This window comes from Vibrio splendidus (assembly GCF_001557875.1).
GTDB lineage: Bacteria > Pseudomonadota > Gammaproteobacteria > Enterobacterales > Vibrionaceae > Vibrio > Vibrio splendidus_F.
Window position 1 is genome coordinate 403,699 of the sequence record NZ_LNRF01000002.1, and the last position, 51,976, is coordinate 455,674.

General features: G+C 43.4%; 48 protein-coding genes and 2 tRNA genes (1 of these 50 cut by a window edge). 22 read left to right on the plus strand and 28 right to left on the minus strand.

Features of this window, described 5'->3' with window-relative positions:
* A protein-coding gene (locus ATB74_RS09425; protein WP_061018174.1) for a hypothetical protein crosses the window boundary here: on the plus strand, nt 1-416 show its 3' portion. The gene continues 166 nt to the left of window position 1, outside the view; the window shows 416 of its 582 coding nt (coding positions 167-582); its start codon lies beyond the left edge, outside the window; it ends in the stop codon at nt 414-416.
* 9 nt (nt 417-425) lie between these two features.
* Nucleotides 426-2,405: a nuclease-related domain-containing DEAD/DEAH box helicase gene (locus ATB74_RS09430; RefSeq protein WP_061018175.1), complete on the plus strand. Its 1,980-nt coding sequence runs from the start codon at nt 426-428 to the stop codon at nt 2,403-2,405.
* A 375-nt stretch (nt 2,406-2,780) separates the two neighbouring features.
* On the opposite strand, the gene ATB74_RS09435 is transcribed toward ATB74_RS09430, so the two are convergent.
* The 3 genes from ATB74_RS09435 to ATB74_RS09445 form a co-directional block, all read right to left on the minus strand.
* A tRNA-Val gene (locus tag ATB74_RS09435) sits at nt 2,781-2,857 on the minus strand.
* A 70-nt stretch (nt 2,858-2,927) separates the two neighbouring features.
* Nucleotides 2,928-3,004: transfer RNA gene (locus ATB74_RS09440), tRNA-Val, on the minus strand.
* A 168-nt stretch (nt 3,005-3,172) separates the two neighbouring features.
* Nucleotides 3,173-3,835: a DUF2726 domain-containing protein gene (locus tag ATB74_RS09445; RefSeq protein WP_048658548.1), complete on the minus strand. Its 663-nt coding sequence runs from the start codon at nt 3,833-3,835 to the stop codon at nt 3,173-3,175.
* 273 nt (nt 3,836-4,108) lie between these two features.
* Here ATB74_RS09445 and ATB74_RS09450 point away from each other — a divergent pair, with 273 nt between their 5' ends.
* Nucleotides 4,109-4,294 carry a hypothetical protein gene (locus ATB74_RS09450; protein ID WP_048658547.1) on the plus strand — a complete coding sequence of 62 codons (186 nt, stop codon included), beginning with the start codon at nt 4,109-4,111 and terminating at the stop codon, nt 4,292-4,294.
* A 130-nt stretch (nt 4,295-4,424) separates the two neighbouring features.
* Here the strand turns inward: ATB74_RS09450 and ATB74_RS09455 are convergent, their stop codons facing one another.
* Nucleotides 4,425-6,383 carry a tetratricopeptide repeat-containing diguanylate cyclase gene (locus tag ATB74_RS09455; protein WP_061018177.1) on the minus strand — a complete coding sequence of 653 codons (1,959 nt, stop codon included), beginning with the start codon at nt 6,381-6,383 and terminating at the stop codon, nt 4,425-4,427.
* Nucleotides 6,384-6,641: 258 nt separating this feature from the next.
* On the opposite strand from ATB74_RS09455, the gene ATB74_RS09460 reads away from it, so the two are divergent.
* Nucleotides 6,642-7,748 carry a M20/M25/M40 family metallo-hydrolase gene (locus ATB74_RS09460; RefSeq protein ID WP_061018179.1) on the plus strand — a complete coding sequence of 369 codons (1,107 nt, stop codon included), beginning with the start codon at nt 6,642-6,644 and terminating at the stop codon, nt 7,746-7,748.
* Nucleotides 7,749-7,876: 128 nt separating this feature from the next.
* Here the strand turns inward: ATB74_RS09460 and ATB74_RS09465 are convergent, their stop codons facing one another.
* Both ATB74_RS09465 and ATB74_RS09470 read right to left on the minus strand, forming a co-directional pair.
* Nucleotides 7,877-8,299 carry a DUF3859 domain-containing protein gene (locus ATB74_RS09465; protein ID WP_061018180.1) on the minus strand — a complete coding sequence of 141 codons (423 nt, stop codon included), beginning with the start codon at nt 8,297-8,299 and terminating at the stop codon, nt 7,877-7,879.
* Between the two features lie 125 nt (nt 8,300-8,424).
* Entirely contained in the window at nt 8,425-8,793 is a 369-nt protein-coding gene (locus tag ATB74_RS09470) for an ATP-binding protein (RefSeq protein WP_061018182.1), read from the minus strand.
* 274 nt (nt 8,794-9,067) lie between these two features.
* Between ATB74_RS09470 and metA the strand changes: the two genes are divergently transcribed.
* Entirely contained in the window at nt 9,068-10,009 is a 942-nt protein-coding gene (metA, locus tag ATB74_RS09475) for a homoserine O-acetyltransferase MetA (RefSeq protein WP_060981869.1), read from the plus strand.
* A gap of 169 nt (nt 10,010-10,178) precedes the next feature.
* Nucleotides 10,179-10,964: a type IV pilus biogenesis/stability protein PilW gene (gene pilW, locus ATB74_RS09480; RefSeq protein ID WP_061018184.1), complete on the plus strand. Its 786-nt coding sequence runs from the start codon at nt 10,179-10,181 to the stop codon at nt 10,962-10,964.
* An 89-nt stretch (nt 10,965-11,053) separates the two neighbouring features.
* Here the strand turns inward: pilW and rlmF are convergent, their stop codons facing one another.
* Both rlmF and ATB74_RS09490 read right to left on the minus strand, forming a co-directional pair.
* Nucleotides 11,054-12,337 (minus strand): 23S rRNA (adenine(1618)-N(6))-methyltransferase RlmF, encoded by a 1,284-nt coding sequence (gene rlmF, locus ATB74_RS09485; RefSeq protein ID WP_061018186.1) that lies wholly within the window; start codon nt 12,335-12,337, stop codon nt 11,054-11,056.
* 4 nt (nt 12,338-12,341) lie between these two features.
* Entirely contained in the window at nt 12,342-12,839 is a 498-nt protein-coding gene (locus ATB74_RS09490) for a YgjP-like metallopeptidase domain-containing protein (protein ID WP_004734935.1), read from the minus strand.
* A gap of 153 nt (nt 12,840-12,992) precedes the next feature.
* Here ATB74_RS09490 and ATB74_RS09495 point away from each other — a divergent pair, with 153 nt between their 5' ends.
* On the plus strand, nt 12,993-13,229 hold the full coding sequence (locus tag ATB74_RS09495; protein WP_016786183.1) for a glutaredoxin family protein: 237 nt from the start codon (nt 12,993-12,995) through the stop codon (nt 13,227-13,229).
* Nucleotides 13,230-13,623: 394 nt separating this feature from the next.
* On the opposite strand, the gene ATB74_RS09500 is transcribed toward ATB74_RS09495, so the two are convergent.
* Nucleotides 13,624-14,496: a LysR family transcriptional regulator gene (locus ATB74_RS09500; RefSeq protein ID WP_061018188.1), complete on the minus strand. Its 873-nt coding sequence runs from the start codon at nt 14,494-14,496 to the stop codon at nt 13,624-13,626.
* Nucleotides 14,497-14,607: 111 nt separating this feature from the next.
* Between ATB74_RS09500 and ATB74_RS09505 the strand changes: the two genes are divergently transcribed.
* From ATB74_RS09505 to ATB74_RS09515, 3 genes are all read left to right on the plus strand, one after another.
* Entirely contained in the window at nt 14,608-15,807 is a 1,200-nt protein-coding gene (locus ATB74_RS09505; protein ID WP_061018190.1) for an MFS transporter, read from the plus strand.
* 85 nt (nt 15,808-15,892) lie between these two features.
* Nucleotides 15,893-16,459, plus strand: coding sequence for a DUF1415 domain-containing protein (locus ATB74_RS09510; RefSeq protein WP_060981864.1), 567 nt, complete (start codon nt 15,893-15,895; stop codon nt 16,457-16,459).
* A gap of 227 nt (nt 16,460-16,686) precedes the next feature.
* Nucleotides 16,687-17,262: a nucleoside triphosphate pyrophosphohydrolase family protein gene (locus tag ATB74_RS09515; RefSeq protein ID WP_061018192.1), complete on the plus strand. Its 576-nt coding sequence runs from the start codon at nt 16,687-16,689 to the stop codon at nt 17,260-17,262.
* 124 nt (nt 17,263-17,386) lie between these two features.
* On the opposite strand, the gene ATB74_RS09520 is transcribed toward ATB74_RS09515, so the two are convergent.
* From ATB74_RS09520 to ATB74_RS09580, 13 genes are all read right to left on the minus strand, one after another.
* A complete protein-coding gene (locus ATB74_RS09520; protein ID WP_048658534.1) occupies nt 17,387-17,875 on the minus strand; it encodes a GNAT family N-acetyltransferase in 489 nt (162 codons plus the stop codon).
* A gap of 278 nt (nt 17,876-18,153) precedes the next feature.
* A complete protein-coding gene (locus ATB74_RS09525; RefSeq protein WP_061018194.1) occupies nt 18,154-18,333 on the minus strand; it encodes a hypothetical protein in 180 nt (59 codons plus the stop codon).
* A gap of 348 nt (nt 18,334-18,681) precedes the next feature.
* Complete coding sequence (gene gbpA, locus ATB74_RS09530) at nt 18,682-20,127, minus strand: N-acetylglucosamine-binding protein GbpA (protein WP_061018195.1); 1,446 nt, start codon at nt 20,125-20,127, stop codon at nt 18,682-18,684.
* A 461-nt stretch (nt 20,128-20,588) separates the two neighbouring features.
* A complete protein-coding gene (locus tag ATB74_RS09535) occupies nt 20,589-20,948 on the minus strand; it encodes a DUF6559 family protein (RefSeq protein WP_061018197.1) in 360 nt (119 codons plus the stop codon).
* 91 nt (nt 20,949-21,039) lie between these two features.
* On the minus strand, nt 21,040-21,798 hold the full coding sequence (btuD, locus tag ATB74_RS09540) for a vitamin B12 ABC transporter ATP-binding protein BtuD (protein ID WP_061018199.1): 759 nt from the start codon (nt 21,796-21,798) through the stop codon (nt 21,040-21,042).
* Nucleotides 21,785-22,780, minus strand: a complete 996-nt coding sequence (gene btuC / locus ATB74_RS09545; RefSeq protein ID WP_061018201.1) for a vitamin B12 ABC transporter permease BtuC — start codon at nt 22,778-22,780, stop codon at nt 21,785-21,787. Before btuC ends, btuD begins: the two co-directional genes overlap by 14 nt.
* Before the next feature lie 133 nt (nt 22,781-22,913).
* Complete coding sequence (locus ATB74_RS09550) at nt 22,914-23,942, minus strand: succinylglutamate desuccinylase (RefSeq protein WP_061018203.1); 1,029 nt, start codon at nt 23,940-23,942, stop codon at nt 22,914-22,916.
* A gap of 268 nt (nt 23,943-24,210) precedes the next feature.
* Nucleotides 24,211-26,007 carry a M3 family oligoendopeptidase gene (locus tag ATB74_RS09555; RefSeq protein ID WP_061018205.1) on the minus strand — a complete coding sequence of 599 codons (1,797 nt, stop codon included), beginning with the start codon at nt 26,005-26,007 and terminating at the stop codon, nt 24,211-24,213.
* A gap of 133 nt (nt 26,008-26,140) precedes the next feature.
* On the minus strand, nt 26,141-26,758 hold the full coding sequence (cobC, locus tag ATB74_RS09560; RefSeq protein ID WP_061018207.1) for an alpha-ribazole phosphatase family protein: 618 nt from the start codon (nt 26,756-26,758) through the stop codon (nt 26,141-26,143).
* A gap of 9 nt (nt 26,759-26,767) precedes the next feature.
* Entirely contained in the window at nt 26,768-27,379 is a 612-nt protein-coding gene (gene cobU, locus ATB74_RS09565; protein ID WP_061018210.1) for a bifunctional adenosylcobinamide kinase/adenosylcobinamide-phosphate guanylyltransferase, read from the minus strand.
* A gap of 9 nt (nt 27,380-27,388) precedes the next feature.
* Nucleotides 27,389-28,195, minus strand: a complete 807-nt coding sequence (locus ATB74_RS09570; protein WP_061018212.1) for an adenosylcobinamide-GDP ribazoletransferase — start codon at nt 28,193-28,195, stop codon at nt 27,389-27,391.
* Nucleotides 28,195-29,223, minus strand: a complete 1,029-nt coding sequence (gene cobT / locus ATB74_RS09575) for a nicotinate-nucleotide--dimethylbenzimidazole phosphoribosyltransferase (RefSeq protein ID WP_061018214.1) — start codon at nt 29,221-29,223, stop codon at nt 28,195-28,197. Before cobT ends, ATB74_RS09570 begins: the two co-directional genes overlap by 1 nt.
* Nucleotides 29,224-29,296: 73 nt before the next feature.
* Nucleotides 29,297-29,908, minus strand: coding sequence for a flavin reductase family protein (locus tag ATB74_RS09580; protein ID WP_061018216.1), 612 nt, complete (start codon nt 29,906-29,908; stop codon nt 29,297-29,299).
* 647 nt (nt 29,909-30,555) lie between these two features.
* Between ATB74_RS09580 and ATB74_RS09585 the strand changes: the two genes are divergently transcribed.
* From ATB74_RS09585 to ATB74_RS09615, 7 genes are all read left to right on the plus strand, one after another.
* Nucleotides 30,556-31,251: an NAD-dependent epimerase/dehydratase family protein gene (locus tag ATB74_RS09585; RefSeq protein WP_061018219.1), complete on the plus strand. Its 696-nt coding sequence runs from the start codon at nt 30,556-30,558 to the stop codon at nt 31,249-31,251.
* A 185-nt stretch (nt 31,252-31,436) separates the two neighbouring features.
* Nucleotides 31,437-32,810, plus strand: coding sequence for an L-cystine transporter (locus ATB74_RS09590; protein ID WP_061018221.1), 1,374 nt, complete (start codon nt 31,437-31,439; stop codon nt 32,808-32,810).
* A gap of 312 nt (nt 32,811-33,122) precedes the next feature.
* Nucleotides 33,123-33,884 (plus strand): YdcF family protein, encoded by a 762-nt coding sequence (locus ATB74_RS09595; RefSeq protein ID WP_061018223.1) that lies wholly within the window; start codon nt 33,123-33,125, stop codon nt 33,882-33,884.
* Nucleotides 33,885-34,347: 463 nt separating this feature from the next.
* Nucleotides 34,348-35,820, plus strand: coding sequence for an aerolysin family beta-barrel pore-forming toxin (locus ATB74_RS09600; protein WP_061018225.1), 1,473 nt, complete (start codon nt 34,348-34,350; stop codon nt 35,818-35,820).
* 173 nt (nt 35,821-35,993) lie between these two features.
* Nucleotides 35,994-38,288: a hypothetical protein gene (locus tag ATB74_RS09605; RefSeq protein WP_061018227.1), complete on the plus strand. Its 2,295-nt coding sequence runs from the start codon at nt 35,994-35,996 to the stop codon at nt 38,286-38,288.
* Complete coding sequence (locus ATB74_RS09610) at nt 38,278-39,897, plus strand: M91 family zinc metallopeptidase (RefSeq protein ID WP_060981850.1); 1,620 nt, start codon at nt 38,278-38,280, stop codon at nt 39,895-39,897. The genes ATB74_RS09605 and ATB74_RS09610 overlap by 11 nt, the downstream gene beginning before the upstream one ends.
* A 196-nt stretch (nt 39,898-40,093) precedes the next feature.
* Nucleotides 40,094-40,276: a hypothetical protein gene (locus ATB74_RS09615; RefSeq protein ID WP_060981849.1), complete on the plus strand. Its 183-nt coding sequence runs from the start codon at nt 40,094-40,096 to the stop codon at nt 40,274-40,276.
* 162 nt (nt 40,277-40,438) lie between these two features.
* Here ATB74_RS09615 and ATB74_RS09620 read toward each other — a convergent pair whose 3' ends face one another.
* The gene (locus ATB74_RS09620) at nt 40,439-40,960 is read right to left on the minus strand and encodes a DUF2058 domain-containing protein (protein WP_048611459.1); all 522 of its coding nucleotides are present in this window, start codon (nt 40,958-40,960) and stop codon (nt 40,439-40,441) included.
* Between the two features lie 402 nt (nt 40,961-41,362).
* Here ATB74_RS09620 and ATB74_RS09625 point away from each other — a divergent pair, with 402 nt between their 5' ends.
* Together ATB74_RS09625 and ATB74_RS09630 are read left to right on the plus strand one after the other, a co-directional pair.
* Nucleotides 41,363-42,697 carry a sphingomyelin phosphodiesterase gene (locus ATB74_RS09625; RefSeq protein ID WP_061018228.1) on the plus strand — a complete coding sequence of 445 codons (1,335 nt, stop codon included), beginning with the start codon at nt 41,363-41,365 and terminating at the stop codon, nt 42,695-42,697.
* 39 nt (nt 42,698-42,736) lie between these two features.
* Nucleotides 42,737-43,687: a hypothetical protein gene (locus tag ATB74_RS09630; protein ID WP_061018230.1), complete on the plus strand. Its 951-nt coding sequence runs from the start codon at nt 42,737-42,739 to the stop codon at nt 43,685-43,687.
* Between the two features lie 4 nt (nt 43,688-43,691).
* Here ATB74_RS09630 and ATB74_RS09635 read toward each other — a convergent pair whose 3' ends face one another.
* Complete coding sequence (locus ATB74_RS09635) at nt 43,692-44,726, minus strand: AraC family transcriptional regulator (protein WP_061018232.1); 1,035 nt, start codon at nt 44,724-44,726, stop codon at nt 43,692-43,694.
* Nucleotides 44,727-44,896: 170 nt separating this feature from the next.
* Between ATB74_RS09635 and ATB74_RS09640 the strand changes: the two genes are divergently transcribed.
* Nucleotides 44,897-45,910: a DUF2804 domain-containing protein gene (locus ATB74_RS09640; RefSeq protein ID WP_061018234.1), complete on the plus strand. Its 1,014-nt coding sequence runs from the start codon at nt 44,897-44,899 to the stop codon at nt 45,908-45,910.
* An 87-nt stretch (nt 45,911-45,997) separates the two neighbouring features.
* Nucleotides 45,998-46,846 carry a sterol desaturase family protein gene (locus ATB74_RS09645; RefSeq protein WP_061018236.1) on the plus strand — a complete coding sequence of 283 codons (849 nt, stop codon included), beginning with the start codon at nt 45,998-46,000 and terminating at the stop codon, nt 46,844-46,846.
* 15 nt (nt 46,847-46,861) lie between these two features.
* Here ATB74_RS09645 and ATB74_RS09650 read toward each other — a convergent pair whose 3' ends face one another.
* The 4 genes from ATB74_RS09650 to ATB74_RS09665 are packed head-to-tail and all read right to left on the minus strand — an operon-like array spanning nt 46,862 to nt 50,978.
* The gene (locus ATB74_RS09650; RefSeq protein WP_061018237.1) at nt 46,862-49,300 is read right to left on the minus strand and encodes a carboxypeptidase-like regulatory domain-containing protein; all 2,439 of its coding nucleotides are present in this window, start codon (nt 49,298-49,300) and stop codon (nt 46,862-46,864) included.
* 46 nt (nt 49,301-49,346) lie between these two features.
* Nucleotides 49,347-50,057, minus strand: coding sequence for a fimbrial biogenesis chaperone (locus ATB74_RS09655; RefSeq protein ID WP_048611828.1), 711 nt, complete (start codon nt 50,055-50,057; stop codon nt 49,347-49,349).
* Nucleotides 50,054-50,491, minus strand: a complete 438-nt coding sequence (locus tag ATB74_RS09660; protein ID WP_060981840.1) for a DUF4402 domain-containing protein — start codon at nt 50,489-50,491, stop codon at nt 50,054-50,056. The genes ATB74_RS09655 and ATB74_RS09660 overlap by 4 nt, the downstream gene beginning before the upstream one ends.
* A 52-nt stretch (nt 50,492-50,543) precedes the next feature.
* On the minus strand, nt 50,544-50,978 hold the full coding sequence (locus ATB74_RS09665; protein WP_061018240.1) for a DUF4402 domain-containing protein: 435 nt from the start codon (nt 50,976-50,978) through the stop codon (nt 50,544-50,546).
* 655 nt (nt 50,979-51,633) lie between these two features.
* On the opposite strand from ATB74_RS09665, the gene ATB74_RS23770 reads away from it, so the two are divergent.
* A partial coding sequence (locus ATB74_RS23770) for a transposase (RefSeq protein ID WP_179946907.1) occupies nt 51,634-51,976 on the plus strand: 343 nt, incomplete at its 3' end.

Sequence of the window (51,976 nt, forward strand, 5' to 3'; positions counted from 1 at the left end):
CTGCACTCAATGAGCAAGGAATCGATGCCATGCTTTTTGAAGCCACTAATCACCCTGTTTCTGATATTGCATTAATGAGTGATGGTGACATTGCGGCTGAAGTGCAATTAAAAGCGACCGACAGCGTTGCTTATATCAACGAGACATTGGCTGAAAACCCAGACATCCCAATTGTTGTCACAAGCGAAGTAGCTTACGGTTTTGACAGCACTATGGTCATTGATTCTGGAATAGATAATGTAGCTTTGGGTGATGCGGTGTCAGAAGCATTATCAGATGAAATATCCAGCCATGTCGGTGAATCTTTAGCAAATGACGTTGCAAGCGAGGGACTCGCTGAACTTGTAGCCGATGTAGCCTTACCAATTAGCCCTATTGGTATTATCGGTGCCTTATTTGGATTACCTTTTTTATAAGGATGAGTGATGGCGACTATCTATCCGTCATTAGAAAATATATCGCGTTTAAAAGTAAAACCAACCGAAGGAGAACTTTGGTTAGTTAAGTATTTAGACGAAAATTTAGATGAAAGCTATGAAGTTTTTTTCAACCCTTTTTTGGACGGTGACAGACCTGACATTATCATTTTAAAAAAAGATGTTGCCATTTTTGTGATTGAAGTAAAAGACTATGAACTTAAGAACTACAATGTTGATAGTTTTAACAAGTGGTCGGTAGTAAGCCGTCAAGGTAGCAACCCGATATCATCGCCACAGTCACAAGCATTTACCTATAAAAATAACTTATATCAACTACATTTGCCCGTCTTAGGGTTGGGTTATCTGTCTAATCGAAATTTTTTCAATCTAGTTCAGCCATTGGTGTATTTCCATAAAGCGAATAAATCTGAAATCGATGGATTTTATAAAAAATCTGAAAATGAAAATAGAGAAAGTGCCAGACTTTTATTTGAACAAAAAAAAGCCAATAAAATTGCGATTGAACAATACAATAGAAAAGCCGATGGTATTGATTCAAGTAGGAAGAAACTGACCAGAGACAAGGCGATGTCTTATGGCTCTGACATGTTGCAAAATCTAGTGCGTAAGATTAAGAGTTTCGGCACCCACATTCTTTTTGATGAGCGAGTGTATGATGACTTTAAACGACGATTAGAGCCTTGCGATCACGTACTAAAACAAGGTAAGAAAATTCCTTTAGATACAAAACAAGAAAAGCTGATTGTTAGTGCGGAATGTAAAGAGAAAATTAAAGGCGTTGCTGGTTGTGGCAAGACAACAATCATAGCTAATCGAGCTGTAAATGCTCATTCTAGGCACGATTTAAAAGTGTTGATAATTACGTATAACATCACTCTAAAGAATCTTATCAAGGATAGAGTTAGTGATGTTTTAGGTTATCGAGATAATGAAAATTATGCGGTAACAAATTACCATCAGTTTTTCAATTCTCAACTTAATACCACTGGACAAGATATCGAAAGATTGATTGGACAGTATGGGTTGGAGAAGCTTTACTCTACTGATTTGTTCAAAGAGCACTCTGTGGAGAAATATCAAACGATATTACTAGATGAAGTTCAAGACTTTGAAAGTGAATGGGTAAAAATCATTCGGGATAACTTCTTGGCGAATGATGGCGAAATGGTTCTATTTGGCGATGAGTCTCAAAATATCTATGCTCGTGATAATGAAAGAGCAGCGGTTATTGCTCAGGGTTTTGGGCGTTGGAATAAATTGAAGCGTTCATATAGAACTAGTTTGGATTCATCTCTGAATCAGGTGTTCAAGGCTTTCCAGCAAAATTATCTTGTTGAGAAATATTCTGACACAGAACTGCTTGAAACAGCACAGACTCAACTAGGAATGACTTTTGAGCTTCTTAAATATCATCAGATAAACCAGAATTGGGAGAATGAATCATTTGAATTGATTCAAGCCTACGTCAGAGAGCATAACCTACATCCTAATGATATTGTTATACTGGCTTCGAATGTATATTTGGCTCGTCAATTGGCTGATAAGTTTAATGGTGTTGAAAAAACACATTGTATGTTTGAAACGTATGATGAATTATCACAACTGTCGCGAATGTATGACTCTAAGTGTGATGCTGAGAAACTTAAATCAATGTCTGAAATTGAGTTAAATACATTTATTAAGAAGCACCCAAAGCTAAAGCGAGATTTAGAACGCGCTCGTCGTATGAAGAAAAATCATTTCTATGCGAATAGTGGTTTGATTAAAGCGTCCACCATTCACAGTTTTAAAGGACTGGAGTCCAAGACGGTATTTTATTTAATGGATGAGAAAGACACGCCAGAGTTAGTTTATACATCCATCACAAGAGCAGCAGAGAATCTTGTTATTTTAGATAAGAGCAATACAAGCCCATACTCTGCTTTCTTTTCGGGTGTGATGAACAATGTAGGTGGCCTATTTTGAAAATTACAGAAGACCAACTAGACCAACTCTGCCTTTACATATCTATTCGAACAACCAAGCGAGTTAATTAACATTACGCATAAAAAACTTTAAAGCAACGATTGTGTTTCTGAATCAAACCTAACTAGTCAATGTCCAACAGTATGCTGAGATTGAAGTTCTTAGTGGTGAGAGCTTAGCGACAGCCTAAACTAGCCGTGTTAGTTAAACTTGGGCACTGCATGGGCACGAAAGGAACTAATTGTGCCTAACCAGACAAGAGTCAGCTGAAACAAAACCATTGAGGCTGATACGAAATGAATAACTATGTAAATATTACAGACACAAAAAAGCCCACACTAGGTGGGCTTTTTGCTGGTTCATAAAGAACGAATTTGGTGCCCGCTACTGGACTCGAACCAGTGACACCTTGCATGTCATGCAAGTACTCTAACCAACTGAGCTAAGCGGGCAATGTTCTAATTTCTTATTACTACCATTGTGACAAACTCAATAGTTATGCAATAAAAACTAAAGAAGGAATGGTGCGTCCGAGTGAACTCGAATCACCGACCCCCGCCATGTCAAGGCGGTACTCTAACCAACTGAGCTACGGACGCATTCCTTTAGAACGAGGAAGATATTAACGACTGATTTATTGCGGCGCAAGTAGAAATTACACTTGAATCAACCGTTTGCTCTTATTCGCACCAATACGTTGAATTTTTAGACGTGAAACGCAAATAAAGTTGAGTTACATCACACTAAGTATTGAGTGTTACTTTACGTTATTCCTCATCGACATCGAACACGACGTTGTAATTCTCGGTATACGTACAGTTAGGCTGGCGGCTACAAGTGAAGAATCGTCGGCCTTTGTAATCGCCTTGGCTTGCCAGTTTGATGATCATCGGGCTGCCACATTTCTTACAGAATCGAACTTCTTTGGATGGCTCGATCAAATCGATGTGGGCTGCCAGTAGCCTCTTCAAACGGCTCACTTGATAGCTGTGTTTAATAGATGCACCAATCAGTGGCAAGCCTGCTGATTTACAAACGTGAATCAGTAGCTTTTCGCGGTCGACTTTCCCTTTATTGAGCTCTTTACCGTTATCGAGTTCGATGATCACGCGGGGCTCTAACGTTCGTGGGTCGCAGACGACAAAATCAAAGTAACTACGTGAGATCTTATTGTTGGCGATAAACCAATTCTTCTTGTTGTTCGTCTTAGCTGGAACAAGAACGTTCGACATGCTGACTTTAGCAAACACTTCCCCATGGTTACCCACAGCGGATTTAAGTGCGTTATAGAATGTCGCCTGTTGCGCCGACATCAACGCCCCTTTCTTCTGATAAGCATGGTCTTTGGTGTCATCGTGTTTCACTACATACTTTTGAATAAAGTAAAAGAACACAACCAGAACAATTACAACGATAAAGATATTAGTCATTTTCCAACACAATCAAGTCTGTATAGGGATTAAGAGAGTAGCTAGCGTATGTAGAAATGCATCACCTGGCAAGCAAAAGAGCGAGAGTTACCAACCAAAATCACGACCTTTGAGCGCTGTAATTACCGAGAGCTCGCTCCCGCGCTAGACACATCTCTCCTATTTTGATAATCAAATCATCAATTACACTCTAGATTGATTTAGATCAATTTACTTGAATTTGTGATCAATTAGTCTGAAAAACGTTAGGCAAATGTTAATAAGGAAGTTGATATGGAACTTAAACAAGACCCAAGATGTTATACCGACGTATGTGTAGATGGTAAATGGTTCCACTATGACCACTGCGGTACTCGAGCTTACATGTTAAAAGGTGGGGCTTCCGCTGTTATTGAACTAGCAAGAGAACCTTCTACAGAGGGCGAGCTGGTTGAAATGCTTCAAGGTGTCGCTAAATAATTCACCAAATCAAAGTCTGAATTAAGCGAATAAGAGTAGATAGCTGTATTATTTCAGATAAGCACTCTTATTCGCTTAGTTATTGAAGTTCAGGTTTCTTAATGACCGGGGATTAACCAAGTTTGGGCTCTCAAACGATAACGACTTTATTACGCCCTGACTGCTTAGCTTGATACAAGGCGTCGTCTGCCGATTTCAAGTGTTTCTTATAGGTACGACTATTTAACTGTTGTTCCGTTAGATGAGTCGTCGCACCAATCGACGTAGTTAATTCTAGTGAGCCAGAATGCGTTTCAATCGGTTGGTCTGCGATCGCTTGCCTTATCAGCTCAAGTTCTTTATCAGGATCTTGATTCCCAGCAAGCAACAAAACAAACTCTTCCCCACCCCATCTTGCCACGACATCATTTGTTGATAAAATTTTCTCTAAACGCTTAGCGACTTCCACCAGCACTTGGTCGCCGATATCATGCCCATAAGTGTCATTAACTTGTTTGAAGCGGTCCAAATCAAGAATAGCGAGCGTATACCCGAACGGCGACAAATGGTGTGGTATTGGCTGAGTTAACAGTTGTTCCAAGTAACGCCTATTGTATAAGCCTGTCAGTTCGCATCTTGTTGATTGCTTGAGTAACTCTTTGTTGGTCTTCTGAATCGAGCGCAACCTTATCAAAAGTAACGCGGCGCTGAACATCACCATGATACCCAACGCGACAACAATTCGATTTCGTAGCTGCTGCTTATCTAAGGTCAACTCACCCAACTCTTTCTCTGCATTTAGCAATTCATTCTCTTTAGCTAATGATGCCGTAGCAAAATCTTGTTCGAGCAAGAAAATATCGCTCTGACGCTTGTCAAACAACAGTGCCTTGTTACCCTTGTAGTAGAGTTTGAAGTAGCGGAGTGCGTTCTCGCTGTCGCCTCTCGAGTCATAGTATTCCGCAAGTGTTTTTAAACCGAGAACCTTCCAACTTCGAGAGCCAACAATGTCGAACATTGCATGCGACCGCTTAAGATCAGCAAAGACAAAATTGTCTCGATTCAGACCAATATTAGCTAAGGCTCTGTTTAAGTAACACTGACCCAGTTGAAGTGTGTATCTGTCCACTCTCGGATATCTAAGGCACAGGTTTGCGACTTGCCGTGCTGACTCAAAGTTCTTTTCCGCCAACAACACATCACTCTCTGCTTTTAACAAGATGATTTTGTATCGTTCACTCACGTTATCGCCATTGAGTTTGGCAGCACTTTGATACGCCTCTCGGCCTTTCACTAACTCACCACTGCGCAGATAGGCAAAAGACTCATTCACATGCAACACACCTATGGTAGAAGCTTCTAGTAGCCCGCTCTTGTAATAGAGTTTTTTGGCTTTTTGAATCAGCTCGAGCGCTTTAGGCCAATCTTCCAAATAGATATAAAGCAGTGCCATGTTAGACACTAACTTACTGTTGTAGATGTGATGAGGGTACTTCTTGCCCAGATCTAAGCCTTTATGGAAAAAGTATTGAGCTTCAGGAAAGTCATTGCGGATATTGTTGATGACACCAGCCGTGTTATAGGCCTTAATCAACAACTCTTCATAGTGGAGCGATTCCGCGATATCTATCGCAGCTCTGATTTGGATTTCAGACTCCGCTAGCTCACCCTTACTGATGTATTCGATCGCCAACTCAACTAGAGATTGGGCCTTTAGCCAACCCATATGTTCGTGTTGTGCGAGTGCTTGAATCTGTCTGACGTATTCGGAAACCGCTTCGGTATCCAGTTTGTGTTGGGCGAGGTTCGACAAAATCATCAATTCGTAAGCACGATAGATGGCTTTATCTTGGTTTGGGAACTTGGCTTGCAGAGCTTCAAGTTGTTTGGAAGCTAGATTAGGATCACCTCGGGATACATCGAGAATATCAATCAATGCAGACCCATATTGAGAGAGTAATAACTCTTTCTCTGGACTATAAACACTCGGGTTTTCAGGGCGGATATGCTTTAAATCGTCGTCATAAGTTGGATAGAGCAAATACAGCCCAAGCACAACACTCATCAGAATGACGAGAAGGAATGAACCTAACACATTGTTTCTATTCATTTATCTGTGCCATTATTGATTGCATTCCAATTTCATCGACGTTTTTCAAAGCGGCTAAACATTATACCCGACAGATATACAGATTAAAATCCTGTGCACTGGTAGATCTAAGTAGTGTTTTTCTCATTAATTAGAATAATCAGGTAACTTTCTTGATTTAACTCAGACAATCATCTACCTCATTGGCGTTATAGTGATTTTCCTGTTCCTACCTCCGCGGCTTCTTTAGAACAAGCGGAAGCATAATGAGAATTAACAATGACCCAAATTAATGAACAACGTCTTGTAGAACATTTCTGCGATCTAGTGAAAATTGATAGTGAATCTCGTAACGAAAAAGCGATTGCTGAAGCTTTGGCTGAGCAACTCGGTGAACTGGGTTTTGAAGTTCGCAAATTGACGGTTCCTGAAGAAGTGTCTAACGGTTTCAACATCTACGCTCGTCTAGATGGCACTCTTCCAGGTAGCACAGTGTTCAGCTGCCACATGGACACTGTAACGCCAGGTATCGGCATTGAGCCAATCATCGAAGACGGCATCATCCGTTCAAAAGGCAACACAATTCTAGGTGGTGATGATAAGTCTGGCATAGCGGCTATCATGGAAGCTGTGCGCTGTATTCAAGCTGAAGGTCAAGCACACAAGACAATTGAAATTGCATTCACAGTGTTCGAAGAAGGCGGTCTATTCGGTTCTTTGAACTTCGATATGTCTTACATTCAATCTGAGCACGCAATCGTACTTGATACAGGTGGCCCAATTGGCACTATCGTAAACGCTGCACCTGGCCAACAAAAGATCGTTGCAACGATCAAAGGTCGCCCAGCTCACGCAGGTTTAGCACCAGAAGAAGGCATCAGCGCAATTCAAGTGGCCGCAGACGCTATCACTAAGATGAACCTGCTTCGTATCGATGAAGAAACAACAGCAAACGTTGGTATTGTTGAAGGCGGTCAAGCGACTAACATCGTAATGCCAGAACTTAAAGTCGTGGCTGAAGCACGTTCTCTAAACGGCGAAAAGCTAACGGCTCAAGTTGAGCACATGATCTCTACATTCGAAGAAAGCGCGAAACAGTTCGGCGCTGAAGTAGAAATCGAATCGACTCGTGCTTACGATGCATTCGTTATTGCAGATGATCACCCGCATATTCTTTCTATCAAATCAGCGTTCGAGAAGCTTGGCGTAACAGCGAATACTAAACGCACTGGCGGCGGTAGTGATGCAAACAACTTCAACGCGAAAGGCCTAACAACAGTTAACCTTTCTACTGGTATGGCGAAAGTTCACACCACTGAAGAGTACATTGCAGTGAAAGACATGGTCGCAATCACTGAATTTGTTGTGGCTTACGTGACTCAATAGTCTTGCTTCTAAGCTAGGTGGGAATACCATTTAGATCATATCAAAAAGCCGAGTCCCCACATAACGTGTGACTCGGCTTTTTTGTTGTCTGCGTTTAGCCTAACGCTAACGTCTACCAGAAGTTTCGTCTAAAAACCCCTGCGCTTCCAAAACTGGCCTTCGTCTTTTGCTACTAGGTCGAATGTCTTGTCGGCGATGATGTTGCCTTTTAGCTCGACCGTCATACGCCATTTACCAATCTTGTTTGAGACTGGCGCCCAGATGGTGTCACCTAAATAGAAATCCCAGTCGTTGTTACCGACATACTCTTCGCCATCAAACGGTTCAAGTACTTCACCTTTATCAGTGGTGATGTTGGGGTGGTAAATGCAGTAACGGATCTTTTCGCCTTTGGCTTTTTTGATATTCAGGATATAGCCAAACTCCACGTCGATTTCAGCATCAACCGTGGTGGTGAACTCTTGGATTTTTGGAAGATCTTTAGATTTGGAATCCCACGCTGTATAGATGCCGTAAGATGTCATGTCGACGATTGCCGATCGCTTTGCCATGTGTATTACCTAATAATTATGTATTATTTAATATTCATCGTTCGTTGACGTCGACTCGTTAGCCAAGTTCTAATGAAACAAATGCTAGTTAGCTAAATGCTTGTTAGCAGAAAGTACAGACAGGGCTACTCCTGCCAATCTCTCGCCATACGCTTAATCACCGACGGCTCAATGTCGTGAATAGTGCCATATTGCTCTCGGCACACTTCGATAATTAATTCTGCTTTATATTTACGTGCAAGTTGGCGGTAAGCCTTCATTTCCCAATGCTTTATGAAGGTATTCGATACAACAACATCAAGCCCTTGCTTTAAGCCGTTTTCAGCCGTGTTCTGACACCACTCATGAGCTTGTTGCAGGAGCCTAGGATCAAAATGGTACTCACCTTGCTCATTCACATAATACATATCGGCTTCAACGTGCAATGCATCGTAGGTTTTTGCTTTTGTTGATTTGCCAGAACCGGGCAACCCTCGAATGAGTATTAACTTCATCGTCACTTTACAGGCTAATTCGAAAACATGAGTTTATCGTAAATAGTAAAGAGTTTCTCTGATAACTGCCTTTACTCAGCATATGAAAACCAAGTACTTACACGAGACTCCGATAATCACTGAATACAATGAAACTCCCCTCAAAGCGCTTGGATGGCTTCTGATAGAAAACACAAATAATTTACATCTATCCATTTTGCATATCGACAAGCGTATCAAACTACTATAGATTTAGATGTATAGACGTCTACATATCTAGCTTAGGGAGAAAGCTGTGCCTATTCGCATTCCAGACCAATTGCCAGCATCCGATGTTCTTCGTGAAGAAAACATCTTCGTTATGCCTTTATCAAGAGCATCGACACAGGAAATTCGTCCACTTCGAGTCTTGATCCTCAACCTAATGCCGAAGAAGATTGAAACTGAAACTCAATTTTTACGCCTACTATCGAACAGCCCGTTGCAAGTGGATGTAGAGCTGCTGCGCATTGATGACCGACCAAGTAAAAACACACCGACTGAACACCTTGATAACTTCTACCGCCAATTTGAAATGGTCAAAGGAAGAAACTTTGATGGATTGATCATCACTGGTGCGCCGCTTGGCTTGGTTCAATTTGAAGATGTTATCTACTGGGATCATCTGAAAACCATCATGGAGTGGGCAAACAAACACGTTACTTCAACTCTATACGTATGTTGGGCGGCTCAGGCTGGTTTGAAGTTATTGTATGATTTGCCTAAACGTACTCGTAAAGAGAAGCTGTCTGGTGTTTATAACCACGAGATACATAACCCATACCACCCTATTTTACGTGGCTTCGACGATACATTCTTGGCACCGCACTCTCGCTATGCTGACTTCTCTCAGGAGTACTTAGCAGAGCATACCGACCTTGATGTTCTTGCGACTTCTGATGTTGCGGGTGTATATCTAGCGGCGACCAAAGATAAGCGAAACGTGTTTGTAACGGGTCACCCTGAGTACGACTCTCATACACTTCACAATGAATACATTCGTGATTTGGGTGAAGGCATGGAGCCTGTTATACCAATCAACTACTACCCGAACAACAATCCAGACAACAAACCTGTTGCAAGCTGGCGTAGCCACGGGCACTTATTGTTCTCTAACTGGCTAAACTACTGCGTTTACCAACAAACGCCTTACGACCTGGATCATTTCAGCGAAGAGAATTTCACTAAAGACGATTAAGTTCTTTGTTCCGATTCAAAAACACATAAAGCCGTGTTCAGTCGGTTGTTGATAAAACGACGAATTGGACGCGGTTTTTTTATGGTGGTTGAGTCGCATTCCATAATAGATTTATCACTTCAATGGGTTTGATTTCATATGATGGGTTGGTGTTCATAAGGAGCTTCACATGCCTGCCAAGCCGTCATTTTCAAATCCGATTTCGTTGTCCCGTCCCCTTTCGTTATCCCGCCCCCTTTCGTTATCAAGTGTGGTACTACTCGCCTCGCTTTCGTTGGTCGGATGCGTCTCTGTCACGGAAGGACCACCAAAGATTAAAAGTGATCCTATCGCGATGTCTGAATCTCGAATCGAATTAGGTTTGGGCTATATGGGACAAGGCAATATGGTAAGAGCGCGTGAAAATCTTGAGCTCGCAATTAAACACGCGCCTAGCTACTACCGCGCTCGGCTTTCAATGGCGCATTACTACGAACAAGTGGGCGAAGTAGACGAAGCAAGATCGACGTACCGAAAAGCGCTGAGCCTCGATTCGAGAAACGGAAATGTATTGAATAACTACGGTACGTTTTTGTGTAAACAAGGCGAGTATGAGCAGGCAGATAAGTACTTTAACCGTGCCATCGACCAACCTTACTATTACTTAGTGTCTGCAAGTTATGAAAACGCCGCGTTTTGTGCTTTTAAGGCTGGTAATACAGACCAAGCGAAGTACTACTTCAGCAGAGCGATTGACCACGATCCCAACCGCGTGAAATCGATACTACAGCTTTCAAAAATTGAAGTGAGTGACGCCGATTACAATGACGCTCGACTCCGTTTATTCAAATTCCACCAGCGTTATGGCTATCAAATTCCATCACTTAAAATCTTAGTCGACCTCGAAAATAAAGCAGGTAACAGAGCTCTAGAGCAGAAATATCAGAGTAAGTTAGATGAGTTGCTTTCTGCTTAGCGTATAGGCAAAACACAAAAAACGGGCTTGTTGCGTTAACAACAAGCCCGTACGTAATTTCAGTTAAATGCCTTAACTAAGTGCAGCCGTTATTTTAGCGCAATCCACTCTTGTCTTTGTTCATCGTCCATAAAGGTCCATGCGATAAAGCGGCTTACCTTCTGCCCTTGCGACATCTCGACGACTTTTACTTGTTTAGCTCGTAGCTTACCCAACTCTGAACGAACCATATCGACGTTATCTTTCTTAGAAATCAATGTCGTAAACCACAAAACTTGAGTAGCAAAAAGTTGACTCTCTCTCGCCATCTTCATAATGAAAGCGGCTTCGCCACCCGGGCACCAAAGTTCAGCTTTTTGACCACCAAAGTTTAAGGTTGGTTTCTCTTGCTTCACTGATTTCCTGTTCATTTCCGGCTTGAATGATTGACCAGCCTTCTTAGCACGGTTTGCCGCTAGATTATCCAGTTTACGTTGTGAACCCTTTTCCGCTTCTTCAAGAGAGCTATGAAATGGAGGGTTACAAATAGTGACGTCGTAACGTTCATTATCCTTAATCACGCCCTTAAAGATAGATTCAGAGTCCGCTTGTAGGCGAGCGCGGATCTTACCTTTTAAATTAGGGTTACTTTCAGCAATAAAGTTCGCTGTTTTGATGGAGACTGAATCGACATCTGTCCCGGTGCAGCGCCACTTATACTCTGTCGCACCAATGATTGGGTAGATACAGTTTGCACCAACACCAATATCTAATGCTTTCACAGACGCGTGGTTATATGCCTCGCCTTGGCCATCGCTATTAAGGATGTCAGCTACTCTGTGAATGTAGTCTGCACGGCCAGGAATTGGCGGGCACAAGTAACCAGCAGGAATATCCCAATGTTTAACGCCGTAGTGATGCGCTAACAAAGCTTTGTTGAGTAGCTTAACGGCTAATGGATCAGAGAAATTAATGGTGTCTTCGCCCACTGGGTTCTTGATCAGATGCTCTTTTAGCTCGGGCAAGGCTGCAACCAACAACTCGAAGTCATAACGACCAGTGTGCTGGTTTCTTGGGTGTAACCCACCTTGAGGTTTTTCAGCCGAGCGTCTTTTCTGAGCTGCGTTCTTGTTAAATGCAGTTTTATTGAAAGAACCCTTATTCGATGATCCTTTATTCGCACCCTGCTTCCCTTTGCTGTCTTTTGCAAAAGGTCGCTTTGATTTGTTATTGCCCGCACCTTTCGGTGCACTATTCTTGCGGCTTTTATCAGATGTGTTCTTTGTAGAAATACGCTTGTCGCTGCCTTCTTTAGCTTGGTTGTCTTTTGTTTTTGCTGATGAAGTACTGTTTTTCGACAGGCTTAGCGTCGTTCTATTTTGTGATTGGCTCATTGGGCTACTTCTTTAAATCTAAATACATCATGAATAAACGGGCATCCAACTCAAGTTGATGATATTCCGGTTCCATGTGACAGCATAGTTGGTAAAAGGCTTTGTCGTGCTCTTTCTCTTTGATATGCGCCAGTTCGTGTACCACCAGCATTCGCAACAAAGGTTCTGGCGCATTTTTAAAAACACTGGCGATACGAATTTCATTCTTCGATTTGATCTTTCCACCGTGATTCTTCGCAACGTAAGAATGAAGACCTAACGCATTGTTGATTAGGTGTATCTTGCCGTCGTAAATCACTTTGCTGATCGGTGGTGTTTTTTTCATGTAGCGATTTTTTATCTCAATCGCATAGTCAAACAGGGCTTTCTCGCTTTTTATTTCATGATTCTTTGGGTAGCGAGCTTCAAACCACGGCACCAATTTACCCGACTCTACAAGTTGAGTCACAGGATCAAGAATGTGCTTAGGATAGCCTTGAATATAGCGTAAAGAAGGATGCATGCTGAAAGACCGTACAAGTTACGCCACGACAATACGTTGTGGTCTTGAAAATTGAGCCGCATAGTGTAACTGATCACACTTTTCTAATCACCTAGGATTCGTTACACTTTAGCGAGATTCACCAAGAGCTACACTCAAAAAGAGATTGTAAAAATGAAACGTGTTGTATTGTACGTCGCAGACAAATGCCCGCACTGTAAAGATGCCCAAAGGTATTTAGACTCTAAGAAAATTGTTTACCGCCTGACCAATGCAAAGATGCAGCGTGGTCGTAAAGAATTGCAAGCGATGGGTGCTCGTTCTATCCCCGTACTTAAGATCGGCGATCAAGTGATGGTCGGCTGGAATCAGAAGAACTTCGATAAGATGTATAACTCAAAGAACACTTAACGTGTTTTGAGTTATACATCTATGCAACAAAGCCCGAGTATCCAATCTAGGATACTCGGGCTTTGTTTTTTATCTTTACTAAAGCGCAAGAATTACATCGCATTAACCTTTGATTTTGAAAACCATACCGCAATTCACACATTGGTACCTACCTTTAATACCAAAGAAACGATCCATAAACGTTCTGTGTATTCTAACCAACTTTTGCTCTTTACACTCACACTTCATAACTCACCAAATATACCCCAAAAGTATTAGTATTATTTAACAAGCATGCATACCAAGCAAATTAGAAACCGTTAATACTGGCGCCCCCGACCGTGACACCCATCACAAACCACCATGAAAAACGTGATGCTAATTCCATTTATTTAGGCGATTGATACATTACTAGTCACACATATTGTTTAACGAAGTCAATAAAGGTTCTGTCTGCCTTCGAAAGATACCCTTCCTTTCTCCACGCCAAAGATAGATTCAGCTTCACAGGGTCTTTAAATGGCACACCGACCACGTCTTCCTCGTATTCTGTAACTAAGCTAAGCAACGCGGTGATGGCAAACTCTCGCTTCACGATAGAAAGAATCATCGGTAATAAATTGGTTTCGAAGGCGATGGTCATATCGAGGTTGTACTTCTTACAAGTCGCATCGATAAAATCACGGTGGAAATAGCCCGATTTGAACATAATCAGCTCTTGAGAAAAAAATTCTTCAAAGGTGATGGATGGTTGCGTTGCCAGTGAGTGATCTTTGCCAACGACCGCTAACATTTCTGAGCTTAATAGGTGGTCAGTTTCAAGATCATCAGGGACATTCTCGTGGTTGATTACACCGATATCGAGCTCGCCGTTTAATAGCATTTCACGAATCGATGCAGTACCAGCATCTATGAGTGTCAGCTTCAGATTAGGGTACTGGCTTTTGAACGCCATAACGACTTGAGGAAAGAAGTAGCTCCCCATCATGCTTGGGGCTCCTAAGCGCACCTCACCTTTTTCTAACCCCTTTAACTCATTCATCGCCAGCTCTGCATCATCAAACTGCTGTGCAATTCGCTTAGCATGCTCAAACAGTACCTTTCCTTCCTCCGTTAAAGTGACGGATTTATCTCCACGTCGGAACAGAATCAAATCAAGTGTTTGCTCGAGTTTTTTAATGGATATGCTCAAAGCAGGTTGGGCGATATGTAAGGCTTTTGCCGCTTGGGTAAAATTCCCAAACTGTGCAACTGCGAGAAAATGGCGAAGCGGTTTTGATTCAAGCATATCGATATATTAAATATATAGAGGTGATATTTTTAATATATTTCTTTAATCCACCTTGTACTGATAACTTGTTCACAAACAGCTTAATTATTCCGTATAGGCACAACGTAAATGTTTGATAAAGGCAGTCCTCAATACAAACGCATCACCCAATCATTGGCGATTGGCTCGTTTATCATTTTCTGTAACCTTTACCTCTTTCAGCCAATCTTGCCGCACATGGCGGAGCACTTCCAAGTTTCGGAAACTCAAATCAACTGGCTGTTTGCCTCGACAACACTTGGGCTTTCCATCAGCTTGGTGCCTTGGGCGATCGCCTCTGAAACCTTTGGACGAAAATCCATCATTCTGTTCAGCTTATTTGCTATCCCTCTAATCGGGCTAAGCATGGTGTTCACAACCACCCTACTACAGCTTGTTATTGCCAGAGCATTCATGGGAATTACAGTCGCTGCATTCGCAGGTGTGGCGGTTGCCTATATGGTTGAAGAATTATCACCGAAAGCATTCGCAGTCGCGATTGGTGGTTATATTGCGGCTAACTCATTAGGTGGCATTTTTGGGCGTGTATTGGGTGGCTTGATCACAGACTATTTCGACTGGCACACAACAGTTTTGTTTTTTGTTGTCGGCTCTTTGCTTGGCGCACTTTATATAGCCTATCGATTACCAGACCAACAAAACTTCAAACCACAAAAAGGCTTGTTTTTTCACCATAACCGTTCAGTAGTGATGCATTTAAGAAACCGTACCTTATGGCTCGCTATGTTGATTGGTGGTGCTAACTTCGCGCTGTTCGTTAACCTGTATTCGGTAATGGGCTTTAGATTAGTATCAGCGCCTCACTCGGTGCCTGTTGGTTTAGCTTCGCTGATATTCCTATGTTACTTGGCAGGTACGGTAAGCTCAAAGCTCTCAAACAAATGGACACTTCGTTTTGATCCCTTGAACGGAATAATGATGGGCGTGTGCATTAGCTTAATCGGAATGCTAGTTTCTGCGGTCGATAAAGTCCCGTTCATGTTAGCTGGGTTGTTATTGATTAGCGGGGGCGCGTTCTTCGCCCATACCCTTGCCTACTCTTGGGTAAGTCAAAAAGCACCGAGCGCGAAGGCGACAGCAACGGCACTTTACTTAGTCCATTACTATATAGGCGGAAGCTTAGGTGGTTTCTTACTCTTATATTGTTGGCAGCTGTTTGGTTGGAATGGCGTGATTGCAGGTGGGTCTATCTTCTATGTCGCGATATTTGCTTGGGTCTATCAGTTGAAACAGCTACAAGTATCGACATCCAAACTCGCACAAGCATAAGTACGACTAAGGTTGTTACTCAATTATTGCTTTTGATTAACGTCCGTTCTGATATCCTACCCAAAATTTAATTTCGGAACCTGTTATGTCGAACACTCAAAGCACAGATCTTCAAACCATCCACGACCAAGTAAAGCAGTGGTTAGACGATGTCGTTATTGGCCTAAACCTGTGTCCATTTGCAGCCAAGCCACAACGTAATAAACAGATTAAGATCTTTGTGAGTGAAGCAAATACGGAAGAAGCGTTGTTGGAAGACATCATGACGCATTTCGTAGAGTTAGATAACACACCAGTCGCAGAGTTAGAGACGACTTTGGTGGTTGTGCCTAACATGCTGCAAGATTTCTTCGACTACAACATGTTCATTGACTGGATTGAAGCACTGATCAAGCAAGAAGACTGGGAAGGCATTTACCAAGTCGCAACCTTCCACCCAGACTATTGTTTTGGTGGTGCGGATCCAGAAGACGATGAAAACCTAACGAACCGCTCTCCGTATCCGGTTTACCATTTGATTCGTGAAGCAAGCATGGAAAAGGTGTTAAAGCACTACCCTAATCCTGAAGCGATTCCTGATACCAACATCGCGAGAGTTGAGTCTTTAACGCCGGAAGAACGCCGTAAACTGTTCCCTTACTTGTTTAGCTAATAGTTCAGTTAATCGCTAACAAGGTGGCTCATATTCCTGAGCGCCCTTGATGATATGGACGAGAAGTGAACTGATCTCGTCCATTTTGTTTCACAATGTATAATTAAGCCATATCGAAGTTTGAACACAGACTAAATTGAATAAAACCAAACTTATCCACTTTGCGTTAGCGCCCTATTCCTAGCTTTGGTAAAATAATCCATTAACGAAACAGAATGGATAGGAAAATGAACCTTTCTCAACTAAGCCAAGAAATCTACGACCACCTTTACCGCGATATTGAAGAGTTCCGCAGTACTTTTGATCTGCCTGTTGCTGCGCCTGAAACAATGGACGAAAAAGGCGATACGCTACATACCTCTCTAGCGATCGAAGAACTAACAGAACTTGCGGAAGCTGACTCTAAAATCGAACAAGCGGACGCTATTGTAGATAGCGTTTATGTATTGATGGGACGTTTGGTTCACCTTGGTCAAGCTAAGGTTGAAGACAATCTAGCAATCAGCTATCTGATCGACCTACTGTTGAATGTTTCTAAAAACCGCTCAATTGACTTCTTGCCTTGCTGGGACGAAGTACACTCAAGCAACATGAGCAAAGTATGTCGCAACGAAACTGAATACGCTGAAACAGAAGCTTTCTATGCCGAGCAAAACATCAAGCTGATGGCGGTTCAAAAAGGCGAATACATCATCGCTAAGTGTGCGGAAGATTTCGTATCTGAAGGCAAGACAGTTCGCCAAGGCAAAGTACTAAAATCAGTACACTACCACCCTGCGAACCTTGAGCCACTAACAGCTTAAGGCAGGTTATGGCTGTAGCTGTTTAAAGCATCAGCGTACGCAAATAGCAAACGCCACGTTTAAATAACGTGGCGTTTTATTATCTGTCAGTCAATTGTAGCTGTGTGTCAGTTACAACTAGGTGCTATACCAGTCGCGCCATATGATAAGCCGCCACATATTCGCCATTTCTGAAAGCGAACCCTGCGGACTCTCCTTCAATCACGAAACCAAACTTCTTATACAGGCTAATCGCTCTTTCGTTATCGGTATACACCGTCAACTCCATTCGTTTGATGTTAATCCAGTTATCACACAGATCGATTGCTGTTGCGAGCAGTTGGCTACCTACGCCTTTGCCTAACACATCGTCTTTAACACCCATACCAAATGAAGCGACATGTCGTCTTCTTGGGTTCACACACACTTCCATTCCCAAGTTACCAACAATCTCATCGTCGATCATCGCGACATACGAGTACACGTTGTCAGGGATGTTAGAGATTCGCTTTTGCCAGCTTTCCAGAGATGGATTTGGGAGTTGCAGCGTACCGGTATAAGCATTAGTGCATTCGTAAACTTCTTTGATTCCCTTTGCATCTGACGGTTCAGACCTTCTCACTATAATACTCATCGCAACTCCTAATATTTCTTCGCTAAATATGAAACACATCCTCAATGTGCACCTAAACACACTAACAAATAGTAAATATTTAACAATAGGTTAGATGAGATTGTTTTATTGGGCTGATGTGAGGAATTTATGTGGATGATCTGAAGAAGTAAATTTGAGGAATCAGGATTAGTTAAACTGGAGGTAATTCGATATGGGCACCTCGGTTGTGCCCATGCCGCCAAATCTATGGAGTTAGTTAGCTTTGGTTCATCATGATCTAACTAATTCCATTCTGGTTAATCACGCTCACATTGAACTTGAATGACTTTAAGGTCTGTTGCATTTAGCTTCTCAGCTAGCGCGGCACCTTCTTCATTACATTGCTCAAGAGTCGTAAATTGGGTGTTAACTTCCATTTCTGCGGTGCTGTCAGCACCACCGATCATTAGGCTTAGAAGTAGTGTTAGTTCGTACATAAGTCAATCCTCTTTCGGGGTTTTAAAGCATCCATTCGAATAAGATACAGTGACTAGAACCACTCCTAGTTCACTTGTTTCGTTTGAGATAATTCTACTCACACATTTGATTTAAGGCTTACCATTTTGTGCCAAGTGACGACAAACTAACCCGTAAAAATGACACTACATATTGTAGTACCATTTGCATTATATAAATATTAACTGAACCCTAATGAGACCGTCTATGCCAGTTTATGGGAATTAACTGGCATAGATAACAACTTCACCACCGAGATAAATCGCTGATAGGTCACTTTTATATATTGAGGTCTATTAAGAAACCAGACCAAATAGACTAATTCGCTATTAGTCCAACTTTTTCCATTGTTGCTCAACCCAATTTGGGTCTGCAGCCACGCCTGGAAGATAAGCTTCATTGTTACATTCTGCTGCCCATGGGCCGTAACATTGATAAACACCTTCGCCTTCAAATAAAACGACGTCTCCATCAACATAGCTACCAAAACCTTCTGGGTAGACATAATCCTGTTCTGGTGGTGGCGCATCTGCTTCAACTAAGTGGAAGTCCATCATTTGTTGACCTACCAATTTACCTTCGCTGTTTTTGACACTCACCACCAACATATGATGACCAGCCTCTGATTTAGACAAAGGTAATACAACTGATTCTGACGAGCTATCTTCAACCTCCCCACTCCAGTAAGCCAAAGATTCTCTAGCGTGGTTATACACGGTGAGTTCAGCTTGGGCATCGCCCTCGGCTACCAATGATAGACCTAGAAGGGTTGGCTCTTCGCCAATCACGTATTCTGGATCCAGACCTTCAACCGTAAGTGACGTATCGGGTTCTGGCACTTCAACATCGTAGCCTATTTCCACACGCTGAATACCACTGTCAGAATTCACATATATTGGGTTAACACCGTAAATAGGAGCAAAACCATTTTCACTCAACACGCCAGACTTAATGTTATTGTGATCTGCATTAACTTTGGTTGCTAATGCCTTAGACCAGTTCTTCGGTTGACCATCCTCAGTACTCGCAATCTCGATACGAGTACTGAGCGCTGAGTTTTCACCAGCCCCATCAAATACGCGTGTATATACTGCGTCACCTTCTTTCAAATTGATCGTAGGAATTATTTGACCTACTTTTCCCCAACCCGGAAGTTGAGAGTCATCGCCATCAAACACCACATCAATCGCATTATAGAAAGCCTTGTCGGTGTCACCCACATCCCATACAGCCAGAATCACGTGATAGCCTTCTCTATCTGGCACGTTACAGGTGTGAGTAGCCGTGTTTTGTGTCATCTCTCCATGAGCATCAACTTCACAAAATGGATTTAAGTCAAACGCTGAGCGAGCTAATGGTGAGTTTTGGTCCCAACCTTCTTTCGTAATGTAATACTTAAAACCAGCCGCAATGTGGTTAGCTCTAAATGTCCATTCAAACTCTTGAGAGCCCGCTTCGATTGGGCGCTTCTGCCAGCGCTCTGAAGTTTGCTCGTCTAGATTTCTTGCCATTAATATTTCAGCACTGGCAATGTAACCATCAGCTGGACCACCTTCAGGGAAGCCGTCAAAGCCTTCCACACTTTGTGGCTCATACTGTATGTCGCCACAGTCCATGTTCTTCGCCTGACCTTCAGAATCTTCTAAGTGACACAAGGCGACACGACTTATGATGTTGCCATCATCGTTCAGCGATACAAATCCATGTGCCATAGCGCCACCACAAGCCGCAGACAAAGCGATGGCTAAAGCCGTTTTCTCTATTCCGATTCTCATAACATTTCCACTTAAAGACGTTATATTTCCAATTAACAAGCCAAAATGGTCTTGGCCTGTTTACCTATCCACTTGTTTGATTGAGTAAACACCGCAATTTGCTATTAACCATTACTTGGCTCGAACATTAATAAAGCAAATGCATATCAATCAATTCGAGCATGGTTGAAAAAGGCTGGATTATTTAGTCAATAAGGCTGATTGATATTCATCAAAGGTAATACGACGAGGAAATGATCTTATACAACTGAAAAGCATGAAGTTTATTCGATGAATAGAACAAGGGAACTGGCTAAGAACCTGAGAGACTAGAGATAAGAAACGTATGAACTGGCTGTTCAAGATATCGCATTGACGCGAAAATAGAGGGTTTGTTGTCAAAATAACGGTTTTGACGAGTCACATTAGATAAAGGTGCTTTGATGCGAAGTTGATTTAAATAGAGGGAGCTTGGTAAAGCCTTAATAACGGCTATGCATGCCCATGCGATGTGACATGTCGTCGTCCATACGACCGCCCTTCCAACCGCCGCCACCCAATAGATTAAGTACATCTCGCGCTGTGTAGCCTTCTCCGCCGAAGAAGTCATTAGACACATCATTACGCAGCAACTGAATAGTTGGAACCAATTCAACAGCAAGATCTTGTGGGTCCGCGAACAAGGCTAAAGCAATCTGTTGTTGGCGCTTACTCAGGCCTTTAGAGCTAGTTTCTACTTGTCCAATCGAGAAGAAATCACGGCTTCCGTAGCTCTTTACCATCTTTGCAGATAGCAGCTTAATCACCTTTTTGATTCTTCGTCTTTGGATGTATCTAAACATATTTGATCCCTTTACTAGCTCGTCTTTAACCCAATAATCAGCTCAACCAGATGACTTTTTAGCAAATACTCTTTCTAGCCAAACGTCCTCTCTAACCAAACAGCAGATAGGTTTGATTATCGACTGAGATACTTTTGACTTCGGTATTGAACACCGATTCTAGCTGCTCAGGAGTAAGCACTTGTTCGGCAGTGCCAGAAGCTTGTAGTACGCCTTTATCAAGCAGCAACACCTGGTCGGCGTGTCTTAAGGTGCGATTCAGGTCGTGGTTAGCCATGATCACGGCAATACCCTTCTCCGCCACTCGTTCAATAAGCTTGTACAATAAGGCTTCTTGAGCAATATCCAGCGGAGCTGCGGGCTCATCGAGAATCAATAGCTTGGCGTAAGGGTTAAGCGTCGGCCAAATTTGTAGGCACATTCCAGCCAAACGTACGCGTTGCCATTCACCACCAGATAGGGTTTGAATGGAACGATGAAGTTTGTCTGCAATGTCTAGCATTTGGCTGATTTCTTCCAAAGCCGAGTTGATTTCGGCATCAAGACCATGCGACGAACTTGGCAGTGACAAAGCAAGGTATTGGAACACTTCTAAGTTGAAAGCCGGTCTTGCGCTTTGACACAAGTAAGCGCGATGCAATGATAAATCTTGTAGAGACAGTTCCGACAAATCCTGCCCGTCGATCTTTATATCGCCTTTGTAACCATCACTAATGCCAGATATCGATTCGAGTAAGGTACTTTTACCGCTGCCATTCGGGCCGATAACGTGAGTCACCTGCCCTTGCTTGAGTTCAAATGATAGTGGTAATAAACGAGCGCCGACGCTCAGGCTCTTAATTTGAATCATGATTTTTAATTAACATCCAAATGAAGATAGGCGCACCGATACTGGTTGTCATCACACCCAAAGGCAGCTCTGCGGAATCTAATAAGGTTCTGGCACAGATATCAGCAAATACCAGCAGTGCTGCACCAGCAACGGCAGACAAAGGAAGAAGGTATCGGTTATCGGTGCCAATCGCTAAACGCAATAAGTGTGGCACAACCAAACCAACAAAGCTGATTACGCCGCCTAATGCCACGGCGCAGCCGACTAAAATAGACACAGCGAAGATTAAGCGCCATCGTAATCTCGGAACGTTCACACCCAATTGCGCGGCATGCGTTTCGCCAATCATCAGTTTGTCTAGTTTACTGCCTTGCAAACACAACCAAATAATCACGGGGATCATCACTAACGTGAACGAATGTTGGTACCAAGTGACGCCACCCAAGCTACCCATCAGCCAATACATCAATAAGCGTAGGCTGAGGTCATCACTAAAATAGAACGCCCATGTCACCATCGCGCCAGAAAGAATGCCTAACGCTACCCCCACCAGCAGTAATTTAGCCGTGGTGAGTCGCATCGTTTTTACCAGGCTCACCAGTATCACGGTGAAACAGAGCGAGCCTAAAACGGCGGCAATCATGAACAGTTCTGGTGTAGGAGCAAACGGCAAGAAGAACAGCACGATAACCATCGCCAAGCTTGCGCCACCAGAAATGCCGAGCACACCTGGCTCTGCTAATACGTTACCTAATAAGACCTGTAAGCTTGCGCCAGATACGGCTAACCCAGCCCCGATGCCAATAGCCGCCAATAATCGAGGTAAGCGTAAATCAATCAGTAGTTTTTGTTCTAACGTGGACAAGGTGCCCAGGGGGGAAATGAAAAGATCGCCAACCATTAGGTAAATCGCACTCAGCGCGACAAGCATTGCTGCCATTAGATAAATGGCTCGGGTCCATTTGCGCTGTTTTTGGTGAAGAAGTTGTTGGAAATCCATATCAAGCTACTTTGAAATTGTTCGCGTAACCTTACCTGTATCCCTAAATAAACTCAAGGCTCACACCGTAATGTGAACCTTGATATTTCAACCAGTTGAGCGGTTGTTTTCGTCGATTTAACCCGACTCGGTATTAATCGTACACAAGCTGACCGTGGTCGAATCGTGTTTCAACTTCGCACACCATTAAGGCCGCTCGTTGACCGATAGCAACGTTACGATTTGGGAACACTACTGCTTCGTTTTCATTCTTCGCCATCAATGGCTTATCACCATCATGACCAAATACTTCACCGTGCTTGAACGCCGTAAAGTTCTCTACAGAATCTGAGAACATGAAATCGAAATCATCATGTAAACGAACAATGGTTCGGCTTACTCGATAAGTAATGGTTTTCTTTGGTAGGTGCTCTGGTTCTATTTCAGCAATCAGATTGCGCATCGCCAAATCGAAAGCAGTTAGCTTATCAAGTTGGTTCTCACCAATTCTTGCTACCTGCCCCAACTCCATTGTCAGTGCTTGCGCTTCAAAGTTTTCAGCGCTGTACCAGCTGAAAGTGCTCGTTGGCGCATTCGACAACAACACAGCTTCAACGTGAGCACTGTTAATGAAGTCGAACAAAGCTTTACTGCGAACTTCGTGGCGAACCTTAGGGCTTACGGCGAAAGAGTAATGCTTAGACAAGCGAATAGCACAGTGCAGATCTAAGTGCCAACGAGTGGCAGGTACCGTTTCCTTGTAAAACTCCGTAACCAAGTACTTAAGGTTCTTCGCAATATCCACTTCTCGATTACTCTCGTGCTGTTTCTCATCAAACAGACGATTCATATTCACATCAAGAAAACGAGTATGCGCGTTGGTCGCTTCTGGGTGCGCGATGATGAACAAACATCTTGCTGTCACCACTTGGAAGCCAGTTTCAATATCCTCAATGAGCTTATCAATCAGCTCCATTGGTGAGGTTTCGTCGCCATGAACACCTGTTGAAAAGATGATGTTCTTGGTTTCGGAATTATACTCCGCGGGAATCACTTCCAATACACCGCGTTGATGAAGCTTAATTTGAACACCGTTACTCAGTACGGTCTGTCCTGCAACCACTTCTTGCTCAAGATCTAGGCTGTCAAAAAGAAATGATTGGCGAAAGAGGGTCTTCGTCATGCGCTACTCCTTAATTGCACGGCCGTATGTTAATAAATTGTACATAGAAATTGTGTTGCTAGGATCGCACTTATCAATAGAAACTCCGTTATCACTCACAAATACTACCCATATATTTTTGTATTACCTGCTGACTTTGCTAACCGACATCTGTTCCAAATAACTTTCTCTATTTAAAGCAGCTTTTGATTGTCTCAGGTCATCTCAGCAAGATAAGAGCCACGTAAGCTAACACAGCTCTTACCTGCCATGAACAGATTGAGATCAATTAATCTTCCTGATCGAGCAATCTTTCAAATTCATCGATTTGAACTTTGACCATGTCGATGCTTTGTTGCCAGAAATCAACTTGAGTCAGGTCCATACCAAGGTGCTTTTGAACGACTTCTTCCGCCATCATGCTGCCCGTATCACGAAGCAACGAAACGTAATCACCGTAGAATTGCTCGCCTTTTGCATCGCGCTGAGCGTAAACACCTTTACTGAACAGGTAACCGAACAAATATGGGTAGTTGTAGAAGCTAACTTGAGAGATGCTGAAGTGCAGCTTGCTCGCCCAGAAATAAGGGTCGGCTTCTGTCATTGCTTCGCCGTACCACTCTTTCCAAGTCGTTTCCATCAGGTCACACAGCTGCTGAGCAGTTAGCTCGCCTTTTTCACGCTGCTCGTAGAAGGCTTTTTCAAACTCAAAACGCACAGGAATGTTCACCATTAATGCCAAAGAAGAGGAAAGCTCTTCCCACAGCATTTCGAGCTTCTCATTGCGCGTTTGAGCTTGCTTTAACAAGTGATCACGAACGATATTTTCAGCAAAAATCGAAGCGGTTTCTGCTAGCGTCATTGGGTAGCGTGTTTGACACAACGGCATGTCTTTCATCACCCAGTTGTGGAACGCGTGGCCTAGCTCGTGTGCCAATGTCATTAAATCAGAGCGGCTACCACTCCATGTCATAAACACCAGTGGTGTGCGTGTCGCAGCAAACTTAGTGCAGTACGCGCCTAAGCGTTTGTTGGCTGCTGGTGCGGCATCAATCCAACCATTCTCAACCATCAAAGCGACGAAATCAGCCATCTCTGGATTGACTTCAGCAAAAGCGGTTTTGATCACTTCGATAGCTTCATCAAATGGGTAAACCTTAGATTCGCTGTCACCTAGTGGCGGCATCGCAGCTAAGTGGTTCCACGGTTTCATTTCATCTAAGCCGTGAACTCTTGCCATCAATAGACCTGCTTTCTGGCCTACTTCTCGATTTGCCTTTGCTACCGACATCATGGTGTCTAACGTTTCAGGTACGATGCGGCTGCCGTGTAGGCTTGGATCAAGGAAATGTACATCGCTGATTTTCGAACGCTTTTTATTTTCAGTCAGACGCCAACCTGCCAGCGCATTTAGGATTGAAGCAAATGACTCTTGGTGCGTCTTCATTGCCCCCTGAACGGCGCGCCATGCTGGTTCTTGTTTATCGAATTCGCTGCCGTACAGTAAGCTCGCTGCTTGTGAAAAACCTAGAGCTTCCTCTTCACCGTCCAGCTTTAGCGACAGTTTTAAAGAACCGGTCAGGTTATCGTATAAACGCCCCCACCCATCACGGCCATCAACCTTCATCGCGGCTAATAACTGCTCTTCAGCAACACTGAGGCGGCTGCTTGATAACTTACGAGAGCTTTCAATCGCAAAACGTTGCCCTGCTACGTCCGCACTCTCATGCTCTAATACTGCATCAATAAACTCTGGTTCTGCATGAATTAGTGTGTCTTCGTAAGGACTAAATGCTTGAGACATTTCAGAGTTCAGTTTGGCAACGCGACCAAGCAGTGCTTTGGCTTCTGTGTGTGTCGCGTCTACCGATGCGTGGCAGTTAGCGAAGGTGTTGATCGTGCTTAGTAGCGTGCCAGCCGCTTCAGAAGTCTGAATCGCGTTTTGCATCGCTAGAATAATGTGACGCTTTTCAACGTGTAGGTTCAACAGCTCAATACACTGCTGAATGAGTTCAATGTCCTGTTCGATTTTTGCATCATTAAGATCGCTATAAGCAATGCTTAGATCCCAACTCGGTGTTGTCATGACTAAATTCCTTTCACGTAGGTAGTAATACCAATCAGGTATAGCGGCTGTGAACGCCGCTTTATATTTCGATTCTTATTTCTATTTACAGCTCTGCAAGATTGTTAATTCTTAAACTGTGTTTTTTGAACACTCAGAGAACAGGTAGCCCTATCGATTTAACGCTGATAAAGCTCTGCGCAAACTGAGTGATTTGAATATGCGTTATCGACGCGTTTTCTATCGATAACTTCGAGTACAAACTCGGATTTTTCCAATCAATATCAAGGCCGTGCGCTAACAATATGCGAATCACACCACCATGAGTAACCAACAATATGTTGTCACTTGGATCATTCAAAAGTTGCGACCAAGCTTGAGTTACTCTGTCGTGGAAGCCCTGTAAACTTTCTGCACCAGTTAATTGATGATTAGCAGGGTCTTTCCAAAAGGTTTCTAGCATTGCCCACTTGTCTTCAAGTTCATCAAATGGGACACCATCTACTTCACCGAAGTTCATTTCCTGAAAGCCAGGTGCAACAGACAAAGGCACAGACATACGCTCTGCATAGAGGTTTGCTAGATCACTGCATCGCCTTAATGGCGAGGTAACCACGCAATCAAAGGTAATGTCTTGTTTAGCAAGCGCCTCACATATCTGCTCTTGAAGCTCAGGGTTAACCAGCACATCAGATAAACCGTTGAGTGCAGCTTTTCCTTCGACTTTGCCATGTCTTAGCAGATAGATGTTTTTGGTTGTTCCATTGACCATGAGTGCGACCTAGCCTTGAGTATCAAGCAAGTGATTAGATGGTTTTAAGTGCAGCGGCAATCCGGCAGCGACCAGTGTGACGCGTTCAACAACGCGAGCTAGCGCTTGGTTCATTCGCCCTGCATTGTCGACAAACAAGCGCGACACTTTACCCAGTGGCACCACACCTAAACCGACTTCGTTAGAGACCATGATTATTTGCGCAGGGCTTTGCTCGACGCTTTGCACCAATACTTCAACCACGGCTTCAACCTGTTCATTGGTTGAGTCATCACCCAGTTCAAAGATGATGTTGTTCAGCCACAAGGTTAGGCAATCAATCAACACCACATCTTCTTTCTCAAAAGACTGCAGTTTTTCGGCTAACTCAACAGGAACTTCATGCTCAATCCAATGCTCGCCACGGCGTTGTTGATGGTGCGCGATTCGTTCTCGCATTTCGTCGTCCAAGTAAGTGGCTGTCGCAATATAGTTAAGGCGTCCATTTGAACATGCTTCAAGCGCACATAATGCTTGTTGCTCTGCAAAACTGGACTTGCCAGAACGAGCCCCGCCCAATACCAGGTGGCTGTTTCGCTGACTTGCTTGATTAATTTGATTAGTTTGATTCGTGTTCGCCATAGGAAGCCGTTATAGATAGCCATTGTAAAAAGCAGTAATGAATACAAGGTAAGTCAGCAATTCCATCAACTGTTGAGCAGCCCCCAAGCAGTCGCCAGTAAAGCCGCCAATTCGAGCCGTTAACCACTTTTTGAAACCCGTCCTGAAAAGATAGGCGACGACAGATAAAACCAAAGCGAGCTCAAGACCAAACCATAGGCTAGGCAGTACGCCTACAAGCAATAGAAAAACGAGCTCGCCTTTGGTTTGCTTGTTGGCCAATGGCTTGCTTTTACTGGTATCTAAATCGCTAACGTAAGGCATGTCGTAAATCAGCGATGCAGCAATCGCGCGACTAAAGGTATAACTGGTCACGATAACCATAAACAGAGCAGTCATGGTGACCAGCTCATTCAACAGCACCCATTTGCCAAGCAGAGTCATAACCAGTGCAGACGCGCCATAAGTACCAATTCGACTGTCTTTCATGATGGTCAAGCGGCGTTCTAAGGTCATGCCGCCACCAATGCCATCCGCCATGTCGGTCAAGCCATCTTCATGGAATGCACCAGTAAGCATCAAGCTAAAACTTATCATCAAGAAGATAGCCACTGCACTCGGCAGTATGGCGTCGAACAACAAAAACGTGCCGCCACACAGAGCACCAAGTAACAAACCAACCGTTGAAAAGTAGCGACCCGAACGGTTCATTCGCTCTGATGAATAGGGCGTGTTTTTAGGCATTGGCAAACGAGAAAAGAAGCCCATCGCCAGCGCAAACAACTCCCATTGATAGATAACTCGATCTTTCAATGATCTTTCTGATTCAGGAGTCATTAAACAGTGACTCCAGCGCTCTCGAAGCTCGCCATGTTGTTGTAAAACTCTGCAGCCGCTCGGATGATTGGCATGGCTAGAGCAGCACCCGTGCCCTCGCCTAACCTCAGTCCAAGATCAAGCAACGGTTCAGCGTCGAGCAGCTCTAGCAAAATCTTGTGACCAGACTCTTCAGAGCGATGTGCAAAGATCATATAGTCACGGCAGTTCGGTTCAATTAAGGTCGCGACATACGCAGCGACTGACACGATAAAACCATCGACCAATACTGGAGTCCTGTTTTGATAAGCACCAAGGAAAGCACCGACCATTTGAACGATTTCATAACCGCCGACTTGAGCCAAAACCGATTTAGGATCGAGTCCTTTGCAACGTGCAACACCTTGTTCAACCACTGCCACTTTATGAGCTAGTTGTTCGTTATTGATGCCTGTACCTAAACCAACACACTCTGCCGCAGTTCGGTTTGCTAGCGCACTCAAAATCGCTGACGCGCTACTGGTATTACCGATACCCATTTCACCAAACATGATGATATTGGTGCCATTCGAAATGGTTCTAGATACATGCTCTGCGCCCAGTTCAATGCCACGTTCTACCGTTTCTAAACTCATTGCCGCTTCATTGGCAAAGTTATTGGTTCGCGTACCCAAACGCTGGGAGATCAGCATTGGGTTATCAGATTCGACAGGCAACAATATCCCCGTGTCGACCACCGTGATATCGATCTTATTCACCGCACAGAAACAATTGATCGCCGCGCCACCGCTTAAGAAGTTCAACACCATCTGTTGTGTGACGGCACTTGGGGCAATACTCACGCCTTCGTCAGCAATGCCATGGTCGCCAGCAAAAATGATGATACTTGGCTTATTCAATTCGATGTGTTCGACCGCAGCTTGTTTGCCTTGGCTCTGAATCAATGCCAGTTGATGCGCGACTTTTTCTAGTAAGCCAAGCGCACCGAGTGGCTTGGTTTTTTGGTCAATTCGATGTTGGATGTACTGCGAGTATTGGGTATCTAACATAAGTTTAGGGGCACTTAAATTTATGGAAACGAGTTTTGTGAACACTGATTCTGCTTGAGCTGAATTGATAACACTATTTAGGGCGAGCGACAGCGAACACGTTGGAAAGTGTCGCGAATTCCCCCCCACCCAGTCGAGATAGAGGGTCCAACGCCAACGCATCAACCTTAAGACGTTCACTTTCTTTATCGATCACATCTTCGGAAATGTACACGGTTTCGACTTGAGCAAAGATGAGGCTTTGTGGCACCTCTCCGACTTCTTTTACTTCGTATAATGTGCAACCAAAAGCGACCGAGCACGCTTTCACTCTCGGTAAAGAAAAGCCCTCAAATTCAACCAGCTCAATATTATTCGCGGTTACTTCAGAGTCACCGTGATCGAGTGTGGCTGCTGTCGCCGTCATTGTTTCTGCAGAGCTCGAAGAAGCAATGTGAATCACCAGCTTACCCGTTTCAAGGGCATTACGAGTAGTATCTTTAATTTCGCCTGATGGCTTCTTTCCGACCGATAACATCAATAGCGGCGGATTGCTGGAAACAGGTGTGAAATAAGAGAAAGGCGCTAGGTTGTACTCTTGGTCAGAAGATTCCGTCAATGCCCACGCAATAGGGCGAGGAACAACGGTTTGTGTCATCAGGTGATAAATCTGAGTGGGAGCAAGAGTATCAAGCTTGAGGTTCATAGCACATCCTTGGTCTATGTGAATTACGACTCAGTTTACGTGTTAAGCAATGCTGTATCTATGCCTAATCAACAGAAACCGTAGAGAGTGCTCTTAATTTAAACAGATCACACTGGTTTTTATCAAATTGACAATCAAATTGACGAACCTTAAAACCCCTACAATAGCGATAATAGATTTATCAATAACTTACATTTTGGCATCGTTTATGCTTAATATAAACTACTTATTAACCTCTCCATTGATAAGTGCCCATAAAATGTATTCCCACAACACTGATGCAAAACAAAGAAACACGATTGATTGAAAGAAAGCTCAAAAATGATTTAGGAGGTACAATGATTCCCAATTCAAGTAAAAGAAAACCAAATAAATCAAACAAAAAAACGAGTAAAAAGGTAAGGAAAATCCCACTTTCCTTCACCTAGCAAGCAGCAACGTAAGTAACAAAGCCCGTCGCCCAGCGGGCTTTGTTATCTCTAACACCTTGCGGATATTTTGCGTCAAGCTAAGTACATACCTTCAATACAACTAATCTATCATCGCACCCCACTTTCCTAACCACGCATTTAACAAACTTTTATTCGCTTAAAATTCAAACACTGTTTATATTAAACAAGCACTTGTGAAGTGAATAAGGGATTAAGATGAGCATTTCTGGAGACAAAACATCGGTCGTGGTGGCTGGTGCAACAGGGCTAATTGGCAATCACGTGATGAGGTTGCTCATCGATGAACCTGCCGTCGACCATATCTATGCCCTATCTCGCAGAGCGTTAAATTCTCAATTTGACTCCAATAAACTCCATACTCTTATTCACAATGACCTACAAGTCACGAGTTGGGATGACACGAATGCGACGCCCAATCTTGGCGTTATCTGCTTAGGTACAACTAAGAAAAAGGCAGGATCAAAAGAAGCGCTACGCAAAGTCGATGTAGAATTAGTTAGCCAAGTCGCGCAGTCAATGAAATTTCTTGGGGTTCAACGCGTCGCGGTCGTTTCTAGCTATGGCGCTTCACCAGATTCCTATTCGCACTACCTTCGTTGCAAGGGGCAAATGGAGCAAAACTTAAAACGTATTGGCTTCAAGCAGCTTTTCATCGCTCGTCCGGGACCGCTGGTTGGTGAACGTGATAAACCAAGAGCCGACGAAAAATTACTGCAAAGTGTCTTCCCTTTAATATCTCCGTTTATGTTTGGTAAATTCAGAAATCTTCGCCCTATTCAGTCGGAAGACGTAGCGAAAGCAATGTTATTTCGATTGTTCGAAAATAATTTCCAAAATGTCGAAATTTACTCGTCAAGTGACATGCTCAATTTATTGGCAAAATATCGCTAAAAAGCTCACCTATTCATCATAGTGTTGAATATCCACCCATCCTATTGAGTGGATATTACTAATCGTTCTATTAAATTACTTTTCCTTATTTTACGTTTTGTTACAGGTCGCTACTGTAGCTAACAGTATTTGCGCCCATATATCTAAGCGCTTTATCGATCTAAAGAAATTCATAAGGAAAACAAATGTCACTTTCAGCTATCGCTGCCTTAGCGGTATTCACTGGTATCCTCTTTTTTCTCTACGGACAGCAGAAAAAAGAGAACACACTTTCTCGCCTCGTTTTACTCGGTTTAGTATTTGGTAGCGCATTTGGTCTTGGTCTACAGCTGTTATTTGGTGAAGGCAATCCAATCATCAATGAGACACTAGACTGGGTAAACATTGTTGGCCGTGGTTACGTTGGCCTACTAAAAATGGTAATCATGCCATTAGTCTTGGTTTCAATGATCGCAGCAGTAGTGAAGCTTGAAAAAGGCGGTTCACTAGGCAAGATTTCTGGCATCACCATTTCTGTATTGCTAGCAACAACCGCGATTTCTGCAATCGTTGGTATTCTTGTAACTCAAGCATTTGGTCTGTCTGCTGAAGGCTTAACGGAAGGCGCTCGCGAAACAGCACGTATCGCAACACTTGAAAACCGCATCGGTAGCGTTTCAGATCTAACAATTCCGCAGATGCTGATTAGCTTTATTCCGACCAACCCATTTGCAGACCTAACAGGCGCTCGCTCTACGTCTATCATCGCGGTTGTTATCTTTGGCGTGCTAACGGGTATTGCTGCTCGTAAAGTGATGGCAGAGAAAGAAGAACTAGAGTCTCCAATTCGTACGTTCGTTGAAGCGGCTCAGTCTATCGTTATGCGCTTAGTTAAGATGATCATGGCACTAACGCCATACGGCATTGCTGCGTTAATGGCTAAGGTCGTAGCAACATCAAGTGCTTCTGACATCCTAAGCCTACTGGGTTTCATCGTTGCATCTTACGTTGCGATTCTACTGATGTTCGTTGTACACGGTGTGTTGGTTTCTTTTGTTGGTGTAAACCCGAAAGAGTACTTCCAGAAGATCTGGCCTGTACTGACGTTCGCTTTCACGTCTCGTAGTTCTGCAGCAACGATTCCACTGAACGTTGAAGCTCAAATCACTAAGCTTAACGTACCACCAGCGATTGCTAACCTGTCTGCATCTTTCGGTGCGACGATTGGTCAAAACGGTTGTGCGGGTATCTACCCTGCAATGCTAGCAGTAATGGTTGCGCCTACAGTTGGCATCGACCCAATGGACATTAACTTCATTCTGTCCCTGATTGCTATTATCACCGTGAGCTCATTTGGTATTGCTGGTGTGGGTGGCGGTGCAACGTTCGCGGCTCTTATCGTACTACCAGCAATGGGCCTGCCTGTAACTATCGCAGCATTGCTTATCTCTATCGAGCCACTTATCGATATGGCACGTACAGCGCTTAACGTATCCGGTGCAATGACAGCCGGTACTATCACAAGCCGCCTTCTCGGTAAGAAAGACAAGCAACAAGATCTGGAACAAGCGAACGCTTAATTCTAATTTAAACAGCTAGAAAAAAAACCGATGCTCATGCATCGGTTTTTTATTATTACCGTTTATTATATAGAATTAAATAAGGTTTAAATAACCCTATTAACTTATATGCCCATATTTAGAAAGAGGTTATCGAACAATAATAAAGCGATTTTGAGAATGCTCTCATCGATAATTGTGTTTAATAGAAAGAAATTGTGCATTTGTTCAATAATACAATGAGTTAGCTATGAACGATTAACAGAACTGATATATGATGCACCGCTTCAGTATGTCACATCATTTTGGCACCAGTTCGATAACAGGATCCTCATGAGCTTTATTATATTATTACTTCTTTTGCTATTCGTTGGCTTTACACGTTTACTTCAGTGGCGAAAAACCTCTCTGTTTTTATCTCTTGTTCTTATATCGTCATTTGTGCTGATTGGTTCAGGTTTAATTCCTCGCTACTTGCTGAACGACCTACAAGCCGATTACGAAAGTAAGCCTGATATCCAATGGTCTGACAATAGCGCCATTGTCCTGCTTGGTGCGGGAACGCAGTTAATTAAAAGCACGCAAGAGTTCGAGCCAGCCTTTTTCTCTTTTGGCCGAATCAGTGAAACAGCCAGCCAATATAAAGATTGTTCGAAAACGCAAGCCACTTGCAAAGTGATCATCAGTGGCGGCGATGCACAAAATAACGGTGTCACCGAAGCAGAAGTTTATCAACAACAATTGCTGAGACTTGGCGTTCCGATGGGTAACATCATTCAAGAGCCAAATAGCGTCAACACTTGGAAGAACGCTCAGCTTACTAGTGACCTCATGAAGCATCATAAATTCGACAACATTGTATTGGTTTCATCTGGCCTACATATTCGTCGCAGCGAGCTCTACTTCAATCACTTCGGCTTGAATGTTGTTCCAGTGAGAGCCGACTATATGGCTGCTCAAATTTCATGGTTGCCACTGTGGTACAACTTTGCGGTCACAGATTTTGCTTTGCATGAACAGATTGGCTTTGCTCGTTACAACATCTACAACTTTATGGGTTGGAATAGCAAACGCGAAAAGCCAGGTGATGCTTAATCTCGTTCCATTAAGTTAACTCGAACCATACAAAATGCAGCAGCAATCGAACGATTGTTGGCTGCATTTTTTTGATCCTGCCTATCACAACATCATGTCTTATTTGGCTTACTCAAGTACTTCCCCATCCTTTGGGCAATAAATCTTGCTGGTTAATTTTCCAAGCCAACATACCAAATAGCGAGGCTTCAAAAATATAAACGTTCAACAATTAACCATCCATAGATTGGACTGTTGAAACTAATTGAAGCAATCAAGGTAAGCCTTTATCAAACAACAAGTTGAACAGTACAACCTCCTGATATCTATCAGTATTTATTTTCAATTCATTTCAGTATTTTTGGCATTGTTTTATATGACAAAGTACCCCCGCTAGAGTCCCTCGGCTCTAAATAAACACCCATAAAACTAATAAATCGAATTAAATAAAAATTGCCAAATAAAGGCACTTAGGAACTTATTCATGATTAACGTCAGTAAAACTATTCTATTTAGCACTGCCCTCTCTTTCATCTCTTCTGCCACTCACGCCAAGATATATTCAGACCAAATCGTATTGGATAACCTCGGTGAAGATATCTGCCGTTCTGATTATCGTCCGCTCAGTAATACGGAAGCACAAGAGCACAAAACCGCCGTACTATCTCGCATGAATGTGTGGGATATTGTTGGCCTTCAAAACGACTGGGTGATCATGGGGTCTGGCTACCACGGGCTCATCAAACAAGGACAACCAAGCGACAATACCTGGTGTTACCCCAACCACCCAGACGCAGGCCTCCCTTACTACGAAGCGCAAGCCATCGAAACGAACAATAACCTTGATGTTCAACGCGCCTTAGTCAGCGACAACACGAACTTTATCAGACCACTGAGTTACTTGGCCCATAACCTGGGTTACGCTTGGGTTGGAGGCGACAACGGGCGTTATGTCGGTCAAGATATGGCAATAAAACCGCTTAACAATGGTTGGGAGATTAAAGGGAATAGCGATGGAAGCTGCACCGGTGATCGCTGTAATGAGAAGACAATCATCACTGTTGATAACTTTGCTTACACGCTCGATAACACATCGTTTTTGCACGGTTCTATAACAGAGACCGACCAAGAGCTGATTGAAACCGTCTCGGCTTATGCAATCAATGATAGCGATCTGCCTAAACAAGTCGTCGTTGACCTTCATTTTGAGCAATCAACACAATGGAGTAAATCACAGCGCTTTGACCTCGCCGATTCAGTCGTCATGGATGAGACCTTTCACTGGCCGCAAGTAGGAAAAACAGAGGTAAGAGTCGCGCTAGAAGAAGGCCAACACTTCTCCGATACCAACAGTGGCGCTCGTTTTGAGCCAACAGAACTGCAAGCCATCATTACCGTGCCTGCTCATTCCGTGCTGCCTTTTCAAGTTGAGTTCTTACGCTCGACCATCTCTTACCCATACCGTATCAAAACCAACATGAGTTACGACGTGAACTTCACAGGCTTCCTGCGTTATAGCGGCAATGCGCTAAGCTCACATCCAACAAACCGCCCGACTGTCTCTCACACCTTTACCATGGGAGCCACCAGCGAAGATCAAGCCAATATCCGCTACCAATGGGATCACCGCTATATTCCTGGAGAGATGAAATGGTGGGATTGGAGCTGGGCAATCAACACTAATGGCTTGAGTAGCATGCAGTACGCCGCAGGTGCCAGTGTCCGCCCTTTCTACACCAATGTTTCAGGCCAGTTTAGTGCGGAGTCACAATATTCTGGAATGATAGATATCGGCGCTGAGCACGCTGCTAATTCATTTGATGTCATAGATGTATTAACTAACCACACAACCTATTACGCGGGTGATATTAAAGTGGTTACTGATTTCGACCCTGCTACTCTTGCTCGACTTGGGTATGAAGATGCTCAGCTTGTGATAAACCCTTTGCAGCAGTAAACAAACTCATATCTCTCCCTTACCTAAGCTCATCACTCTGATGGTGAGCTTTTTTGCAATACCTCTATCAACACAACCAAACCTATCTTGAATCTCAGAAACCAAACTAGGCTCGTACCAGTTGGTGAGAGGCTATCTCGATAGATACAGCTAACTATCCAAAAAGAAATACTATGAAAAACAAAAACACGTTATGGCGATTCGTAGCCATACTATATAGCCCCATGTCAGCCGCATTCTGCTTAAGTGACGGTATTCCAGACACACAATCACTCCAAACGATAAACAATAACCGAGCGGCTTTGTGGTCCCGAAATGAGCTCTATTCTGAACAACAATTTGATCTTACGTTAGGCGAACTTGAGCACGGTTCACATTTCGACTCTTTTGCTTCAGCATGGCCGCAAACACATACTGCACTGGCTAACGTCCCCCAGACTTTCGAAAGTTCTCTAAGCCAGGAAAGCTTAATCAATCGACTAGGCCGGGTCGGCTCTTCTACTCTAGAAGTATTAGGACCAATCGGAGATGCTGTCGCGGTTGGCTTGTGGGTCGACAACATGGTCCAAACATTCTCTCAGGAATCCTCAACTCGGCTCGATAAAGCGGCCTCTATCTTTTCCTTAGTTCCTCTGGTCGGCGATGAGTTAAACCTATTATCGAATGACATTAAATACTTCGCTGCAAAAGAAAAAATTGAAGAGTTTGAAAGCCAAACACATTACGTGTTTAGCGACCACTCATCAGAATTTTATCGCTTCCACCACAAAAAAAAGGATGCAATTGCTCTACTTAACAAGTACGACAATCACGTATTACACAGTGCCTCAATGTACGTCGACCACCTGCTTCTTGAAGCTGACACCGAATACCGACGACTCACGTCTGCATACGATAGGCAACTTTCTAAGCAAATGGCTCGAATTGATTTAGAACTGTTGAAGTCAATCGGACACCTTTCCCCTAATTCAAATCTACACCAACCTCTATGCCAAAACGCTCAGTCCTCTTTAACAGAGATCGAACGCTGCATTCACACTGAAGGACCAGCACGCATTGATGACCTGATTAATAACCTAAACGCAGATAACTATCACGCGCTCGCTTTAAATATACATAGCAAAAAAAGAGAACTTGTTGAAATCGCTTTGCACCGACTATCTACACACAGAGAGAACATCGTTAAGCGGCTCATAGAGAGAGCAAAACCTCACGTGGCATCAATCATTACACACAGCAGAATCAACCGAAGTACATTGGAATTTCAAGTAAGGCAAAGTGGATTGAGAGAGTATGCGAATGAAGTATGGGGGCTTGATTATCTCAGTGAAGAGCAACTTAAAACTGCTACCTTTGAGATACGTCCAGCCAGAGAGTGCTGGGGCGTTCCTGCCATTGTACCTGGAGGTGTTCAAGCCTCTATCGATGCATGTAAAGACTCAGGTCCATTGTACGATACTTACCACCCTAAAAAGGACCCAGAGTTATCCGAGTTGTTGCTAAAAAAGGTAGAATTTAATGTCGAAAAGCATATTGCATCAAGGGTGATCAATGGTTGGTCCGCTGACTTATTTAGAGCTCAGTTAATCAACACCACCACCGCTTACATATCTGGCCAGTCCTCGAATAAACTATTTGAAGAGCTAGTGTCCGAGTTAGCGAACATCCAGATTCTTAGCTATCAAACGTCTTTCAAGGATTACCTAGAAAGCAAAGGAATAGACAGCTCTGACCCAAATGTTCGTAACAGTTGGTATCAGATTAGCCGTTGGTATGAATTGCTGCTAACAGAGCGACCGAGCGGCGGAGTGTTAGATCAAATCAAACAATATGAAATTTTTAAACATTTTATTCAGCCTCAATTCAAGCTCGCTATTTCAATGTCTTACATCCGCTCTCTCAATTACTCGTTACCGTATCCAAGTGTATACTCTGCAGCAAACCTTAGGTTTTATGCCCCTAAAATGGCAGACATACTCGATGACGTGATGTCGCAGCCAAGCGCTCACTTTGAACGAAACTTTCAAAGCGCTATAGAAAGTATCATTGAAGAGGCAATGAAGACGACCAATACCAACCAACTTCAATATTTATTAGGCGATCTTTCTCTCTACCTTCAAATCGCACAACATCAGCAGTCAGAATTCAATGTATCACTAAACAGCAAACATCAGCTGTTTAACAGTACGCTTTCAACTCCTCACCTAAACTACCTTTCCAATGAGTATCAAGATGAAACGGAACAACAGCTAGCTTATGTAGTTTCGCATGCGCTATGGAGCCAGCTAGCGGACATAAAAATAGCGTTGAACGAAGGAAACCTTGAGTCTGCAATTGACCAACTTGGGCGAGTCATTAAACAAGAAGAGCTGACTATGCTTCCACATATCACCCATTTTCTTCTTGTAGAACTCGAAGATTGGATTGAATTACAAATAGCGTTAGAGGAGTCAGTTTATGAAAAATAGTATTATCCTAGCCCTATCAGTATTTTTGATGCTTGCTAACTCAATAAATACATACGCAGGAAAAGGCTCAGAATTTGGTCTCTTTTATGATGCTCCGGATGGCGTAAAGGTGGTTTCAGGGTACAATTCAGACACACACGGTAAACTTTATCGCATGTCGAGAAACCTATACGTGCAAACCAAGAGTGACGCCTACCTTGCAGACATGAGCGTGTTAATTCGCAACCTGCAACTATCGCCAACAGGGCGTGAGATTTTGCGACAAATCGCTACGTACGTTCCAGTTAATGCGCCGAATGATGGTGTTGCCCCATTAATTGAACACACGATAGGGGTCGATCACTCTAAGGCTGCGGTTGTTACTGTGATAAGAGAACCTGAAGGGCCAGGAAGACTCTTTGAGACAGTACCCTCTATGTTCGAAGATCAACATAAGGCTTCGCTTGCTTGGCAGCGACAGTTTAATGGCAAAGGCGTCTCGAATACGGTTTACTTCTCCACCACAGAGATGGTCAATATTCCGGGAACAGAGACGCCATTTAATCAAACCGTTGCATTAGGGCACGAACTGATACACGCGAGAGACTTCTCTTCTGGTGCCGTACCTCAAGGCAATACGCTTCTGTCTCACCGACACCCAGACACCCACAAAGCGACAGAGTATGTGATTCCAAATTATGAATATCAAACCACAGGTATTACTCATTACAACAATGCTGAGCATGGTAGAGATCCCGTTGTCGAAATCAGCAGCGCCAGACAATCAATAATCAACCTTCGCGAAGAGATGTATTTTCAATGGAAAGCACTAGGACAAGAAAAACCTAAGGCGTATTTAAAAAATGAAAAAGTCGTGAGTGAATTTCACTTGGCTGATGATCTGGGCAAGGCAAAAAGAAACACCTATTGGCCAAAAGAACACTACGACTACAAACCATATGCCCTTGAAACGAGACCGTCGGCAACATCTCAGCACGCTCCCAGTTGGGATACAGTGGAAGGAAAGCTGGCACATATCGAAGTCAGACAAGCACTAAGACATTCGTTAAGTCAAGGTAACAACCCAGCAATAGTCATTGTTGATGCGACTGAGCAGCGTTTATCTCAAAGCCTGCATAACTCGCCGGCATTAACACGAAGAGGCCTTGGTAACCAAAGCTCCATTTTGAAATACGCAGCTCAGAACGACATCAAAGTAGTCAACCTATACAGTGCCGCGAATGAAACGCCACTGAGCTCGCTAAAAAAAAGGAAAAAGAATCTGCTATATCGAGCGATTTCCGGTCAAAAAACAGGGGAGACACAAGGTTACCAAGACGTTCAATACAACGAAGGCAATCAAACAGCCTTAACCTCGGCACTGGAAGACAATGACGAAGTGTTAGTGATGGCCTACTCTGACGGCAAAGTGACAACCAATATTATCGACAATCTTTCAGAAAACATGCAAAAACAAGTAGTGGTATCGCGATACGCTAACTTGGATTACCAACCATCAAACCTCAGCACAGAAGAAAGCACAGCCTGGAAATCGCTAAGAAGAAAAGACAATGTAAGAATGCTTGGAGGTGGCAGCCGCTCTCGCTTCAATATATGTAGCATCCAATAAATAAGGCTCAAAAAAACGGTTTGCCATCAGTAAAACGTCGTATACAACCGGCCCTTTGTTAGTGATTAACCGCAATAGCAAAGGGCTGGTTTATGACAAATAAACTCGTTGCGTGACTTAAAAATGCAATCACAACGACACAAAAGTTTGAGTTAATGAAGCCGGCTAAAGACAGAGATCCCTAACAGGAGGAGCTATGAAATACTGTCCATGTTGCTCAACAGAGCTCATCTCACGAGATGATGTACACATTTGTCCACGTAACGAAATCGGTGACTGCTATTTTGACGGGTATGAGCAATCTCATATTGAATATCATCAGCTCAAAGACTACCCACAAGATTCAGCGATCGATATCACAGAGGTCATCGCTGACTAGCTCTAATAGAGTTGAAAAACGGAGTTTGTCTCGCTAGCAAATCGTTTGGGTTTACGTTTATATTCACCAAAATTAAAAAGCCCTGATGTTAATATCATCAGGGCTTTTTTTGTCTTTCAGCGCCATAAACATACAGCGAATCTAGAAGTAATTAGCTAACCATTACCACATAAGATCATCTGGGATCACGAAGTCTTTGTACGGGTCATCTTCGTCGACTTCATCTGTGCTACCTGCTTGCGTATCAACGATAGATTCTTCGTCGCGCATAGCAATCTTGTTCGCTACTGCTGTTGGGATAACAACATAGCTCTCGCCTTGACGAGCAATACTTAGAATGCCTTTACTTAGTTGCTTTTGAGTCAGCTCTTCTACGTAAAGGTATTTAACTAGCGTACCGTCGGTGAAGTTGTATTTAATCTCACCGTTCTTCTGTTCGAGCTTGTTCATCTCAATCAGTTGCTTCACTTGAGCTTTAATTTCTTTGCTCAACTGCTGTTCTTTCAACTGTTGGTTTAACTCTTTGTCTTTCGCTTGCTGCGCCAGTTTAGTTTCTTCAGCTGCCGCTTTTGCTTCACGAGACTGAACGCGAGACTTTTTAGAGCCTTTCTTCGCCTTCTTTAATTTTTTCTCATTTACCAAGCCAGCTTTAAGCATCTGCTCTTGGAGTGTTAACTTTGCCATGACTTTCCCAGTTCAGGATTAAAAACGACCCTATCATACCTGTTTTTGAGGAATCTGTTTACTGAACAATGGCAAAATTTATACTGATAGAGCAAGGCTGTTAGCGTTATCCCTTATCGTGATTCACAGCATCCACATCTGGTTGTTTCCCGACCTCTGATTTCCACGAAAACACACCACTGGTGACTTACCCTCAAATCCAAATCGTTCCTCTGTTTGTTTACGTGCGCGCGTATCATTTATCATTCAGACAAAGCAATATGTTAATTTTCAATGAGTAATCGAATTTATAAAACCATGGCATATATCTAATATTTGGATAATTCTGATAGAGTTATAACTCCAATGTCATAACTCTTTACTACGTTATTCTTTAAACCAATCAGTAAGGATAACGTGAAAATGAAAACTCAATGGACTTGCCTTAGTGCATTACTTGCATCAGCTTCATTAATTTCAACCACTGCTATTGCAGACACCGACGTGTATCTCACCAATAACACCAATCAAGTGATGACCATTCAAGCCAACCACACCGGTACCGACCTGCTTCAACTCGGTGATGAGTGGCAACAGCATGTTGAACAGATTGGCCCTTGGGAGACCAAGAAGCTGATCAGTTTCAACCGCTGGACTGGAGTGAAATCTGGGAAGACCTATGAGTTTGACACTGTGGTATCGAACGCTGTGGGTGAGAGTGTCACGCTCAACCAAACCATGAAGGGACATTGGTATAACTCGACACTGCAACATGGCCTAAGTGCCGCAGACGTCAACCTAACGTTGCATGACGATCGTAATATTCATCGTAGCACTACCGACGCATTCGGGGTCAATGCAGAGCTAGCACTTAAAGCCGACTCTACGGCGCGCTATGATGATATTTATTACACCATCACCCCGCCAAAAGTGGATGAGCAGCCAGAGCCGGATGCCAACACACTCAAAGTCATGACTTACAACATCTGGGCGCTGCCTGCCATCGCGTCACATATTGGTGACCGCTACAATCTTCTCCCTCAATACTTAAAGGGCTATGATGTGTTGGCGCTTCAAGAGGTGTTTGCTAACGGACGAGATGAGTTCCTACGTGAGCTTGCAAAAGAGCATCCTTATCAAACCAAAATGCTCGATAAAGATGGGATTAACATCTATGACGGCGGTGTGACCATTGTCAGCCGCTATCCTATCGTTAACGAAGCTCAGTATGTTTTCCCGGATTGCACAGGCACAGATTGCTTCGCAGACAAAGGCGTTAACTACGCCGAAGTGATCAAGAATGGTCAGGCTTACCATGTATTCGGCACCCACACTGCATCGTTTGATACAGACACGGCACGTGACTACCGACAACGTCAATTCAAGCAGATGCGTGCACTAGCGCAGTCTCTGAATATCCCGGCATCAGAAACTGTGGTGTACAGCGGTGACTTCAACGTGAACAAACTCAAGTTCCCAGGCGACTACCAACAGATGTTCGCTAACCTGCAAGCTGAAGAGCCACAATATTCAGGTTACACCGCTTCTACCTTTGACCCACGAATCAACAACTTTGCGGGCGAACCTATGTCGGGTGGCGAGAATGTTGAGTATCTAGATTATGTGGTGGTGAGCTCGGAATATGCCGCTAAAGCTCATAACGACAATCGCGTGGATGTCCCAAGATCAACAAGCAGTGAGTTATGGAAGCACTACAACCTTTCAGACCACTTCCCTGTTAGCGCCGTGATCAAGTAACTTGGTGAACCAACAATGCATCGAGTTATATTAATCCTAATGCTCGTCTTAACGGCGAGCATTATTGGCTATTCGTGGTCATCCAAAACGAACAAAACACCACTATCTTCTGCTCCACACACAGTAGCTAAGCCGCGTGTTTCTACGACAACTGATGACGATAATTCCACGCCAACTGCAACCGCCAGTTGGGAAAATGCAGCATCGCTGAACAAGCAAGCCGAAGCAGAATCATCGGGCGGAGAAACGCATATTGAAAGCTTAAGCGAACTTGAAGGTAAAGCTCTATTCGATGAACTCGATGGGTTCTGGGCGCTTTGCCAACAACGTGATGACTGCACTGAGCAACTCGCACTATTAAAATCAGAATTGCCGAATATGTGGTTTGAATTACTGAGCGACTATCCTCTGCTAGCAGTAGATTGGCAATTAACCCAAAGTACCATCCCTCTTGAATCCATAGAGACACTTGAAGAGCGTGTTGCCCTATTCAAGCAGTCTACACGGCAGGTGTGGGGAGAGTTGGCCCACCAGCTATTCGCAGACCAATTTGCTCATCTGGATTTTACGCTTGACGCCAACACCCTTAAAGAGAACGAAGCGAGCCAGTTTTTGGCCAACTATCAAGATTTGCTTAGTGAATGGCAAAACAATACAGCGACATTAAACACCGAAACACAACTTCATAAATATGAACTGGCAGTCTCTTTGATACCCAGCAGCTATAGCCCTGCTGAAATCTCATCAGTCAAAGCCGACCTTCAAGAAACCTACTTAGATGAAACGCAGACCAGCAACATTACCGCGCGAGAACAACAAGTCGCACAACAGCAACAAACCGTGATGAGTTATCACGAGCAACTGGATCAGCTCAAAGCGACCTTAGGCTCTCAGCGCTCATCAAGTTATGCCACTTGGTCTCAGCAAGATTGGGACAGTTACTATCAACAACAAGTCACCGATTTCCGGGAACAGTTTTTTAGCAAGTAACGCTTTAACTTAAACCATCACGAAACTGCGCGGGCGTTTTATTGAGCCACCCTTTAAACGCCCTTCTGAAGTTTGCAGGGTCGCTATAACCAAGCCTTTCACCAATATCATCAATGCTCATGGATGTGCCGAGTAATAACTCTTTGGCTAGTTCCACTCGAACTTCGGTAAGCAAAACTTGATAACTGGAATCATGAGTAACCAGCTCTCTCCTGAGCGTACGAGAGCTACAACCAAATTCGTCTGCGAGCTGTTCTATATTCGGGAAACAGCCTGCGGTTTGATAAAAGATCGTTTTGATCTGGTTAGTCAGCAAATGTTCCGAGTCCAACGTCTCAACTATCGACTGGCAAGACGCAAGATAACGCTTCAGTGTCGCGGCATCATGAGTCAATAAGGTTTGCGCCAAAACCGAAGCATCAAAACGCAGTTCACAATGGTTTTGTTCAAAAATCACAGGACACTGGAAACGGTCGTCATAAAGCTTGGCGTAATTGGGGCGAGCATAAGGCAAAGCCAAAGTGTGAATATCCAACTCATGACCAGTCAGTTCTTTGAACAAAGAGACGATTGAACTCAAGAAATACTCACTACAGAAAGGAAGGAGCTCGCCAACTTCCAAGGTGTTCTCAATCTGAATCACTGCTTGCTCGGAATCTAGAAACAATTTAACCGAGAAGATAGGACCATTCAGGCGCAAATACTTGAAGCCCGACTTGATGGCCTCCCCGACATTTTGACTGGTCGATAGTGCATAACCCAACACACCAAAGTGGCTCAAACTAGCGTATTTTCCCAGCCAAAGCCCTAAGCCATCGTGAGGGAAGCTCTGATTCGCCGCACTAAACAACGCAAGCTTATCAGCGTAAGTCAGCTTTCCATTCGGATCTCGCCAATCCATGTTGGACAGACCCACATCATTGAGTAGCCTTTCAATATCAACGCCTCGTTGCTCTAGCGTATTCAACAGCAACGCGATATCTAATGTACCCAACTGATGCCTATGCCCGGTCGGTTTATAATCAGCGATAACTTCCAATTGAATCTCCTTATATCGAGCCTATTCCCATAAACATGACTACTCAACTTCAACAACACATGCTGACAAAATCGTGATTGGTAACGCGCTCTTGTCCGAATATGACCTCCCAATTCTACGCTACTCATCGCACAATAGCTTTAGTTGTTAAATTTATGTGAACCATCACGATGATAAAAACGAACCCAGCCCCACACAGTTTGATTAATTCGAATGGTCAGCCGACCATTGGACATTTCGATGGCATCCCCAAGCACCTGAACATAGAGAACTTTGACTACCGAAACTCGATGGATTCAAAAGCTGCCCCTTGGCAGAAACACTTTCATTACAAACAATTCCAGTTCGTCAGCATCGTCACCGACACACACATTATCGGCGTCGCTATCGCGGATATTCGCTACTTAGGTTCAGCATTTTGTTATGTCTACGATATTGAAAACAACCATCTGGAAGAGTCATCTTGGTTGCGGCCGTTTGGGTTTGATAAGCAAGTAACACCTTCACCATTTGAAGGAAAGACAAGCATTGCAAGCCAAAGCATTACTTTCGATATCGAAGGCGGACGATGGCAAGTTCGCTTGAATACCAAACTCATCAAGGCCGATATCGCTTTAGAGCCTGAAGCCGACAGCTTACCCATGGCGATGTGCAGCCCAACGGGGTATTCAGGTTGGACTTACACCCAAAAGCACAATGCTTTGCGAATAAGCGGCGACATCCAAATCAAGGGAGCATCATTCAACCTCACGCAAGCTCGTGCCGGTTATGACTTTTCAGCGGGTTACATGAGGCGTGAAACCAGTTGGCGCTGGGTAAGCATCAACACGCAATCCAATGGCACAGATATTGGCCTAAATCTCGCGGCGGGCGTGAATGAAACTGGAGGCTGCGAAAACGTATTGTGGGTGAATGGAACCAGACACTTGCTAAACCCGGTGCAGTTTACGTTCAGTCGCCAAAGTACGAATTTACCTTGGCAGATAACATCACAAGATGAGCGTATAAACCTGACGTTTACGCCCTTAAATAACCGCAGCGAAAAGCTCAATTTATGGCTGTTAAAGAGTAATTTTCGTCAGTTCATTGGTCACTTTTCTGGCTCGATTGAAGACAACAATGGAGTGACACACCAACTCGATGGGATTCTTGGTCTAACAGAAGATCACTTTGCACGTTGGTAGCGAAATTCTGCTGACTGAATCTCAGACGATCAAGTCAAAGTAAACTTGATACTAAGAACGCGTATGGTGTCTCAACAAGGATAAAACATGAATATCGATGCATTAATCAATCACCCAGAATGGCTACTGTTGGTATTAGCGCCCTTGTTCGTAGTGTGCATGCTGGCTGAGTATTTTATCGGTCAGAAGCAAGGTCGACTGCCTGATAACTCCAGCTATAAGCTTTCAGAAGTGATGTGTAACTTCACGCTGGCGGGAATGCATCAACTCTCCGATTTACTCACCGGGTTATTGGTCGTGCAGTTGTATCTCTGGATGTTTGGTTGGCGCTTAATGGACATCGAGATGGGCGTGCTGAGTTTTGTTGTATTGATGGTGTTGCAAGACTTTTTCTACTACTGGTTCCATAGAGCAAGCCACCGTACTCGCTGGATGTGGGCGGCACACGTGGCACACCACAGTTCAGAACAGATGAACTTTAGTACTGCGTTTCGTCAGAGTTTAATGTACCCATTCGCAGGTATGTGGCTATTTTGGGTACCGTTGGTCATCATAGGTTTTGACCCTAAATGGGTCATCTTTGTGGTGCTTCTGAATCTAGGTTTGCAGTTCTTCGTCCATACACAATGGATAAGGAGCTTAGGGCCACTTGAATACATCTTTAACACCCCTTCGCATCATCGAGTACATCACGGCAAAAACCCGCAATACATCGATAAGAACTACGCCGGTGTTTTGATCATTTGGGATAAGTTGTTTGGTACGTTCGAGCCTGAAGTAGAAACTGTACGTTACGGCGTCACTAAACCAGTAAACAGTTTTAACCCGATAGTCGTCACCTTTCAAGAATGGAAGGCTATATTCAAAGATTTGAAGAACCGAGAGTTGACCATGAAACAGAAAGTCCAGTTGATACTCTCGCCTCCGTCAGACTAATAAAAGTAATCTGGGCTAATACACCTTATGGAAATCGATGAGATTGAATGTGAGGTCGCTTACCCAGAAATCTCCGTCCAAATCGGCACCTTGCACATATCGCCTATCTCCCATTTCTAAAGTCACAATGTATTTGCCCGCGATCAGCCCTTCGACCATGTAAAAGCCATCACTCTCGATTTCGCTCGAATACTCGGTGCCTTTCTGGATGTGCTTGAAGTGCAGGTACGCATTGCTTTCGATTGCGCCTTCAACTGTCCCATCGACACCAAATGACACCACCATTTCAATATGCGCGTGAGTCAGCCCTACCTGTTTGGTATTTACAAACACAGGGTTTTGAATCGGTGTAAGGTTAAGGTCGAGTGCTCCCTCATCAATATAGATAGGCAAATTATCTCGAGCTGGAACACTTGAGAATTCAAATCTGCCTTTTTCATCACTGACCGCACGTTGGTCCAAGATTTGTACGCTTACGCCAGGTATGGGTTGTTTGTGGTGGTCATAAACAATGCCCGTCAGCTTAGAATGGTTGTATCGATTCCACTCAATAAACTCAACAATGCTTTCATCAAAGTAAGTTTTAGCACCGAATTCGGTCGTCATCTCGACACCGTATCGGTCTTCTGTTCCTTCCAGTTTAAAGAGTAAATAAGGATTCACACGAGCTTCTAAAGAGGCAGTAAACGAAACCTCCTGCTTTTGATAGCGAGCAGATACGTTCGTCGTGAGCTCTTGAAAAACCTCCAGCGGATCGAGCAGGCACTCTTTACACGCATTCCTTAGGGATAGTTCTGTTCGTTCATGATGACCCGAGCCATTAACCGTCCCAGAGATATTCCACGAAGTATCAGAAAAACCGCTTTTGGCGAGCTCCACTGTATGTAAGTAGGTATCTGCATGAGTGTCCTTTGCGTATTGATAATCGCCCGCATAAGAGAGAAACAGGTTACTGGACACTTTGGCATTCACTTTTGGCTCGACACTAAATTCATCTACATCGTCTCTCACCGTTAAAAAAGCCGTGAGATTTGCAAGTGACAAGTTGTATTTGAATACATCGTACTCCATTGACTCTAAGTCCAATTCATCGGTTTTATTAAGCTCTATCGATGCCGACTGATCGCCGTTGATCAAGATATCAAACTCCATTGGAAAGCGATCGAACTCTGGTAACCAACCGATATGACCCGCAAACCAGTGCGCTGGTAAATATCGTCCTTGAAAGCCAATCAGATCTTTGCCGTGTTGCCTCATAAAGGCACTACCCACGGTGAAGTAATCGGCAAGCCCATATTCAAGTGACACAGCGCCAGCTCGGTCTGCACCTTCATTTCCCACCACTTGAACGCCCCACTCGTTGCTTGGTAGAAATGCATCTTCTAAACCGGCAACGGTGATCTCTTCTTCCTGCCACACACCTTTCGACAAGTAGTAGCGAAACTTGATGGTGTCACCGGGGGAAATATTGTCTTCTTCAACAACGAAGCGTCCAAACTCATCAGAGCGATAAGTGGTTTGATAGATGCCATTAACCAAAACATCGATGCTGATGTTAGGCTGAGTGGTTTGTTCGAGTTGAAGGTTTCCGAACTCAGTCTGTCGCTTTCGATTGGTATAGTAGAGTCCGTCTTCAAGGGTTTGATTCACGTTAAAAACGCTGCCATCTAATAACACATGTCCTATTTCTAGAGAGCCTTCACCCTCATGTGCTTCTACCGCAATGTTGTAGTAAACGATGGGGTTATCTTCTCGCGAATCAATCGACAAGCGAGACAAAGACTGTTCTGTGCTTAATATGGTGTCAGAGATTGCGTAAACATCACCGCCAGTTTCACTGTCGTGATAAACAGAAGCCGCTAACCGAGTCGCCAAACCCACAGCGGCAACAGGTTCGAAAGCTGGCGTATTTTCTGCTCGCTTGAGCTCCTCGGCCTTCTTTCGTGATTCATTTTTCATCTTAGAAATTGCCGCTTCCAGTTCAGTCAATGAGCTGAATTCTGGAGAAACGGTGAGCCGATAATCATCAATATCCCAACGCACTTTAGCTGGAATACAAGCTTGTAAGCTGTACCAATGAATGAAAGTTTCATCGTCTATGAATTGATATTTGATCGACTGGATACTGTTGTCATCGCGATAACAGATGGCTTGTTCGGTATCAACAATATACGGCGGAGATTCTCTTCCCACGTCTTGAGGCAAATACAACTCGCAATATCCGCTTTCATCACACCGACCATTCATTTCGAGCAGATAAAAAGCGGCATTGGATATCGAAATGAAGGGCTCTTCGTAGTCATCCATCATGACACGATAAAAGCTATCCCCCACTTTCCCCACTCGAACTTCTACATGGGCTGGATAGAGTTCGCTCGCCTCACTTTTTTTTTCAGATTGAGAATACGCAGCAAAAGGAAACAATGAAGCGAGCAAAAAGAGTCGCCAAAGCATGCAGTTGAACACTGGTTTTACGGAGTTAGCGACAATGAAACGAGTACTACAGAACACATTCGTACAGAGGCTGTTCGTTCTGAACTAGTGAGATCTTCGACCCTTTGGGAAAAGGCTTAGTTAATTCAGCATTACGAAGTAGCACTACTTTTTCGCTATGCTCGTCGACATTCAATTTCGCAGTGAACTGAAAGTTACCATCGTTGCGAATCTTGATGCTTTGGTTGTCACACGCAAACTTAACATCTTGTACCTGCTCACCTTTCTGAACATAAACAGGTACATAACTGTTGATGTGAAAGTTCAATTGAAAGGCTGAACCATCACTGTTGGTTTTGCTTGAAGACAACGCAATGTCTGATAACTCTGCGGCTTTTGCTATTGGGGAAAACCACAAGTAAGCACGATATTCCCCATCAGCCATGTCAGCAGGCAGAGCATTCATACGTAAGCGAACCGTGCGTCTTTGATTGGGTTTTAGTTCACGAATTATCGGTGGTGATACTTTAATCCAACTCGCAATGTCTTCCGATTCAGCAATATTAGCGTCAGTTCGAACCAAGCCACTCGCCTTTACAGGGCGATAGATCGGTTTTATCTCCAAGCGAATCGGTTGATCTGAGTTATTTTCGACGACGATTTTTTCAGTCACCGAAGTGTCGGCATCCAAAACAAAACGAGTCGGAGCGATGAGGAGCTGAGCATAGGCTTGTGTGGTGAAGATTAAGCCAAGAACACATGAGATAAACAACTTCATTTATAATTAACCTCAAAAGGGATTGTACTGGTGTAAAGCCCTGCGGGGTGGTTAGCACCGATTTTCACTTTGGCACCAATACACAATAGTTTGCTTCTTCCATTCCCTTTTATTTTGGCCCTACCACGCTTTGATAAGCCGCAACCAAAATAAAACTTTCTAATACGTAGACGCTTGGATTTACGAGAATGGTTTAGGTATTGCTTGGAAGGGAGAGAAACCACGATTTTTTTACCAGGCTCACCTTCAACATAAAATCGAACTACGTAAATCTGACTATTAGCAGGATTAGCATCAGCATTTTGACCCGAACCAGAGATATACATACCCGGAAATTTAACTTCCATATTTTCAGGAATAATTTCTAGAGCATGAAACGGTCTTGAATAAAAAGTCAGACCGATATAAATCACGTATTTGAATAGAAACTTCATAGTAAAGATGGCTGCTCTACAACAGCCATAATATTATACTGGTTTCATTAAATTATTGGTAAGTTACATCTACTGCAACGTTAGCAGTATATGTGCCAGCAACTAGAGTTGCTGTTGAAGTTTTTGCTGTACCACCGATTTTAAGATCCGCAGTACCACCTGTCAGAGTAATAGCGTTATTAAAGTCAAATTCAGCCCCAATTGTATTTGCGCCGTTAAGTAAGTTAGTGTTAGCAATACTTACTGTTACCGCATCACCAGACTCTCCTGAAAGCGTAAATGCCGCCGCTCCTGCATCACCTTGAGCGATAACAACATCTGTTGTGTTATCTGAAGTAATGATACCGAAGTCAAGATCACTTGTTTTTGTCATTGTAATTGCTTGTTTTACTTCTAGTGTTGCATCAAAAGTGTCACTCACAGCGAAAACGTTCGCTGAAGAGATAGAAAGTACAGATACAGCAGCAACCTTAAAGATTTTGTTCATTTCTTTAATCCTTTATATAAATCGGGTTTATTATTAGGGTTACCTAACAGTCAATCAGAGTTAACAATTAAGCAATAGCAATCCTATTTATAAAATATATATATTGACACTGATTTATAAATAAATGACATTTATTGAGGATAAGATCACGCAAATTGACACAAATAACACTAACAAAAACAATGGTATTAGAGCATTACTACCAATTAGATATAAAACTGGTTTTACACTTAATTCCTGTATTTTTGTATGTGATTACTTTTATAAAAAAACCTTACTTAGAATAATCCCAAAATAAAAGGATAAGAATAAACCCTTATTATGTTCAGGCGAATTAATATATAGATCATCGTGTTGCAACTCCGTCTCAAAAATGAAACAAGGTAGAAATTAAAATAAATTGCAATAAAATTAAATATTAGAGTTTTCTTTATATCCAATTCAAACACGGATTATAGGAAGTATTAAAAATGAGACAGGCATAACGCTCCAGTCAAATTAACCCCGACAATCATAAATACCAAAAATTAAATTAAAGCTAAGAGGATTGTATTGTGAAAAACACCATCTTTGGACGGCTTTGTTGCGTAATTCAATGGAACTAAATCAAGAACCTACGATCTGATCAGCTACCTCCCCCCTCTCTCGTAGCCCTATGCCTAAGCCTCGTTACAAAACAACCAACTGGAAGCAATACAACCAATCACTCATTAACCGTGGCTCTCTGACCTTTTGGATTGATGAAGAAGCAATAAGCGGGTGGGCGCAAAGTAAACAGAATAAGCGCGGGAGGCCGCGTCGGTTCAGTGATTTAGCTATCACGACAGCACTCATGGTGAAACGAGTTTTTTCTATGCCATTGAGAGCGCTTCAAGGATTTATCGACTCGATATTTAGGTTAGCCCATGTACCGTTAAGTTGTCCGCATTACACCTGCATCAGTCGTAGAGCCAAGCAAGTTGAGGTTTCATTTAAGACTAAAACGAGAGGAGCGATAC

Bases quoted from the DNA above. Each gene is read 5' to 3' on its own strand.
- ATB74_RS09430 (WP_061018175.1), top strand. From the start codon at position 426: ATGGCGACTATCTATCCGTCATTAGAAAATATATCGCGTTTAAAAGTA.
- ATB74_RS09445 (WP_048658548.1), bottom strand. From the start codon at position 3,835: ATGACTAATATCTTTATCGTTGTAATTGTTCTGGTTGTGTTCTTTTAC.
- ATB74_RS09450 (WP_048658547.1), top strand. From the start codon at position 4,109: ATGGAACTTAAACAAGACCCAAGATGTTATACCGACGTATGTGTAGAT.
- ATB74_RS09455 (WP_061018177.1), bottom strand. From the start codon at position 6,383: ATGAATAGAAACAATGTGTTAGGTTCATTCCTTCTCGTCATTCTGATG.
- ATB74_RS09460 (WP_061018179.1), top strand. From the start codon at position 6,642: ATGACCCAAATTAATGAACAACGTCTTGTAGAACATTTCTGCGATCTA.
- ATB74_RS09465 (WP_061018180.1), bottom strand. From the start codon at position 8,299: ATGGCAAAGCGATCGGCAATCGTCGACATGACATCTTACGGCATCTAT.
- ATB74_RS09470 (WP_061018182.1), bottom strand. From the start codon at position 8,793: ATGAAGTTAATACTCATTCGAGGGTTGCCCGGTTCTGGCAAATCAACA.
- pilW (WP_061018184.1), top strand. From the start codon at position 10,179: ATGCCTGCCAAGCCGTCATTTTCAAATCCGATTTCGTTGTCCCGTCCC.
- rlmF (WP_061018186.1), bottom strand. From the start codon at position 12,337: ATGAGCCAATCACAAAATAGAACGACGCTAAGCCTGTCGAAAAACAGT.
- ATB74_RS09490 (WP_004734935.1), bottom strand. From the start codon at position 12,839: ATGCATCCTTCTTTACGCTATATTCAAGGCTATCCTAAGCACATTCTT.
- ATB74_RS09495 (WP_016786183.1), top strand. From the start codon at position 12,993: ATGAAACGTGTTGTATTGTACGTCGCAGACAAATGCCCGCACTGTAAA.
- ATB74_RS09500 (WP_061018188.1), bottom strand. From the start codon at position 14,496: ATGCTTGAATCAAAACCGCTTCGCCATTTTCTCGCAGTTGCACAGTTT.
- ATB74_RS09505 (WP_061018190.1), top strand. From the start codon at position 14,608: ATGTTTGATAAAGGCAGTCCTCAATACAAACGCATCACCCAATCATTG.
- ATB74_RS09510 (WP_060981864.1), top strand. From the start codon at position 15,893: ATGTCGAACACTCAAAGCACAGATCTTCAAACCATCCACGACCAAGTA.
- ATB74_RS09515 (WP_061018192.1), top strand. From the start codon at position 16,687: ATGAACCTTTCTCAACTAAGCCAAGAAATCTACGACCACCTTTACCGC.
- ATB74_RS09520 (WP_048658534.1), bottom strand. From the start codon at position 17,875: ATGAGTATTATAGTGAGAAGGTCTGAACCGTCAGATGCAAAGGGAATC.
- ATB74_RS09525 (WP_061018194.1), bottom strand. From the start codon at position 18,333: ATGTACGAACTAACACTACTTCTAAGCCTAATGATCGGTGGTGCTGAC.
- gbpA (WP_061018195.1), bottom strand. From the start codon at position 20,127: ATGAGAATCGGAATAGAGAAAACGGCTTTAGCCATCGCTTTGTCTGCG.
- ATB74_RS09535 (WP_061018197.1), bottom strand. From the start codon at position 20,948: ATGTTTAGATACATCCAAAGACGAAGAATCAAAAAGGTGATTAAGCTG.
- btuD (WP_061018199.1), bottom strand. From the start codon at position 21,798: ATGATTCAAATTAAGAGCCTGAGCGTCGGCGCTCGTTTATTACCACTA.
- btuC (WP_061018201.1), bottom strand. From the start codon at position 22,780: ATGGATTTCCAACAACTTCTTCACCAAAAACAGCGCAAATGGACCCGA.
- ATB74_RS09550 (WP_061018203.1), bottom strand. From the start codon at position 23,942: ATGACGAAGACCCTCTTTCGCCAATCATTTCTTTTTGACAGCCTAGAT.
- ATB74_RS09555 (WP_061018205.1), bottom strand. From the start codon at position 26,007: ATGACAACACCGAGTTGGGATCTAAGCATTGCTTATAGCGATCTTAAT.
- cobC (WP_061018207.1), bottom strand. From the start codon at position 26,758: ATGGTCAATGGAACAACCAAAAACATCTATCTGCTAAGACATGGCAAA.
- cobU (WP_061018210.1), bottom strand. From the start codon at position 27,379: ATGGCGAACACGAATCAAACTAATCAAATTAATCAAGCAAGTCAGCGA.
- ATB74_RS09570 (WP_061018212.1), bottom strand. From the start codon at position 28,195: ATGACTCCTGAATCAGAAAGATCATTGAAAGATCGAGTTATCTATCAA.
- cobT (WP_061018214.1), bottom strand. From the start codon at position 29,223: ATGTTAGATACCCAATACTCGCAGTACATCCAACATCGAATTGACCAA.
- ATB74_RS09580 (WP_061018216.1), bottom strand. From the start codon at position 29,908: ATGAACCTCAAGCTTGATACTCTTGCTCCCACTCAGATTTATCACCTG.
- ATB74_RS09585 (WP_061018219.1), top strand. From the start codon at position 30,556: ATGAGCATTTCTGGAGACAAAACATCGGTCGTGGTGGCTGGTGCAACA.
- ATB74_RS09590 (WP_061018221.1), top strand. From the start codon at position 31,437: ATGTCACTTTCAGCTATCGCTGCCTTAGCGGTATTCACTGGTATCCTC.
- ATB74_RS09595 (WP_061018223.1), top strand. From the start codon at position 33,123: ATGAGCTTTATTATATTATTACTTCTTTTGCTATTCGTTGGCTTTACA.
- ATB74_RS09600 (WP_061018225.1), top strand. From the start codon at position 34,348: ATGATTAACGTCAGTAAAACTATTCTATTTAGCACTGCCCTCTCTTTC.
- ATB74_RS09605 (WP_061018227.1), top strand. From the start codon at position 35,994: ATGAAAAACAAAAACACGTTATGGCGATTCGTAGCCATACTATATAGC.
- ATB74_RS09610 (WP_060981850.1), top strand. From the start codon at position 38,278: ATGAAAAATAGTATTATCCTAGCCCTATCAGTATTTTTGATGCTTGCT.
- ATB74_RS09615 (WP_060981849.1), top strand. From the start codon at position 40,094: ATGAAATACTGTCCATGTTGCTCAACAGAGCTCATCTCACGAGATGAT.
- ATB74_RS09620 (WP_048611459.1), bottom strand. From the start codon at position 40,960: ATGGCAAAGTTAACACTCCAAGAGCAGATGCTTAAAGCTGGCTTGGTA.
- ATB74_RS09625 (WP_061018228.1), top strand. From the start codon at position 41,363: ATGAAAACTCAATGGACTTGCCTTAGTGCATTACTTGCATCAGCTTCA.
- ATB74_RS09630 (WP_061018230.1), top strand. From the start codon at position 42,737: ATGCTCGTCTTAACGGCGAGCATTATTGGCTATTCGTGGTCATCCAAA.
- ATB74_RS09640 (WP_061018234.1), top strand. From the start codon at position 44,897: ATGATAAAAACGAACCCAGCCCCACACAGTTTGATTAATTCGAATGGT.
- ATB74_RS09645 (WP_061018236.1), top strand. From the start codon at position 45,998: ATGAATATCGATGCATTAATCAATCACCCAGAATGGCTACTGTTGGTA.
- ATB74_RS09650 (WP_061018237.1), bottom strand. From the start codon at position 49,300: ATGCTTTGGCGACTCTTTTTGCTCGCTTCATTGTTTCCTTTTGCTGCG.
- ATB74_RS09655 (WP_048611828.1), bottom strand. From the start codon at position 50,057: ATGAAGTTGTTTATCTCATGTGTTCTTGGCTTAATCTTCACCACACAA.
- ATB74_RS09660 (WP_060981840.1), bottom strand. From the start codon at position 50,491: ATGAAGTTTCTATTCAAATACGTGATTTATATCGGTCTGACTTTTTAT.
- ATB74_RS09665 (WP_061018240.1), bottom strand. From the start codon at position 50,978: ATGAACAAAATCTTTAAGGTTGCTGCTGTATCTGTACTTTCTATCTCT.